The sequence below is a fragment of the Caballeronia novacaledonica genome (assembly GCF_900258035.1).
Taxonomy (GTDB): Bacteria; Pseudomonadota; Gammaproteobacteria; order Burkholderiales; family Burkholderiaceae; genus Caballeronia; species Caballeronia novacaledonica.
This window is the reverse complement of record NZ_OGTP01000020.1, coordinates 1-55,529: the sequence shown is the minus strand read 5'-3', so window position 1 is coordinate 55,529 and position 55,529 is coordinate 1. Positions and strand designations below refer to the sequence as shown.

The following is a 55,529-nucleotide window of genomic DNA, read 5'->3' as shown; positions in this document are numbered from 1 at the left end:
CATCCGCCCGCGCTTCGCCGAATGCGCGAGCGGATGACTACGACGTCGTCCCCCGCTTGCGATTCACAATCGCCGTCTCCGACAAATCCACCTCCCGCATCAGCTTGTTCAGCGTCTCGTCGTTGATCTCCTGCAGCGAGCGCAGCCGCAGCAACTCCGCACGTTCGGCCCGCAGCGCCGCCATCTTCAGCCGCGTCTCCAGCAGTTCGCTCTTCTTCGCCGCCACGCGCGGCGCTTCCTCGTCGCCGAGCGATTCCAGCCGCCGGCGATACATGCCCATCACGCGCGCGGTCGAATCGGCGCAGCGGGCGGACCCGGCTTCATCCATCTGTTCGACGAGTTCGTCGTGCGTGTCGTCGACCGCGCGGATCGCCGCCTGCGCCGCGCGGCGGCGCGCCATGCGCTCCTCCGCCGCGTGCGGATTCTTCTCGCGCTCGATGCCGCGCAGCATCAACGGCAAGCCCACCACCGCAATGAGCAGCGACACCAATATCACCGCCGACGCGATGAAAATCGCCAGATCGCGCCCCGCCAGCGTCACCGGCAGCGACAGCACGCCCGCGAGCGTCAACGCGCCGCGCACGCCGCCGATCGTCGTCAGCGCGAGAGTGCGAAAACCGGGCGCGGCGCTCTCGATGCCGCGCTTCGCCGTCTTGCGCGCCGCGACCCAGCGCAGCGAATACACCCAGACGAAGCGCAGCGAATAAAGCGCGACCAGCGTCGCGATCACATAGCCGATCAGCAGGCCCACTTGCGCGTCGCTGTCGTGATGCGCCTCGATCAGCGCCTGCCCGAGAATGTGCGGAAACTGCAGCCCGAGCAGGATGAACACCATGCCGTTGAAGACGAATTCGATCATCGTCCAGGTGCTCGTCATGCGCACGCGCACCGCGCTCGGAATGCCTTCGCGCAGACTCTGGATGTTCATCATCATGCCGGCCGACACCGCCGCCAGAATGCCCGAGCAGCCCACGTGCTCGGCCACCACGTAGGCAGCGAACGGAATCAGGATCGTGAGGATCACGCCCGCGGCCGGATCCTCGTCGTCGGAAAACTTCACGAGACGCGACGGAATCTCGGTGACGGCCCAACTGATCGCCGCGCCGATCGCGAGTCCGCCCGCCGCGATGATGAAAAAGCTGATCGTCGCATCGCGCAGCGAAAACACGCCCGTCACCGCCGCCGCGATCGCGAACTTCAGCGCGACGAGGCCCGATGCGTCGTTCATCAGCGCCTCGCCTTCGAGAATGTGCATCAGGTTCGCCGGAATCCGGTTGCGTCCGGCGATGCCCGTCAGCGCGACGGCATCGGTCGGCGAGAGCACGGCGGCGAGCGCGAACGCGATCGGCAGCGGCATCGCCGGAATCATCGCGTGCAGGAAGTAGCCGAGCACGCCGACGGTGATGAACACGAGCCCGAGCGCGAGCATCAGGATTGCGCGCCGCTGCATGTAGAGCTCGCGCTTCGGAATGCGCCAGCCGTCCGCGAACAAGAGCGGCGGGATGAAGAGCAGCATGAAGAGATCGGGATCGAACGTGACGTGCAGCGCGAAGCCCGGCCATGCGAGGCACGCGCCGATCGCAATCTGGATGAGCGGCAGCGGCAGCTTGATCGGCAGCAGGCTCAGGCCGAATCCCGACAGCGCCACGACCAGCAGAAGAATGAGGACGGTAAAAACGATTTCCATGTGTGCGCTACTGCACGACGCGCGCGAGCGGCCGGCGCACACGGCGTCTAGCATTGATTGGATGAGCCGAAAGTTTAGCCTCTGCACGCGATGCGGTCAGCGAACGCGGCTCGCGGTTTTCGCACCGCGACGGTGCGCGTGCACATGAAATCGCCTTTCGACGGTGCACGAAGCGGGCAAACGATCGACGGATCGCGCCGCGCCGTGCGCATGGAGCTTGCTTTACCGAAAGCCACGGGACGGAGAGACTCCCGGCGAGATCATCGAGGGCTGTACTTATGAAGACGGTAAGGGTGTGGAGCATGAAGCAATCGAGCGCGATTCGTCTGAGCGCCGGGGAGAGGACATCGGCATGGTGATCGCGAATCCCGAGAAGGTGACGGTTTCCGCGCGCAGCTTCGAGCTCGGCGTGACGTCGGGCTTCGACCGCTATTCGGTCGAGCATGGCGAGTGGACGCTATCGAGCGTGTTTCAGCCGGTGTTCAGCCTGTCGCACATGCGCGCGGTCGGATACGAAGGCTTGCTGCGCGCCCACGATGCGCTTGACCGGCCCGTGTCGCCGCTCGACGTGTTCGGGCAGGCATCGCGCGTCGGCGAAGCATTGCTGATCGACCGGCTCGCGCAGGCGCTGCATCTCGAAAACTTCAAGATGCTCGGCGCGAGAGACGAATGGCTCTTTCTCAACGTGCATCCCGGCGCGCTGACCGAGCCGTATCACGCGGCGGCGCTGCTCGCGAATCTGAAGCGGCTCGATATCGAGCCGCGCCGCGTCGTGCTCGAAGTGCTCGAACAAAGCGCGGAAGACGTCGAACGGCTCGCGCTCGCGGTGCAGCAGTTCCGCGATCAGGGCTTTCTCATCGCGCTCGACGATTTCGGCGCGGGCCACACCAACATCGAGCGTATCTGGCAGCTCGATCCGGACATCGTCAAGCTCGATCGCGTGATGCTTTCGCACGCCGGGCACAACGTGCACGCGCCGCTGTCGGCGCGCTCGCTCAAGCAGCGGCAGAACATGGAGGCGGTGTTGTCGGGCATCGTGTCGCTGCTGCATGAAGCGGGCAAGCTCGTGTTGATCGAAGGTGTCGAGACCGAGCACGAAGCGCAACTCGCGCTCGCGAGCGGCGCGGACTTCGTGCAGGGATTTTTCTTCGCGCGGCCGCATCCGGGGCTCGCGGACAGCGTGCATGCGCAGATCGTGATCGGCGAGCTGACCGAACGTTACCGCCTGCAGACCGAAGCGCGCGAGCGGCGCGTCGCGACGCGGCTTCAGCCGTATATCCGCGCGTTCGAGCGCGCCGCCGAGCGGCTCGCGGCGGGCGAGCCGCTCGAAGAGGTGTGCTGGAACTTTCTCGCGCTCGACAACGCCGCGCGCTGCTTCCTGCTCGATCAGAACGGCAGGCAGGCGGGCCGCAACGTCGTGCTGCGCGCGGACCGCGCGGCGCACGAGGCGCGCTTTCTGCCGCTCATCGACGCGCAGGGCGCGAACTGGCTGCGCCGCCCGTACTTCCGCGCGGCGCTCGGCGATCCCGAGCGCGTGCACGTGACGAAGCCGTATCTGTCGATCAACGAGGCGATGCCGTGCGTCACGCTGTCGGTGGAGACGCGCTCGCAAGGCAAGCGCTGCGTGCTGTGCGGCGACGTCGACTGGTTGCCCGACGACGACATCGAATAATTACTTCGCCACGACGACCGGAATGCCCTTGAGCGACGCCGCGCCCTTCATCGTGTCGATGGCGGCGCGCACGGCATCGCCCGTCGCCGCCTCGATGCCGATGCGCGCCGCGATGCCGCGTTCGCCGCGCTTGACCATCGCGACGTTCGCGAGCTTCACGTGACCGTAGCCGCGCACCTTCTCGAACAACGCGGCGAGCGCTTGCACGTCGTTCGCGTTGCCGGCGTTCACGCGGGACAAGGCGCGCGCGATCGTGATCTCGAAGTCGTCGGCGAGCTGGCGTTCCATGCGTCGTTCGAGCGTTTTGCCGAAGACATCGAAGGCCGTGCCGCGCAGCACGCGCATTTTCGCGAGTCCGCCGAAAACCGGCCACATCCACTGGCCGAAGACTTTCTTCCTCGGCGCGCCGCCGTTGACCGAGCCGGTTAGCGCGGGCGGCGCGAGGTTGAACTTCACGGTATAGCTCTCGCCCGCCGCGCCTTCGAATTGCGCGCCGAGCGCGGCGCGGAACGCCGGGTCCGCATGCAGGCGCGCGACTTCGTATTCGTCCTTAACCGCGAGCAGCTTGTAGAACGAGATCGCGATGGCGCGTTTGATGTCGTCGTTCGTCGCGGCATCGACGAGCCTGCGGTAGCGCGTCACGTACTTCGAACCGCCATACGCGAGCAGCCGTTCCTCGCGGTCACCGATCAGTTCGGGCAACGACATCCGCTCCAACACGACGCGCTTCGCCAGCACCTGCGCGGTCAGCGCTTCGAGCGCGCCCATGTCCGCCGCCGCTAGACGGCCGATCGAAAACGCCAGCTTGTTCGCCGCGACCGCGACATTGTTCAGCTCGATCGCGCGCATCAGCGCCGCGAGCGACAGCGGCACGAGCCCGAGCTGCCACGCGAAGCCGAGCATCAGAATGTTCGCGCCGATCGTGTCGCCGAGAAAACGCTGCGCGAGCGCTTGCGCATCGCAACTGCGCATGGCGTCGTGCGCATCGGGGCCGGCGGCGTGACGCATCTTGTCGAGCAGGGCATCGGCATGGAGATTCGCTTCGGGGTTCTGCACGAACGTCGCGTTCGGAATCGCGTGCGTGTTCACGACGATCTTCGTGCGATCGTGCCGCACCGTCTGCAACGCTTCGGGACTCGCGCCGACGACCATGTCGCACGCGAGCAGCAAGTCTGCCTGCTGCGTGTCGATGCGCACCTGGTTCAGCAGCGCGTCGGTCGCGGCGAAGCGCACGAACGACAGCACCGAGCCGCCCTTTTGCGCGAAGCCCATGAAATCGAGCACCGACGCGCTCTTGCCTTCCAGATGCGCCGCCATGCTGATGAGCGCGCCGACCGTCACGACGCCCGTTCCGCCGACGCCCGTCACGAGAATGTCGTACGGCGCGTTGTCGAGCAGGCCGGCGGGCTGCGGCAGCGCATCGACGCGGCGCGCGAGTTCGGCCGGATCGAACGCGTGGCCTTCGGCCTTCTTCAGCTTCGCGCCTTCGACCGTGACGAAGCTCGGACAGAATCCGTTCACGCACGAATAGTCCTTGTTGCACGACGACTGATCGATGCGGCGTTTGCGGCCCAGCTCCGTTTCGACCGGCTCGACGGAAAGGCAATTCGACTGCACGCCGCAATCGCCGCAGCCTTCGCACACGGCTTCGTTGATGAAGAGGCGCTTGTCCGGATCGGGAAATTCGCCTTTCTTGCGGCGGCGGCGCTTTTCGGCGGCGCACGTCTGATCGTAGATGAGCACGGTGACGCCCGGCGTGTCGCGCAGGCGGCGCTGCACGTCGTCGAGTTCGCCGCGATGATGGAACGTCGTGCCGCGCGGAAACTGATCTTCGTGACCGATGTACTTCTCGGGCTCGTCGCTTACGACGACCAGCAGCGCGATGCCTTCCGCTTCCACTTGCCGCGCGATCTGCGGCACCGAAATGCTGCCGTCGACCGGCTGGCCGCCCGTCATCGCGACGGCGTCGTTGTAGAGAATCTTGTACGTGATGTTCGCCTTCGCGGCCACGGCCTGACGAATCGCGAGAATGCCCGAATGGAAATAGGTGCCGTCGCCGAGATTCTGGAAGACGTGCGGCGTCTTCGTGAACATCGAATGCGACGCCCAGTCGACGCCTTCGCCGCCCATCTGGATCAGACCGGTGGTGTCGCGCTCCATCCACGACGCCATGAAGTGACAGCCGATGCCCGCCTGCGCGACCGAACCTTCCGGCACTTTCGTCGACGTGTTGTGCGGACAGCCCGAGCAGAAGTAGGGCGTGCGCTTGACGGCATCGGCGACATTCGAAAGGATGCGCGGCGCGACGAGATCGACGACTTTGTCGCGGCGATCGAGCGCGGGCTTGTGACGCGCGAGCCATTCGGCGAAGACCGGCAGCACGCGCGACGGACGCAATTCGCCGAGCGCGGAAAGAAGCTGCGCGCCGTCGCGCGCGTTCTTGCCGATCACGACCGGCCGCGCGCCTTCGATGCGGTTGTAAAGGTGTTCCTTGATCTGCTGCTCGATGACCGGTCCTTTCTCTTCGATCACGAGCACTTCGCTCAATCCTTCGACGAACGTTTCGAGCCGCGTCGTTTCGAGCGGATACGACAGCCCGACCTTGTAGATGCGCACACCCGCTTTATCGAGATCGTCGATGGTGAGTTCGAGGCGGCGCAGCGCTTCCATCAGGTCGAGATGCGCCTTGCCGCACGTCACGATGCCGACGTTCGCGCGCGGGCTCGGCGCGATCCACTTGTCGATGCTGTTCGTCCGCGCGAAGTGGCGCACGGCGTCGATCTTCGCGGCGAGGCGCGCTTCGATCGTCAGGCTCGGCAGATCGGGCCAACGGTTGTGCAGACCGCCGGGCGGCGGCGTGAAATCTTGCGGCGTCTTCCAGTCGAGCTTCAAAGCGTCGAGATCGACGGTCGAGCCGGATTCGACCGTCTCCGAGATCGCCTTGAAGCCGATCCACGCGCCCGAGAAACGCGACAGCGCCCAGCCGTAGAGGCCGAATTCCAGCATGTCCGCGACGTTCGACGGATTCACCACCAGCATGTGCCACGAGATCATCGTCTGGTCGCTCTGATGCGGCATCGACGACGACACGCAGCCGTGATCGTCGCCCGCCACGACCAGCACGCCGCCGTGCGGCGACGAGCCGTACGCGTTGCCGTGCTTGAGCGCATCGCCCGCGCGATCGACGCCCGGGCCCTTGCCGTACCACATCGCGAACACGCCATCGACGGTGCGTTCCGCATCCGATTCCACTCGCTGCGTGCCGAGCACGGCGGTGCCGCCGAGTTCCTCGTTGATCGCGGGCAGAAAGCGCACGTCGTGCGACGCGAGCAGTTTCTTCGCCTTCCACAATTGCTGATCGACCATGCCGAGCGGCGAGCCGCGATAGCCGCTGACGAAACCGGCGGTGTTGAGACCGGCGGCGCGGTCGAGTTCGCGCTGCATCAAAACGAGGCGCACGAGCGCCTGCGTGCCGGTGAGGAAGATTCGGCCTCGGGTCGCGCTGAGGTTGTCGCTGAGTTGGTATTCCGACAGCGCGGGAGGAAAGAATGCATCGGCGGGGACACGCGCGTTCATGAAATCTCCAGAGTCTTTTTTTGAGATGCGGGGCAATGCGACATTCTTTGCCGACAAATGCGGAATGTTTTTGCGCACTTGCTGCCTTTGGGCACGGATCGAGATGCAATCGGCCTATTTTCGAGAAGAGCGAGAGAAATTTTCCCGAGGCCGCGCGGCTGCGCGTAAACCCGTACCGTGCGGCGACGCGTGAAGGGGCTAACCTGAACGTCTCGAAAGCCAACGAAAACGACGCCCATGAAGCTCTTCTACTGGCCGAAGACGCGCGCCTTCCGCGCGCTGTGGATGCTCGAAGAAATGCGCGTGCCGTATCAGCTCGAGTTCGTGAACATTCGCGCGGGCGCGCAGAACGATTCGAACTTTTGCCGCGTCAATCCGATGTCGAAGCTGCCCGCGCTGGAAGACGGCAGCGTGCGTGTGGCCGAATCGGGCGCGGTGCTGCTTTATCTCGCGGATCGCTATCCGGAAACCGAACTCGGCGTGCCGCTGCACGATCCGTCGCGCGGCCGCTTTCTGCAATGGATGTTTTTCACCGGCTCGTGTCTCGAACCCGCGATGGCCGAACGCGTGACCGGCGCGCAGGGCAACACGGTGAGTTTCGGCTGGGGCGATCTGGCGCGCGTCGAGCATGCGTTCGAGAACGCGCTGGAAGAAGGGCCGTGGCTTCTCGGCGATCAATTCACCGCAGTCGATATCCTCGCGGCGAGCACGCTGCAGATCGCGTTCATCGCGAAACTGATCGAGCCGCAGGGCGTGCTTTTCGATTACGTCGAACGCTCGCTCGCGCGCGAAGGCTACGAACGCGCGTCAGCGATCGATCGTCGCGAAGCCGAGCGGCTCGCGCTGAATACGCAGATCGGCGTCGCGCATCCGCCGCACGACGATTAGGGAAACGCGCGCGGCTTCGGAATGCCCGCGCCGGCTTCGATATCCGACACCGCGCGCCGATGCGCAAGCTCGACGGCTTCGGCTTTGTCGGCGAGACCGTCGTCGCCGCCGACGGTCGTCCACGGCTGAACGGCCTTGTCGTGATGACGGATCTCGTATTCCGCGTCCCAGCGCGAGCCTTGCAGCTCGAGCGGCCTCACGTGGATGGCGTAGACGCCGTACAGGAAGATCTGCTCCGGCATGATTTCCTCCGATGCAGGCGCCGCGCGGCCGCCTACAGTTCGATTTCCCCGAGGATGCGGTGCGCGAGCGCGCGCGCTTCGTTGAGCGCTTCTTCTTCGTCGCCCGATGCGGCTTCCACTTCGTAGAGCGTCGCGTCGGTATCTTCGCCGTCGTCGCGGGCGAGCGAGACGAGGCCCTGAAACTGGCCGCCGTCGATGGCGCGCACGCCGATCGTCGCGGTATAAATGCCTTTCGTGTAGGTGGTGTCTTCCATGATGGATTCGCCTCCAGGCAAGGACGAACCCATGCTAGCACGCTGATATTTAACGCGTGCGACGCCCTTTTCAGGTCATTTCAACAGATCTTCGACCTCGTCCAGCGAAGGCGAATGCGCGCCCGAATGACGGCACGCCGCCGCGCCCGCCGCAAGCGCGAACTTCAGATGCTCGGGCCATTCGCCGTGACGCGCCATCAGGCTGTAGAGCAATCCGCCGATGGACGCATCGCCCGCGCCGACCGTGTCCGCCACTTCGACGCTCGGCGGACGCGCGCTGAATTGCTGGTCGCCGGCATAGAGCGTCGCCTGCCCGGAGCCGCGCGTGACGAGCACGGTGGCTTGCGGATTCATCGAGCGGATTTTTGCGAGGGCGTCGGCTTCGGGCATGCCCTTGAAGAGCATGTGCAGATCCTCGTCCGACACCTTGATGAGATCGGCGAGGCTCGCCATGTTGCGCAGGATCGGCTCGTAGCCGTACTCCATCAGATTGCGATAGTTCGGATCGAAGCTGATCTTCACGCCGTGCTCGCGCAACTGGCGGGCGAGCGCGGCGAGCGTCGCGCCGAGCGGCTGGCGCACGAGACTGATGCAGCCGAAATGCGCCCACTTCACGCGCTCCATCCAGCCTTGCGGCAGCCGCGACGGATCGAACGCCAGATCCGCGCCGTTCTCGCCCATGAAGTAGTACGTGGGCGGCTGCGTCTTGTGGACGATCGCGAGCAGCGGCGGACGTTCCACGCGCTGCATGAAACGCATGTCGAGCCCCGACGAAACGCTCGCTTCCCACAGGTCGTCGGAGAAATTGTCGGTGCCGAGCGAGCCGGCGCAGGCCGTCGGCAGTCCGAGCCGCGCAACCGCGCGCGCGACGTTCCAGCCCGCGCCGCCCGGACGCGAAAGCCAGCTCGACACGTCGGTGCGAATCATGTCGGTGAGGATGTCGCCCGCCGAGACGAATTGCGGGAAGGTGGGTTGCTCGCTAGCCATGCTTGTCACCGTTGAGTCGAGGTCGGGCCGAGCGCGTTCAACGCTTCGTAGCACGCGCCCATGGTGTGATAGTCGGTCTTGCCGGCGGGACTTTTCTCGTCGCCGTACTTGCGGTTGTCGCACGTGAGAATGCGATACCACGCGCCGTATTCGTGATCGACAAAATGCGCCCAGCTATAGCGCCACAGTTCGTCGTAGCAGTCCCAGAAACGCTCGCGGCCCGTGCGCGCGCCGAGCAGCGCCGCCGCCGCGAAGCTTTCCGCCTGCACCCAGAAATACTTGTCGTGGTCGCAGATGGTGTCGTCCGGGCCGAAGCCGTAGTAGAGGCCGCCGTGACGGCTGTCCCACGCGCGGTTGAATCCGGCGTCGAACAGTTCGACGGCGCGCGGCGCGAGCCACGGCAGCTTGCGATGCCGCTCCAGAATCAGCAGCAGCTTCGCCCATTCGATCTGATGACCCGGCTGAAAGCCCCACGGACGGAAGATGTTCGAGCTGTCCGATTCGTTGTAGTGCCAGTCCACGGACCAGTCGCGGTGAAAGTGTTCCCACACCAGCCCGTTCGACAGCTTTGCCTGCCGCAGCGTGATATTGCCCGCGATCTTTTCCGCGCGATCGAGGTAGATGACGTGGCCGGTCGCCTCGTACGCGGCGAGCAGCGCCTCGGTTGCGTGCATGTTCGCGTTCTGCCCGCGATAGTCCGAAAGCTGCCAGTCGGGCGTGGCTTCGTCGGCGTAGAGGCCGGCGTCGGCGTCCCAGAAACGCTGCTCCATGAGCGCGAAGGTTTCGTCGATCATCGGCCTGGCTTCGTCGATGCCCGCCATCGCGGCGTGCGCGCACGCGAGCAGCACGAACGCCATGCCGTAGCAATGGCGCGTGCCGTCGAGCGTGCGTTTCTGCCCGTCGCGCCACTCGACTTCCCAGTCGTAGCCTTCGTTGGCGGCGTCCCAGTGCGCGTCGCGGAGGAATTCGAAGGCGTGGCGCGCGTCGTCCTGATAGCCGGCGTCGCCGAAATGGCGGTAGGCCATCGCGTAGTTGAAGACGAAGCGCGTGCTGCTGACGAGGTGGCGCGTCGTGCGGTCGTAGACGCTGCCGTCGTCCTTGAAGAAATGGAAGAAGCCGCCGGACGGATCGCGTGCGTTCGGCGCGTAAAACGCGAGCGTGTCGCGCACGTGCGCGAGCAGGAAGTCGCGGCTGCGGAAGTCGATCGCGGTTTCCGCTGACGCTCTTTCCGCGATGGCAGGTGAGGCGGTCATGTTCATGGCGTGCTGATGTCCTGTTTCGTGCCCGAGCTCGCGCGAGGAACGAAATTGACGGCGACGAGCGTGTCGGCCTGGCTCGGCGGATTCGATTGATCTTCCAGCAGCAATTCGACGCCGCGGCGCCCGAGCGCTTCCTTGTCGACGGTCACGGTCGAGAGCGGCGGCGTGCTTTGCGCGGCGGCCGGAATGTCGTCGAAACCGACGAACGCGACGTCGTCCGGCACGCGCAGCCCGTGCGCGAGACAGACACGCATCGCGGCGAGGGCTGCTGCATCGTTATAGGCGAAAACGGCGTCGGGCAGGGGACTGGATTGCGCACGGGCATCGGCGATCAGGCGCTCCATTGCGTCGGCGGCGGCGAGATCGGCGGGCAGGCCGGGTTGCGTCACGATTTCGAGTGTCGGATCGAAAAGCTGGCCGGCGTCGAAATACGCCTTGCGATAGCCGAGCGCGCGCTGCGCGATGCTGTAGTGCGCAAGCGATCCGCCGATGAACGCGATGCGCCGCCGTCCCTGCGCGAACAGATGTTGCATGGCGAGCGACGCGCCTTTGACATTGTCGATATTGACCGAGCGAAAGCCCGGCGCGCGCAGGTCGATGAGCACGGTGGGCCGCGCGAGCGAATGCAGATGCGCGAGCAATTCCGGCTCGACGAAGCCCGCAACCGCGATGGCATCGGGCGCGTGCAGGCGCATCTGCTGGGCCAGATCCTGCGTCGGGCCGGCGGTCAGCACGGACGGCACGAGCCGCCGCTCCCGGCACGCTTCCTCGAAACCGTTCAGCACGTGCGAGAAAAAAGGGCTGACAGCGAAATTGTTGTGCTGCCGATGCAGCAGAAACGTCACGCGACGAATGCGCGTGCGCAACTGTCCCGAGTCGTAGCCAAGTCGTTGCGCCACTTCGACGACGCGCTCGCGCGTCGCTTCGGACAAACCCGGCTGATTCTTGAGCGCGCGCGACACCGTCCCGATCGAGACGCTTGCCGCACGCGCGACATCGCGAATGGTGGTGCTCATGGTGGTGTTTCCAGTCTCCGCCTGTTATTCGGTCGACAGTATGTTTACCGCGCCCGACCGATTCGCATGTTTCGGGCGATTGTATAGTAAAAACAGACGACCGAATGGTCTAAAGAGATTGGAGAAAACCAGTAGAGCCTTGATGGATATACGATTCCTTGCAGTTTGTTTGTTTAGTAAAAATCAGAAAACACTACGCCGAAGCTTCCCGGTCGTGGACCGAGCGCTTGTCGGGCGTCCATACGTCGAGAACGAGGTCGTCGTCCCAATAGTGGCTGAGCAGCGGAAGACTCATGCGGCCGCGCAATTTGGCGTGCACGTCGTCGCCGTTCTGCTCCCAGCCTTCTATCGGCCGTCGCCAGTGACACGCGACGACAGCGCCATTGCGCGACAGCGTCTGATGTATGTGCTCGACGATATGCCATAGCTGTGGCTCGTCAAGGTAATAACCGATTTCGCTGATCACGACGAGATCGAACTTGCCGCTTGGCCAGGCATCGGGCAGAAGCATCTGCTTGACGGTCACATTAGGACACTGAGCGACGCGTTGCCGCGTGAGCGCCACGGCATCCTCGGCGATGTCCGTTGCGATCAGCTCGTCGCAGCGCGTCGCGAGCAAGGCGGTCAGCTCGCCGTTGCCGCAACCGGGCTCGAATGCGCGCGCATACCGCTCGTGGGGCAGCGAGGCGAGCATGAGTGCCCGCTTGCGCCGTTCATACCAGCGATTCCTGATTTTCCAGGGATCGTCGTTTTGTCGATACAGGTTATCGAAGTACTGCTTAGTATTGTCGTTCGTGTTGTTCATATGAGTACGACTTCGAAAGGCCGGGTCAGCCGGGCCAGTACATGCTCGGGGAGCACTGGCGCCTGTCCGGTCGTGGAATCGGGATCGAGCTGGCTCCGAAAAGCCTGCACGGCCCGAAGCTTCCGGGCATGCGTCGCGCCGTCGAGAACGATTCGGCGAGCACGGCTCCATGGCACGCGCGTATCGTCAGGCGACGCCCAGTGCCAGGTCCAGAGCGGCACTTCCACGCAGGGAAGGTCGAGCGCTTGTGCCGCGGAATGAACGGCGCGCCCGGCCGCCTCGTGGTCGGGGTGCCCATCATAGCGCCAAGTGGTGAATACGATATCGCCGGGTCGAAGAATTTCGGATAGTGATCCTGACAAGCTCGTTTCGATGCGACCCGGCGCGCCGTCCTGAAGTCCGAGCCTCGTGACCTGCACCTGACGCAGATGCAGCCGCTGAAGGGCCGTTTTCGTTTCCTGCGGACGTACACGCGCAAGGCGTTCCGGCGGCCATTCGGTCGAATCAGGGTGACTCGCGGTGCCGTCCGTGACGGCGACGATGAGTATGTGCCGGCTTATTTCCGAGAGACGCGCGAGCAGGCCGCCGGTGCCGAGCACTTCGTCGTCCGGGTGTGGCGCGACTACGACAGCCCGTCCGCCAAACGGCACCAGTTCAGCAGGATCGACTTCAGGCAGCGCATTGAGACGCGCCCATCCCTGCCATGTGGCCTCGGACGTGCCCTCGCCCGATATCGCGCGGTCGGCTGCGTTTTCGTCGGTTGGCGCTTGTGTGGTCATACCTGCCATGAAGTCCGTCCCTCCTCTATCACGCGCTCGGCGAGCGATGCTTCGTCCCGCTCGGCGTGGCTTTGTCGAATGAATACTGGCAGGTCGGCCATGAGTTGCGCGAAGTGCGCGTCGCGGCACAGCGGCGCGGCACCCAGCGCACGACCTGCGCGCGCCACGACGAGCGCCGCCGCATGCTCCGCCGCGAGGCGTGCGCGAATCGCGGGCGCCATTGCATCGGCATGCGGCGACTGGTTGATGAACGCCGCGGTCTCGCGCAGCAGCGCGGCGGTGGCGCTCAAAGTCGTGTCGATGGCGCCGAGATGCGCGAGCTTGTGCGGCCCTGGCCGATGCTTCGCGTCGCGCGCCACGAATGCCGCGATTCCGGCCGCCGCGCCGAGCCAGCACGCGCCGATCCCCGCGCCGCCGTGCCAGAAGCCGGGGCGCTCGACATACGCGCGCGCAGAACCGACGAGAAGCGCGGGCACGCGCTCGAAATCCACGTCGACGCTCGCGCTCGCCTGCATCCCGACCGCTTGCCAGCCGGCATCGGTGATCCGCACGCCGTCGTGTCTCAGGTCGACGGCGGCGAGCACCGGTTCGTCGCGTTCGTTCCAGGCCGTCACGAGCGCATGCGTGACCGACGCCGCGCCCGAACACCACGCCTTCGTGCCTTGCAGGAGCACCGCGTTTGCATCGGTACCGCCTAGCGCCGATAGCCTTGCGCTCGGCGGCTCGGCGGCCCACACGGCCCATGCGCTTTCGCGCTCCGGTGGCGCGGCGCCGAGTTCGGCGAGGATCGCGAGCGCGTCGGTGTGGCCCTCGTACAGCTTGACCAGCGACAAGTCGAACGCGGCGACTTCACCGAGCGCGCGCCAGCGTTCGGCTGTGTTGCCGCGCCCCGGCAAAGGCAGGCGGTCGAGGCCCGCGCCGATCAGCGCATGCAGCGCGCGGCCCGCGTCTTTCGCGCTGCCGCGTTCAAACGGCATGTCGTCGAGAAACGCGCGCATGGCGGATGCCGTCGTGTGATGTTCGACGTGAATCATCGTCCCTTCCGCCTTCGATGGGTGACGCGTGGTGTGCGCATGCTTGTCCTGTGTCTGTTTCTGCCCGATGTTGAACAAGAGTGTGGCAAGGCACATGCCCGGGCGCCATTCGGCCGAAAGACGTAGGCCAAAGCGTCGGACGATGGGCAACACAATTTCGAAAATCGATGTGAGCGGTCAGGCGTTTCGGCCTATGCCATCCGGCCGAATCGACATCGGCGCGCGGCGGGGCTCAAATGACGCAAAGGCCGCGCGGGGCGGCCTTCGTTAGAGGGAGGAAGAATGACGGTGAGGCAGACGACGCGAATCAACGGCGCGCGGGCGCGGCCACGTTCTTGTCCTGGCGCGCGGGTTCGGGCGCCGTCTTGCGCGAACCCCAGCGTTGCGCGAGCACCGCGCACACCATGAGCTGGATCTGATGGAAGAGCATGAGCGGCAGCACGACCGCGCCAACCGCGTGCGACGCGAAGATCACCTTCGCCATCGGAATGCCGGAGGCGAGGCTCTTTTTCGAGCCGCAGAAGATGATTGTGATCTGATCCGCGCGGGAAAAGCCCAGGCGCTTCGCCGTGAACGCCGTGATGAAAAGCGCGGCCGCCAGCAGCAGGATGTTGACGGCGAGCAGGCCCGCGAGCGTCGAAAGCGAGATCGAATGCCAGATGCCTTCGTTCACGGCCTCGCTGAACGCCACGTACACGACGAGCAGGATCGAGCCCTGATCGACGAACTTGAGCATCGCGCGATGCTTGTCGATCCATTTTCCGATGACCGGCCGCAGCAATTGCCCCGCGACGAACGGCACGAGCAGTTGCAGCGTGATGTTGCCGACGGTCTGCCACGGCGAGCCGGTCGTCGTGCCGTGACCGCTCACGACCAGTCCGACGAGCGCCGGCGTGATGAAAATGCCGAGCAGGCTCGACGCGGACGCGCTGCACACCGCCGCCGGTACGTTGCCTTTTGCCATCGACGTGAAGGCAATCGACGATTGCACCGTGGACGGCAGCGTGCAGAGAAAGAGGATACCGGTGTAGAGCGCGGGCGTGACGAGCGGCGTGAGCACCGGTTTGAGCGCGAGGCCGAGCAGCGGGAAGAGTGCGAACGTGCTGAGCAGCACGACGAGATGCAGCCGCCAGTGCGTCGCACCGGCAACGATCGCCTCGCGGGAAAGTTTTGCGCCGTGCAGGAAGAACAGCAGGCCGATGGCGATATCGGTGATCCAGTTGAACGCAATCGCCGCGCCGCCGCGGCAAGGCAGCAGGCTGGCGACGATGACCGTGCCGACGAGCGCCAGCGTGAAGTTGTCAGGAAGAAGTTTGGGCCGTGCCATCAGAGGTTCTCGTGCCTGAATACGCCGTTCGAAATGTCCGGCGCATTCATCGTCAAGTCAGGAAAAACCATGATTTTCGCCCGTGGCCGATTAAATTGGCAAATTCATTTACAGGATCGATTGATTACCGATGCGCATGAAAGCACGAGATTCTCCACTCGAGGCCGAACTTCGGAGGGAGCAACATTCGGGCCCCGCTTGCGTCAATTTCGCGGCTTCCGCAAACGTCTGTCCAGCACAATTTTCATCACATGATTGGTGATCCGAAACAGTCGGCCGACACGAAAAAACTCTGACGTAACATGGTGTTACAACCATCGCGCAGGTCTAACACTTTTTGGCTCGACTGTCGTCGCGGCGCGAAATAAATTGTTGGGTACACCGGTTGGCGGGTTTTTGCATTGCCTCGATGCAGCGACCCGGATGTTCCGACTACGGCCGGTTGTCCGCCTGAATCGGAAGCTCCGCTTTCGGCGCACGGACGGGAATATCGGTCGGACGCAGGCTGCTTCGACATGACGCTCACTGGCTTTCGCAAGACTACCCGGCTTTTCGCATCCGCTGCGCTCGGCGCGCTGGCGGTGGCGGGTTCGCTCGCGCTTGCGGGGCCGCGTGCCGAATGGCTGTCGTCGGCAGTCTTCGACGATTCCGCCGCGAGCCGGCAATCGCTGCATTACACGCCAGTCGCGGCCAAGGACGGCCTGACGCCTGTCAGCGCCGAAGTGCGCCCCGGCCCGCGCGCCGATCAGGCGGTGCCCCTGCGCGGCGCGGGTTCCATCCGTGCCGACATCACGCGCTACAACGAAGAACGCAGTTTGCCGCGCCAGCCCGGACGTCCGGCGGACGACGGCCGCACGCCGGCCAACGCGAACTATCGCAACTGATTTCCCGGCCTCATCCCTGATAGTTGCCGTTCGGCACGGAACGAGAAAGTATTGACGCGTCCAGTTCCGTTGTCACGATGACGTAATCTCGCCACAGTTACGCGTCGATTTTCTTCAAGAAATACCGCTCTTTTTCCCGCGCGCGGACAATGCGCCCTGCGCGGCGAAATGTCCTATTTCCAAATTTCGAACGGCTTTCGGTGCTTCGACAGGCGCGCCGGTGCTCGCTTTGCAAAGCGTCGAGCATCAAGAAAATCCTCGCGCGCAATTGACACGGTGCGTTCCGCCGCGTGTGTGCGCGGCCGGCATTATCCGAACCGCTATACCCGCAATAACCAAAAACATTTTTGACCGGAAAAATGGTCCGTAAAGATGGTGCCGCTCCACACGCGATGCCACTCTCGCCCACAAAACCGCCAAGCCGGTCAGACGAGGCGAGTGCAACGCTCCTCGCCCGCCAAGCTTTCAATTTTCGACAAAAGACAGGAGAGTTCATGAAGTCAACCGTCAACCGTGCGCCGAAGACTACGGTGAGAGCAACGGTCAAGGCCACCGCAGTTGCCGCAGCGATGCTCGGCCTATTCGCCGCGGGCGCGGCGCACGCGCAATCGAGCGTTTCGCTGTACGGGCAGGTCGACGAATGGGTCGGCGCCACCAAGTTTCCCGGCAGCGATCGCGCGTGGAATGTCAGCGGCGGCGGCATGTCGACGTCTTACTGGGGCTTGAAGGGCGCCGAAGATCTCGGCGGCGGCTACAAGGCCATCTTCACGTTGGAAAGCTTCTTCCGCGCGCAGAACGGCCAGTACGGCCGCTTCCAGGGCGACACCTTCTTCGCGCGCAACTCGTACGTCGGCATTCAAGGTCCGATCGGTACGTTCACGGCAGGCCGCCTGACGACGCAACTCTTCGTCTCGACGATTCTTTTCAACCCGTTCGTCGATTCGTACGTCTTCTCGCCGATGGTCTATCACGTGTTCCTCGGCGCCGGCACGTTCCCGACGTACCGGACGGATCAGGGCGTGGTCGGCGATTCGGGCTGGAACAACTCGGTGCAGTACACGTCGCCTGACTTCAACGGTCTGTCGGGCAGCGTGATGTACAGCTTCGGCAACAACGCCGGCGACGGCCGCTCGAAGAAGTACAGCGCGCAGTTCCTGTACTTCCACGGCCCGTTCGCGGCCACGGGCGTTTATCAGTACGTGAACTTCAACAACACGCCCGGCGACCTGACGACGATCGACGGCTTCGCGACGCCCGGCTACAAGAGCCAGAGCGTCGGGCAACTGGGTGCGTCGTTCGACATGAAGTTCGTCAAGTTCTTCGCGCAGTACATGTACACGAAGAACGACTTCGAAGGCCCCGGCACGTTCCACGTCAACACCGGACAAGGCGGCGTGACGGTGCCGGTCGGCCCGGGCACGGTGATGGCGTCGTACGCGTACTCGCGCAGCAACGGCGGCCTCGACCAGACGCACAAGAGCTGGGCGCTCGGCTACGACTACCCGCTGTCGAAGCGCACCGACGTCTACGCGGCGTACCTGAACGACAAGTACACGAGCCTGTCGTCGGGCGACACGTTCGGCGTCGGCATCCGCGCGAAGTTCTAAGCAGCGCAGACGCCAAAACGAAAACACCGCGCTACGTGCGCGGTGTTTTTTGCGGCTATCGGAAAAAAATCAGCCGATCGCGAGGCGCGTCTTCGCGTCGTCGTACTCGTGCTTCAGCCGCTGGACCAATTCGGCGACGCTCGGCACGTCTTGCATCAGCCCGACGCCTTGCCCCGCGCCCCAGATTTCCTTCCACGCCTTCGCCTTGCTCGTGCCTTCGGCGAAGTTCATCGCGCCCTTGTTGGATTCGGGCAGCGCGTCCGGATCGAGCCCCGCGTTGACGATGCTCTCGCGGATGTAGTTGCCGTGCACGCCCGTGAAGAGATTCGTGTAGATGATGTCGGCGGCTTGCGCATCGACGATCGCGCGTTTGTATTCCTCCAGCGCGTGCGCTTCTTTCGTCGCGATGAAGCGCGTGCCCATGTAGGCGAGGTCCGCGCCCATCGCCTGCGCGGCGAGAATCGAGCCGCCGTTGGCGATCGCGCCCGACAGCACGATCGGACCGTCGAAGATACGCCGCACTTCGCCGACGAGCGCGAACGGCGAGGTCGTGCCCGCGTGTCCGCCCGCGCCCGCCGCGACGAGAATGAGGCCGTCGACGCCCGCTTCCAGCGCTTTCTGCGCGTGTCGCAGATTGATGACGTCGTGCAGCACGATGCCGCCGTACGAGTGCACCGCGTCGATCATTTCCTTGACCGGCGCGCGCAGGCTCGTGATGAAGATCGGCACCTTGTGCTCGACGCACACGCGCACGTCCTGCTCCAGCCGCGCATTCGACTGATGCACGATCTGATTGACGGCGATCGGTCCGATGACCGCATCGGGATTCGCCGCCTTGTGCGCGGCAAGCTCGCTTTGTATTTGCGTGAGCCATTCGTCGAGCAATTCGGCGGGGCGGGCGTTCAGCGCCGGAAACGAGCCGACGATCCCCGCCTTGCATTGCGCAAGCACGAGCTCGGGATAACTGACGATGAACATCGGCGAACCGACGACGGGCAATGAAAGGTGCTGCAAGACGGCGGGCAGGGCCATGGCGCGAATCTCCTGAATGTGTCCGGGCAGCATTGGAAGCATTTTATGAACTGGCGCTCGATTCGGCACGCACGATCATTTTCCGGAAAACCTGCGCGCCCGGCCAGCGAACGATCGTTCGATTATAGGCGGGCCATCGTTCGCGGGATATCCGCCATTTCCCGAGGAAGTATTCGGTTTCCACGTTTGCATGCCTTCCGGCGCGTGAGCAATCGCGGCCCCGCGCCTACAATGGTCCGCAACGCCACGAACAAGAAAACATCATGTCTTTCGGAGACTACGAACCGTTTCGCGTCGATGCGGGGGGCGTCGAGATCGTCGGAATGAAAGGCGGTGACGGGCCGCCGCTGCTGCTCATGCACGGCCACCCGCAAACGCACGAAATCTGGCACAAGTGCGCCGGCGATCTTGCCAGGCACTTCACCGTCTTCGCCACGGATTTGCGCGGCTACGGCGCGTCGGGGAAGCCGAAAAGCGACGCGCGTCACACGCCGTATTCGAAGCGCGCGATGGCCGCCGATCAGGTCGCGGTGATGCGTCACTTCGGCTTCGAGCGCTTTCTGGTCTGCGCGCACGATCGCGGCGCGCGTGTCGCGCATCGCATGGCGATGGATTTCCCCGACGCCGTCGATCGTCTGATGCTGCTCGATATCGCGCCGACGCTCGCGATGTACGAAGCGACCGACCGCGCATTCGCGACCGCGTACTTCCACTGGTTTCTGCTGATTCAGCCGTCGCCGCTGCCGGAGTTGCTGATCGGCGGCAATCCGAACGCCTATATCGATCGCGTGATGGGCAACCGGCATGCGGGACTCGCGCCGTTCGCGCCGCACGCATTGCAGGCGTATCGCGACGCGCTCGCATCGCCCGGTGCGATCTTCGCGATGTGCGAGGACTACCGCGCGTCGGCGAGCATCGATCTGGATCACGACCGCGCCGATCTCGAACGCGGACTGAAGGTCGCGTGTCCGCTGCGCGTGTTGTGGGGACAGGAAGGCGTGATCGAACAATGCTTCGATGCGCTCGACGAATGGCGGCGCGTCGCGCGTGACGTGAGTGGCCGCGCGCTGCCGTGCGGGCACTACATTCCCGAGGAGAAGCCCGACATGCTGCTCGCGGAAATGCTCGCCTTCTTCGAGGCCGATGCGCCCTGAAGCCCGCGCCGGCATTGGGTCTTACGCCGATTCAGGTGATCGTTAAAATTTTGTAGGGAAAGCACCGATGCACGTGAAATAGTGTCGCGCTACGATACGTTGGACGTTGATCACGTCCCTATGATTCTGCCGCTTGCCGTAGCTGACAAGCGGCTTTCTTTTGTGTGTGCGGTTCGATTCAGGCCGCCGACACCATCGCGCCGCTCACGTTCACCGAGCCGCCGCGCGCCAGTTCCCCGACAAGTGTCTCGATAAGCGCCCGGCGTTCGTTCGGCGGCGCGAGCGCATCGGCGGCGGCGCGCATCGAGCGGGCTTGCTCCGTCATCGCGAGAACTGCGTCGAAGGACATCGCGCGCACTTCCATCAGCTTGAAGACGATCAGCACCTTGAGCGCGTTCTTCGCGTTGCGCGCGGGATCGGCCTGCAAGTAATCGAGCCGCGAGAAAGCAACGTCGAGCGCGCGTGCAACGTCGGCGAACGGTGCGCCGTGGCCGGGAATCACGATATCGACGTCGAGCGTCGAAATCAGTCCGAGCACCGCGCGCTCTTCCGCAAAACCGCTGTCGCCTTCGAGTTCGGGAAAGATCACGCCGAAGCCGTTTTCCCACAACGCGTCGGCGCTGATGAGCACACGCGTCTCCGGGCAATGCAGCATGAGCGAATGCGGATCGTGGCCCGGCGCGCCGAGCACGTTCCAGTCGAAGCCGCCGAGTTCGAGCTTCGCGCCGTTTTCGATCGTGCCCGTGAAACCGAAGCGTTCGCAACGCTGGCCGGTTGCGCGGAAGGTCAGCGCTTCTTCGTCCCACGCGCGCACGGCGTGCGCTTCGCTTGACGGAATCAGCGTGTCGCACGCGTACTGGTGCTGAAGCAGCGCATTGCCGCCGCAATGATCCGAATGCAGATGCGTGTTGACGATCAGATCGAGCCTGCGCGCGCCGAGCTTCTGCTTGACGAGCGCGAGCGTCTGCGGCGCGTGCGATGCATAGCCCGTATCGACGATCGCCGTGCCTTCGCCGCTCGCGAACAGCACGTTGTTCGACGAGAGCCAGCCGCGCTCGAACACCGTCATCGATTCCGGAAGCGCCTTCACGTGCGCGTCTCCTTCGGCATCACGACGATGGTCGCCGTCGCCTTCATCACCGTCTCGCCGTGCTGGTTGCGCGCGCCGCCTTCGAGCTTCACGAGGTCGCCGTTCAGGCTCGTTTTCCACTTCGCTTCGGTGACGCGCCAGAACATCGTGATGACGTCGTTCGCCTTCACCGCGCGCGTGAGTTTGATGCCGAATTCGAGGCCGAGCGGCTGCGCGTCGCGCGAGAAATGCGTGGCGAGCATCGCCATCAGATGCGCGCTCGGCTGCGTGCCGGACGCGATCAGCGAACCGAAGCGGCTCGCGCGCGCATAGGCGTCGTCGTGGTGCAGCGGGTTGAGATCGTTGACGAGCGTCGCGAAGTGCTTGATCGAATCGGGCGGCAGCGCGAGCGTCGCTTCGATCGATTCGCCGATCGTCACGACGCGCGCGCCCTGGCGACGGCTCTCCACGCGCGCCAGCACCGCGCGCTTTTCGTCATCGCCAGAGGAGGCCCACGCCGCGATTTCGTCGATGGTGCGCAGGCAGCCGTCGCAGAAACCGGTCTCCGGATTCATGCGGCAGACGTCGACGCACGGCGACGCCACGCCGGTCATGACTCGGCCGTCTCGCGCAACGCGACATCGACGACCGGCGCGCCGGTCAGCTCGATCAGTTCCTGCGGCGACAGATTGAACACCGCATGCGGATGCCCGGCCGCGGCCCAGAGACTGTCGAGCGCGAGCAGGTCTTCGTCGATCAGCGTGACCGGTTCGACCGCGTGACCGATCGGGCACACGCCGCCGATCGCATAACCGGTCTTCTCGCGCACGAACTTCGCATCCGCGCGGGCCAGCGCGCCGACGCGCGCCGCGACCTTCGCCTCATCGACGCGATTCGCTCCGCTCGCGATCACGAGCACGGGCGCGTCGTCTTCCTTGCGGCGAAAGAGAATGGACTTCGCGATCTGCGCGACCGCGCAGCCGAGCCCGGCTGCAGCCTCGGCCGATGTCTTGCCCGTTTCGGGCAGCATCACGACGTCGTGCGGATGGCCGCGTTCTTTCAGCAACAGCGCGACGCGGCGCGCGGATTCGGGTAATGAATCGATCATCGTTGTCCTTGTCGTTCAGGCGCAGGCGGCGACACCGTCGCGCTTCTTCGTGAAGATCGCGCGGCCGGCGCGCGACGAAGTGGGCTTGGCCGTGGCGTGCGAAATGAAATCGCCGATATCGACGAGCTGATCGAGATCGACGCCCGTCTCGATGCCGAGCCCGTTCATCAGATAGACGACGTCTTCCGTCGCGACATTCCCCGTCGCGCCCTTGGCGTACGGACAGCCGCCGAGCCCCGCGACCGAAGCGTGAAAAATCTCGATGCCTTCGAGCAGCGCCGCATAAATGTTGCCGATGGCCTGTCCGTACGTATCGTGGAAGTGCCCGGAAAGGCGCTCGCGCGGAAACACCTTCTGCGCCGCTGCGAGCACTTCGCGGGTGCGTTTGGGCGTGCCGACGCCGATCGTATCGGCGATGTCGATTTCATCGCAGCCGAGCGCCTTCATGCGTTCGACGACATCCACGACCGACTCGATACTCACTTCGCCCTGATACGGGCAGCCGAGCGCGCACGAAATGCTGCCGCGCAGGCGCATGCCGGCGTCCTTCGCGGCCTTCGCGACCGGTTCGAAACGCGCGATGCTCTCCGCGATGCTGCAATTGATGTTCTTCTGCGAGAACGCCTCGCTCGCCGCGCCGAAGATCACGATTTCATCGGCCTTCGATTCGAGCGCGCCTTCGAAGCCGCGCATGTTCGGCGTCAGCACCGAGTAGATCGTGCCCGGACGGCGCTCGATGCCCGCCATGACGGCGGTGGCGTCGGCCATTTGCGGCACCCATTTGGGCGACACGAACGACGTCGACTCCACATTCGCGATGCCCGCCCGCGCGAGCCGGTTCACGAGCTCGATTTTGGTTTCGGTCGGCACGAACTGCTTTTCGTTCTGCAGGCCGTCGCGCGGCCCGACTTCGACGATCTTCACTCTGGCCGGAATCATGGCTGTCTCCTTTGTCTGCGATGCGTTGTTCAGTATCCGCGCTTGAAATCGACGATACCGCTTATCGGTTCGCCGCGCGCAAGCGCCCTGATCTTGCCCGCGATCTGCACGATGCTTTCGTCGCGCAGCGTTTCCGCCGAAATGTGCGGCGTGACCGATACACGCGGATGCGTCCAGAACGGATGATCGCGCGGCAGCGGTTCCGTGTGGAAGACATCGAGCGTGGCGGCGGCGATCTGGCCGCTGTCGAGCGCGCCGAGCAGATCGGCATCGACGAGATGCGGGCCGCGCGCGACGTTCACCAGATACGCGCCGCGCGCGAGCCCGCCGAACGTGCGCGCGTTCAGAATGCCTTCGGTGTCGGGCGTGTGCGGCAACAGATTGATGAGCACCTTCACGCCGTCGAGAAAGGCGTCGAACTGTTCGGGGCCCGCGAAAACCTGCACGCCTTCGATCGTCTTCGGCGAACGGCTGTAGCCGCGCACCGGCACGCCGAGCTTCAGCAGCCCCTTGGCGACTTCGGCGCCCAGCACGCCAAGCCCGAGCACGCCGGCCGTGAATGACTCGCGCGCGTGCTGCGGCCGCTTTTCCCAGCGGCCTTCGCGTTGCAGCGCGTCGTATTCGTCGAAACGGCGCAGATAACGCAGCACGCAGTAAGTCGCGTATTCGACCATCTGCTGCGCCATGCCGGTATCTTCGAGGCGCACGAGCTTCGCGTTCGGCGGCAACGTGCCGGGTTCCTTGCGTTCGACATCGAGAATCGCGTCGACGCCCGCGCCGAGATTGAACACGGCCCGCAGGTCGGGACGATTCGCGAAAAGCTCGCGCGGCGCGCGCCAGACGATCGCGTAATCGGCGGGCGCGGTGTCGCCCGGCTCCCACACGCGCAGGTCCGCGTCCGGCAACTCGCGTCGCAGGCCGCCGAGCCATGCGTCGATATCGGCGCCCTTTTCGTAGAAGATGATCTTCATGCGTGGCCGTGACCGCACGCGCGCTCCGCGCTTTCGACGCCGACATTCTGCGCAGCTTCCGCGCGCATGCCGAGACGCTCGATCAGCTTGCGGTCCGCTTCGGCTTGCGGATTGCTCGTCGTCAGAAGCTGGTCGCCGTAGAAGATCGAATTCGCGCCCGCCGCGAAGCACAGCGCCTGCAACGCTTCGTCCATCTGCTCGCGGCCGGCGGAGAGACGCACCATTGCTTTCGGCATCGTGATGCGCGCGACCGCGATCGTGCGCACGAACTCGAACGGATCGAGCGCATCGACGCCGGTGAGCGGCGTGCCCGCGACCTGCACGAGATTGTTGATCGGCACCGATTCCGGATACGGCTCCATGTTCGCGAGCTGCGAGATCAGCCCGGCGCGCTCGCGCCGCGATTCGCCCATGCCGACAATCCCGCCGCAGCACACGTTGATGCCCGCGTCGCGCACGTGTTCGAGCGTGTCGAGACGATCCTGATACGTGCGCGTCGAGATGATCTGGCCGTAGAACTCGGGCGACGTATCGAGATTGTGGTTGTAGTAATCGAGACCGGCGTCGCGCAGTCCTTTCGCCTGATGCGCTTCCAGCATGCCGAGCGTCACACAGGTTTCGAGGCCCATCGCCTTGACGCCGCGAATCATGTCCTTGATCGGCTCGAGATGACGATCCTTCGGATTGCGCCACGCCGCGCCCATGCAGAAGCGCGTCGCGCCGTTGGACTTCGCGACGACGGCGGCCTTCAGCACTTCCTCGACGTCCATCAGCTTTTCGGCCTTGAGGCCGGTGTCGTGATGCACCGACTGCGGACAATACGCGCAGTCTTCCTCGCAGCCGCCCGTCTTGATCGAGAGCAGCGTGGAAAGCTGCACCGCGTTCGGATCGAAATGTTCGCGATGCACGGTCTGCGCGCGAAAGAGCAGATCGTTGAACGGCAGGTCGTACAGCGCGACGACATCGGCGACGCGCCAGCGCTGCATCGGTTGCGGCGTGGTCGTGGAAGCGGTCTCTGCGGCGGTTTGATGTGTCATGAAGTCAATCCTTTCGATGAAGCTGGTGAGTCAGAAGGCCGATGTCGAGCGAATCGGCGGCGCGCCGTGCGTCGTTCGGCGCGAGATGCGGAATCACGCCGATAAGCGGCGCTTCGATACGTTGCCTGAGCGTGGCGATATTTTCGTCCGGATACAGCATGTTCGGGTCGACGCGATTCGCGACCCAGCCCGCGAGCGTCAATCCGCGCGACGCGATGGCTTCCACGGTCAGCAGCGCGTGGCTGATGCAGCCGAGCCGCATGCCGACGACGAGCACCACCGGCAGATTCAGCGCGACGGCGAGATCGGCGGTGTCGTGCGTGTCGGTCAGCGGCACGCGAAAGCCGCCGACGCCTTCCACCACGACGATATCCGCTTTCGTCGTCGCGAACCGATGCGCTTCGACAATGCGCCCGATGTCCAGAAAAATGCCTTCACGCGCGGCGGCGATATGCGGCGCGATCGGCTCGCGCATCATGAACGGCGTGCGGATGTCGTTCGGCAGCGCGACGTTCGCGGCGGCGTCGAGCTGGTCGGCGTCTTCGTTGTGCAGCACGCCGTCGCGCTCGACGGCGCCCGACGCGATCGGCTTCATCGCGGCGGCGCGCAGGCCCGCGCGCGCGAAGCCGTGCAGCAACGCGGCGGAGACGAAGGTTTTGCCGATTTCCGTGTCGGTACCGGCGACGAATAGCGATAAAGCGGTCATAGCGTGTTCAATGCGTGATCGAGGCGCGCGAGGTCGTCCTCGCTGTGCGCGGCGGACAGCGAAATGCGCAGGCGCGACGTGCCTTGCGGAACCGTCGGCGGACGAATCGCGGGCACCCAGAGGCCGTGCTTGTCGAGCGCGGCGGCGATTTCCAGCGTTTCGTCGTTGCCGCCGATCACGAGCGGCTGCACGGCCGTATGCGAATCGACGGGCATCCAGCGCGTGCGCTCGAGCATCGCGCGGGTCGTTTCGATGAGCGCGGCGAGATGCGCGCGGCGCGCGTCGCCTTCGTCGCCCGCGATGATTTTCACGCTCGCCGACACCGCATGCGCGACGGCCGGCGGCGACGCCGTCGTGAAGATATACGGACGCGCGCGCTGCACGAGCCATTCGACGACGGTTTCATCCGCCGCGACGAACGCGCCCGCAACGCCCGCCGCCTTGCCGAGCGTGCCGACATAGACGAGATGCGGCGAGCGCAGCGCGTAGTGCGCCAGCGCTCCGCGCCCTTGCGGCCCGAGCACGCCGAAGCCGTGTGCATCGTCGACGACGAGCCACGCGCCGTACTTCTCCGCGAGTTCGACGAGACGCGCGAGCGGCGCGATGTCGCCGTCCATGCTGAACACCGTGTCGGTGACGATGAGCTTCGTCGCGGCGCCATCGCGCGAGGCGTCGAGCATCGCGTCGAGTGCTTCCATGTCGGCGTGCGGATAAATCTGCGTTTCCGCGCGCGACAGGCGCACGCCGTCGATCAGCGACGCGTGGTTCAGCGCATCGGAAAACACGATCGTGCCGCGCCCGGCCAGCGCGGTCACCACCGCGAGGTTCGCCATGTAGCCGGTGCTGAAGTAGAGCGCGCGCGGGTTGTCGGCGAAACCGCCCGAGAACGCGGCGAGATCGTCTTCGAGTTGCGCGTGCGCGCGCGAATGGCCGCCGAGCAGATGCGAGCCGCCGCTGCCCGCGCCGTAACGCGACGCGCCTTCGGCGAGCGCCGCGCGGATCGCTTCGTGCGCGGCGAGGCCGAGATAATCGTTGCTCGCGAAGCCGACGAGCTCGCGGCCATCCACGTTCATGTGCGCGGAGCACGCGCCGTCGATCGTCTTGCGGCGGCGGCGCAGGCCGCGCGCGTCGATATCGGCGAGACCTTGCTTCAGCGTTTCGTAAAGCGCCTGCGATGTGTGGCTCATGCGGCGTCTCCACGAAGCGTGACGTCGAGCGTTTCGCGCGTGCGTTGCGCGAGGAGCAGGAGTTCGTCGTCGGAGAGGATGTACGGCGGCATCATGTAGACCGTCGTGCCGATCGGGCGCATGAGCAGTTCGCGCTTCAGCGCGTTGGCGAAGAAACGGCGCGAGAACGTCTTGTCGTCGATATCGACGTCGAACGCGAAGATCGTGCCGCGATTGCGCAGGTTCTTCACGCGTTCGTGCTTGCCGAATTGCGCGCGCAACGCCTCGCCCAGCAGCGCCGATTTGCGGCGGTTCTCCGCGAGCACGTTCGCGCGCTCGAACAGATCGAGCGTCGCCAGCGCGGCGCGGCACGCGAGCGGATTGCCCGTGTACGAGTGCGAATGCAAAAAGGCGCGCGTCACGTCTTCGTCGTAGAAGGCGGCGTAGATTTCGTCGCGCGTGAGGACGATCGAAAGCGGCAAGTAGCCGCCGCTGATGCCCTTCGACAAGCAGATGAAATCCGGCCAGACGCCCGCCTGCTCGCACGCGAAGAACGAACCGGTGCGCCCGCAGCCGACGGCGATTTCATCGGCGATCAGATGCACGCCGAATTCGTCGCACAGCGCGCGCAATTGCGTGAGATACGAGGCGTCGTACATCGCCATGCCCGCCGCGCACTGCACGAGCGGCTCGACGATGACCGCCGCGAGTGCCGGCGCACGCTGCTCGAAAAGCGCGCGCATCGCGGCGACGGCTTCATCGACGCCCACCGCCGCCGGCGACGCGACCACATGCGCATGACGAATCAGCGGATCGTACGCGTCCTTGAAAATGGCGACGTCGGTGACGCCGAGCGCGCCGATCGTTTCGCCGTGATAGCTGTTCGCGAGGCACGCGAACTCGCGCTTCTCGCCCTGGCCGCGATTGCGCCAGAAGTGAAAACTCATCTTCAGCGCGATTTCGACCGCCGACGCGCCATCGGACGCGAAGAACGCATGGCCGAGCGTGCGGCCGGTGAGCGCGGAAAGACGCTCGGCCAGTTCGACGGCGGGCGCGTGCGTGCAGCCCGCGAGCATCGCGTGCTCGAGCGTGTCGAGCTGATCCTTCAGCGCCTGGTTGATGTCGTCGTTCGCGTGGCCGAAGAGATTCACCCACCACGAACTGATCGCGTCGAGATAGCGGTTGCCTTGCGGATCGTAGAGCCACGCGCCCTTGCCGCGCGCGATCGGCACGAGCGGCACGCGCTCGTGATGTTTCATCTGGGTGCACGGATGCCACACGGCCGCAAGCGAGCGGGCAACCCAGTCCTGATTGGCTTCTGTGTTCAAAAACGGCTCCCAGGCCCGCACGCGCGATGCAGGCCGGATACGTCGGGCAAGCGCCTGAACGCTTGCGTTGCTGGGGAAACTGCGCGAGTCAATTATCGCTAAAAGAAGCCCGACCTTCCGTATTCGGAAGGCTTTTTGGCCATGCGCGCGCGCCCAACGGAAATGCGAAAACGCGCTATGGCGCGCAACTTCGCGCAACTGGATGCGTTGTTATGCGATCGACGCAAAAACGCCGGCGCAAAGGCCGGCGTTCGAACGAAGCGGGAAAGGGCGCGTTCAGCGCGATGCGGTCTGCGTCTCGGCAGCCTGATCGTTCCAGACGACGCGATTGTTCACCGCGTACAGCCGGCAAGGATCGGCGCTCTGCTTCTGGCAACTCGCGATGGCGACGGCCATGGGATCGTCGCCGCCCTCGGCCCACGACCACGCGCCGGAATCCGACACCGCGAACGCGCGGCTCGAATACTGCGAGAGGAAGTTGCGATAGCCGGCGCGGCCGTTTTCATCGACGTACGGCACGGCCTGCACGGAATCGAGGTCCGCGAAGTGGGTCGCCCTCGGCATGTTCGGCTCGGAAACCTGATACTGCACGGCGGTCGGCATGCCGATCTGCGCAAGGAAGGCCTTCACGCGCGGCCACCAGATCTGCACGCCGTCGCGATCGCCGACGAGACGATGCGCGTCGTTCTTGTAGGTGCCGAAATCGACCATGTTCGCGCGCGCGCCGTGCGACGTGAAGGCGGTGAACATCTGCGCGGAAAGGTCGCCTTGCCAGACGGAGTCGTTGTCGCCGTAAAGCCACAGCGACGGCAGGCGCACGTTCTGGCCGTAATCGCCGAACGCGCTGACGAGATTCTTCTGCCAGCCCGCGCATTCGTCTTGACGCAGGCCGCCCGAGAAGTTGATGAGGCCGCGCACGCCGGGCGCGCCGACGGCATCGCGCGCGCCGTAAGCGATGGTCGTCAGCCCGCCGTGCGACGTGCCCGCGACGACGATATGCGTCTTGTCGATGTACGGCTGCTCGCTCATGTACGCGACGGTCGCGGCGACGTCCTGCGCCTGCGCGAAACCGTTCGCCTCGACGTCGCAGCCGTGGCCGGCGTATTCGCCGCCCGAGCCCGCGAAGCCGCGGCGGTTCGGCACGACCACGACATAGCCGTGGCGCACGAACTCACGCGCGAGCGCGACCGGACGATTGCGCGGCTGTGCGTGCGAGTCGCCGGGCAGCTTGCCGTGATTGAAGACGATCATCGGGAACGGGCCGGCGCCGTCCGGCTTGAACACGGTGGTTTCGAGCGCGATGTCGGCTTCGGGAATGTCGATGACGGCTTCGTTCAGACCGTTCGCGACGGCGGGCAAGCCGGCGTCGAGCGAATCGGGGATGCGGGAAAGCGGCTGGCCGAATGCGGGCGCCTGGAGTCCTTCGGTCTGACGCACGCCGCCGATCGGTTCGGCGCGCACGGCTGACGTGACGAGTGACGTCGCGAGCGCGCCTATCATGCTGCATCCGACCAACCAGGTTCTGATCGCCATCCGTGAACTCCGACTGCGCTTCCAATAAAACGTTGATACGGCGCGCCCAACGCTTTCTGAAGTCACAAACCTATCGCGCTGCTCGTGAAGAGCAGTATCGGCTGCGGGTTCCGGGAGTCATGCCCGGAAAAGGCATGACAATTGGCTTCAAAACGGGGCTTCGCTGCGAGCGTCCGGGCACGGAGATGACTGCGCCCTGACGTGAACAGAGATTAACCGTTCAAAATTGCACTGCACAATAAGTGCTACCCCGTAACTGTTTAATCTGAAAGGAAATTCTCAGGAAATTAATACCGCGTGAAGCGGTATTTTTCTTAAAGACCTATTTACTTTTCTTTGATCTGACCGTCGATGTAAATCCAGTTCCCGTCGCGATTGCGCGTGAAGCGGCTCGCCTCGTGCAGCCGGTGCGCGCGCCCGCCGACCTTGTAGCGCGCGACGAACTCCACTTCCTCGTGACCGGCGTCGATTTGCGTGTGCCGGCGGATCTGCAGGCCGAGCCAGCGCGTGCCGGCGCCGGATGCGTCGAGATCGGGCGGGCAGGTCGATTCCGCCCACGTCGCGCGAAGATATGCGGTGTCGCCGAGCGCGTAGGCGGTGTAGCGCGAACGCATCAGTTCCATGGCGTTGGCGGGTTTTTCGCCGCCGTCGATGAAACGCCCGCAACACGCCTCGTAACGCGGCGCGCGTGCGTTCGGGCGCTGATCCGGCGCCGCGCCGCCGCAGGGACATTCCACCGGCTTCATTGATCGACGCCCGGCATCGCGACATGCCGCGGCTGGCTGCGCACGCGTTCGAGCCACGCGCGGATCGCCGGATAGCGCGACAGATCGACGTTTGCTTCATCGGCGACGTGCGTGTAGGCATAAAGCGCGATATCGGCGATGCCGTAACGCTCGCCGACGAAAAACGTGCGCGCGGCGAGATGCTGCTCCATCACGTCGAGCGCGCGATACGAACCGGCGATTTTCTCGGGCAGCCGGGCATCGCCGGGATTCTTCTGAAACTGCAGGATGAAGCGCGCCACCGCGACGAACGGCTCGTGGCTGTATTGCTCGAAGAACATCCATTGCAGCGTCTGCGCGCGTTCGAGGCGGTCGCCCGGCATGAGCGGCGTGCCATCGGCGAGATAGCAGAGGATCGCGCCGGATTCGGAAAGCGTCGTTTCCTCGTCGATCACGAGCACCGGCACCTTGCCGTTCGGATTGAGCCGTTTGAATGCGTCGGTGCGCGTTGCGCCGTGCATCATGTCGACTTCGTGCCACACGTAAGGCAGGCCGAGTTGTTCGAGGATGAGGCGAACCTTGTAGCAGTTGCCCGATGCGGAAACGCCGTGTACCTGATACGTCACATTTGGCTCCAGTTTCACCATTCGATTTTCGTGCCGTCGTATTGCACGAAGGTTCCGTTGAACGCGTCGCGCATCGCGCCCGCTTCGGCGATCACCGCGCGCATGCCCGACACGCTGTGCGCCACGTCGATCGCCGCCGACGGTCCGCCCATCTCCGTGCGCACCCAGCCCGGATGCAGCGCGATGCACGCCGAATGACGCGATTCGATCGACGCCACCTTCAGCGCCGAGTTGAGCGCCGCCTTGCTCGCGCGATACAGCCAGCCGGTCGTGCCGCTCGTCTCGGCGATGCTGCCCATCTTGCTCGACACGACCGCTAGCACGCCGTTCGCGGCATCGGTGAGCGGCAGCAGCACGGGAATCAGTTGCATCGGGCCGCGAACGTTGGTGTGCATCACCTGATCGAAATCCGCCGCGCCGATGGTGTCGACGCTTTCGGTGCGTGGACCGTACACGCCCGACACGACGATCGCCACGTCGAGCTTTTCCTCGTCGAGTTGCCACGCGAGCGCGGCGACCTGCTCGGGCTGCGTGACGTCGAGCGGGAAGGTTTGCGCGCCCATCGCGTCGAGCGCGGAGAGCGAGGATTTGTCGCGCGCGGTGGCGAGCACGCGCCAGCCATCGCGACAATATGCGCGCGCGAATTCGTGCCCGAGGCCGCGCGACGCGCCGACGATCAATACCGTTTTCATGACCGACAGATTCCTTGTGTGGACGACCTTGCGACTATAGCGCGCGACCCGCTGTCGCGGATCGTTCGCAGACCTTTCGGCTATCGTTGTGCGCTTTCAGACAAGTAAGACCGGAAAAAATGGTGCATGCGGATATCGTGATCGTCGGCGCGGGGCCGGCGGGTTTGTGTCTGGCGAATGCGATGAGCGGCGCGTGTCTGTCGATCGTGCTGGTCGAACAGCAGAGCCACGACGCGCTGCGCGAGCCCGCGTTCGACGGACGCGAGATCGCGCTGACGCAGAAGTCCGTCGCGTTTCTGAAGACGCTCGGCGTGTGGGAGCGCATCGACGCGCACGCGAAATCGCCGCTCGCGGACGCGCGCATTCTCAACGGCTCGTCGCCGTTCGCGCTGAAGATCGGCCATGCGCTCTCGGGCCATGCGGAACTCGGCTGGCTCGTGTCGAATCATCTGATCCGGCGCGCGGCGTTCGACGCGTTCGAGCATCGCCGCGCGGCGGGCGCGGACATGCGCGTCGTCGCGTCGGAGCGCGTGATCGATATCGATACCGATGCCCGCGGCGCGCGCGTGCGGCTCGAAAGCGGCGAGACGATCGCGGCGCAACTGGTCGTCGCGGCGGACAGCCGTTTCTCCGCGACGCGCCGCATGGCGGGCATCGCCGCCGACATGCACGATTTCGGCAAGTCGATGCTCGTGTGCTGCATGACGCACGATGCGCCGCACGCCCACGCGGCGTGGGAATGGTTCGGCCATGGGCAGACGCTCGCCCTGCTGCCGATGAATCCGGATCCGGAGACGGGCGCGCACCGGTCGTCGGTCGTGGTGACGCTCGACGCGCGCGACACCGAACGGTTGAACGCGCTCGATGCCGATGCGTTCAATCGCGAAATCGAGCGCCGTTTCGAGCGAAGGCTCGGCACGATGACGTTGCGCACGACGCGGCATGTTTATCCGCTGGTGTCGGTGTATCCGAAGCGATTCGTGGCGAAGCGTTTCGCGACCGTCGGCGATGCGGCGGTCGGCATGCATCCGGTCACGGCGCATGGCTTCAATTTCGGGCTGGCCGGCATCGAGATGCTGTCGCGCGGACTGTGCGATGCGCGCGCGGCGGGACGCGATATCGCCGGCGATGCGCTGCTCGCGCGATACGAGCAGAAGCATCGGCAGGAGACGCGGCCGCTTTATCTGATCACGCGGCTCATCACCGAAATCTACACGCGCGACTCGTTCCCCGCGCGGATCGCGCGTGACGCGATGTTGCGCATCGGCGAACGATTCCCGCCGTTCAAGCGCGCGGTGGCGATGTCGCTGGCGGGGGCGCCGCGGTAATCGCCCCGCGCAAAGACGACGTTCAGATCAGCTCGACGCCCATCGCCGTCGCTTCTCCGCCGCCGATACACAAAGTCGCCACTCCGCGCTTCAATCCGCGCGTCTTCAGCGCGCCGAGCAGCGTCACGAGAATTCGCGCGCCCGACGCGCCGATCGGATGTCCGAGCGCACACGCGCCGCCGTTCACGTTGACCTTGTCGTGAGGCAGATCGTGCTCGCGCATCGCGGCCATCGCCACGACGGCGAACGCTTCGTTGATTTCGTACAGATCGACGTCGTTCGCGCGCCAGCCGTTCTTCTCGAACAACTTCTTGATCGCACCGACGGGCGCGGTCGTGAACAACGCCGGTTCCTGCGCAAACGTGCTGTGCCCGACGACGCGCGCAATCGGCTTCACGCCGAGCCGCCTGGCGGTCGATTCGCGCATCATCACGAGCGCCGCCGCGCCATCCGAAATCGATGACGAATTGGCCGCCGTCACCGTGCCGTCCTTCGCGAACGCGGGCTTGAGCGACGGAATCTTCTCGATGTTGGCCTTGAACGGCTGCTCGTCGCGGTCGATCACGGTGTCGCCTTTCCTGCCCTGCACGGTGACCGCCGCGATCTCCCACTTGAACGAACCGTCTTCGTTCGCCCGTTGCGCGCGCCGCAGCGATTCGACCGCGAACGCATCCTGCGACTCGCGCGAGAACGCATACGACGACGCGCATTGCTCCGCGAACGCGCCCATCAGGCGGCCCTTCTCGTAGGCGTCTTCGAGGCCGTCGAGGAACATGTGATCCAGCACCTGACCGTGGCCCATGCGCATGCCGCCGCGCGCCTTGGGCAGAAGGTACGGCGCGTTCGTCATGCTTTCCATGCCGCCCGCGACGATCACATCGACCGATCCGGCCAGCAGCATGTCATGCGCGAACATCGCGGCGCGCATGCCGGAGCCGCACATCTTGTTGATCGTCGTGCAGCCGGTCGAGAGCGGCAGCCCCGCGCCGAGCGCGGCCTGACGCGCGGGCGCCTGGCCTTGTCCGGCGGGCAGCACGCAACCCATGATCGTTTCGTCGATCTGTTCGGGTTTCACGCCCGCGCGCTCGACTGCGGCCTTGACCGCCGCGGCGCCGAGCTGCGGCGCGGTCAGCGAGGCGAAATCGCCTTGAAACGCGGCCATCGGCGTGCGCGCCGCCGAGACGATGACGACGGAATCCGTTTGTGTCTCACTCATGTTTCAGCTCCTTGATGACGCCTTGAATAACGGCGGGAATATCGCCCAGACGCGCCGCATCGGACGCGAGTACATCGTTCTCCGCGGAATGCGCGCCGCTGCGTGTCATCGCGGCAACGCATGACCGGTACACCGGATCGATCTCGTCCGGCGCGCTGATCATCATGCCCATGTTGCGCAGGCGGCCGTCGTGCACGCCGTAGGTCCAGCCGTGCACGGTGAGTTCCTGCCCGCGCGCCCATGCATCGTTGACGACGGTCGTGCGGCACACGTTGATGGTTTGCTCGATCGTATTCAGTTCCACGAGACGGCGGTGACGCGCGTCGCCCATCGGCCATTCGTCGAGCAGCGCGGCGTGCTTCTCGCGCACGTCTTCGACATGGCGCAGCCAGTTGTCCGCGAGGCCGACGCGCCGCCCGACGAGCGCCGCGCCCACGCCCGAGCAGCCGTAATGGCCGACGACCATGATGTGCTTCACCTTCAGCAGATCGACGGCGAACTGGATCACCGAAAGACAGTTGAGGTCCGAGTGCACGACCACGTTCGCGATGTTTCTGTGCACGAACACTTCGCCCGGCGGCAGGCCGATGATTTCGTTGGCGGGCACGCGCGAGTCCGCGCAACCGATCCACAAATATTCCGGCGTTTGCTGATGCGCGAGGCGCTGGAAGAACTCGGCGTCCTCGTCGAGCTTGTGCGCAACCCAGTTCTGGTTGTTCGCGAACAGATGGGCGAGGGGATTGTTGTCGTTGCTTGAGTTCATGTCGATAGTCAATGCAATCGCGCGTGCGCTCAGGCGGCGCGCGCGTCGTGTCGGCCGGACTCGTCGAAGCGCTCCGGATAACGGATGCAGAATCGGACGTCCCGGTCATAGGGAAAGAAATCGGCAAGTTCGCCGCGCTGCAGTTGTTCCTTGTAACGCTGCCAGAGCGCGGGATCGAAAAAATCCGCGTGATGGCGCATGAAAGCCGCGCGCACGCGCGGATCGCCGAGCAGAAACGTGCCGTACGTTTCGGGAAAGATATCGTGCGGCCCGACGGTATACCACGGCTCGCCCGACAGCTCGTCTTCCTCGTTGCGCGGCGGCGGCACGCGGCGCACGTTGCAATCGGTCAGATACTCGATTTCGTCGTAGTCGTAGAACACCACGCGCCCATGCCGCGTCACGCCGAAGTTCTTGTACAGCATGTCGCCGGGAAAGATGTTGGCCTGGATCAATTGCTTGATCGCGTCGCCGTACTCCTTGATGCCGTGATCGATTTCGTCATCGCTTCCGTCTCTCAGGAAGAGATTCAGCGGCATCATGCGCCGCTCGATATACACGTGCCTGATGACGAGATTGTCGCCTTCGTACTCGATCATCGACGGCGCTTCCTTCTCCAGTTCGCGGATGAGCGCATCGTCGAGACGCGCGACGGGCAGCGCGACGCTCGAGTATTCGAGCGTGTCGGCCATGCGGCCCAGGCGGTCGTGACGTTTCACGAGCTGATACTTGTCCTGAATCTTCTGGCGCGTGGTTTCCTTGGGCGGCGGAAACGCGTCCTTGATGAGCTTGAACACATAAGGAAACGACGGCAGCGTGAAGACGATCATCACGAGCCCCTTGATGCCGGGCGCAATGATGAACCTGTCGCTCGAATGCGAAAGGTGATGCAGCAGGTCGCGATAGAAATCGTTCTTGCCCTGCTTCTGCAAGCCGACGGACGTATAGATTTCGGCCTTCGGTTTGCGCGGCATGATCGTGCTCAGAAACTGCACGAACGCCGACGGCACTTCCATGTCGACCAGAAAATACGAGTGCGAGAAGCTGAAGATGATAAGCACCTGCTCGCGCGACAGCAGCACGGTGTCGAGCGCGAGCAGACCGGGCTTCGGGTGCCGGATCGCGATGGCGAAGGGCAGCAGCGCATCGCCGTTGATCACGCGCCCGACGACATACGCCGCCTTGTTCCGGAAGAACAGCGACGACAGCACGTGAATCTGGAAATTCGGCGCGGGCGTGATGTCCCCGAAGGCGTCGCGCATTGCCTGAATCACGCATTGCACGTCGCGCTGCAAGTCCTCGAACGGCGGTTCGAGCTGAAAGTTCGTGACGATGCGTTCGAGCGTCGCGGCGAGGCCGTCTTTCTGCGGGTAATACGCGCGATACGTGGGTTTCGCGGCGGGTTCGTCGTTCTCGATGTATTCGGTCGAGATCGCCGGGCGCACGAAGATGAAATCGTTGTTGAAGTACGAGCGATGCAGAATCTTGCAGCACACCGAATTGAAGAACGTCTCCGCGCATTCGGGCTGCCGGTGCGTCGTCAGCAAGCCGATGTAATGCAGCTTGATCTGCTGCCACACGTCGTCGTCGATGTTCTCGGCGTCGTATTCGTCTTCGAGCGACGCGACGCATTCCTTCACGCGATCGTCATACGACGCGATGCGGTCGCGCGCCAGTTGCTGCAACGCATGCCATTCGCCGCGCTCGAACAGACTCTTCGCCCCGATCGCGGCTTCGCGGAACACGCGGTAATGATGCTCGAAGCCTTCGAGTATCGTCTGCGCGACATCGAAGCCGATTTGCGACGAGAGCAGCTTGGGGAAATGATTCATGTCGACCCTGCGCTTCGTGTGGGGCGGTCACGTCATGCCGCTTTGGGCTTGCGTGCGCGCTTTTCGGTTCCTGCTGCGATCAGCGCGCGGCCTTGTTCCTCGTAGGCGGCGAGTTCGGCGAGCGTCGTGTTCAGGTCTTCGAGCTGGCGTTCGAGCACTTCGCGATGCGCCGCGATCGTGTCGACGAAAGCCTGCAATTGCGTGGCCGAGCCGGTGGGCGAATCGTAGAGATCGAGCAGCGTGCGGATTTCCGACAGCGTGAAGCCGAGCCGCTTGCCGCGCAGCGTGAGCTTGAGGCGCGTGCGGTCGCGCGGCAAATACACCCGCCGCAGGCCGTTCGAGCCTTCGCGCTTCGGCGCGAGCAGGCCCTGATCTTCGTAGAAGCGGATCGCGCGCGGCGTGATGTCGAATTCGCGCGCCAGTTCGGTGATGGTGTAGTGCGTCGGCTGAGTCATCGCGGGCCGGCAGCGCAAATGCGCGCGCAACGTTAGAATGGACGTTTACGTTATCGTCAACTTCGCCAAATTGCAACGCGGCGCAAACCCGGAGGCATGCACCGAATGAACACACTCGAACACGAGCTCGAATATGTCTTCGCCGACGCACTGCCGGAATCGGGCGGCGTCAAGGAAGTGGCGCCGGGCGTGTTCTGGCTGCGCATGCCGTTGCCGTTCGCGCTCGATCACATCAATCTCTGGCTGCTCGCCGACGAGATCGACGGCGTGAAGGGCTGGACCGTCGTCGATTGCGGCATTTCGAGCGACACGATCCGCGCGAACTGGGAGCGCGTGTTCGAGTCCGTGCTCGATGGCTTGCCCGTGCTGCGCGTGATCGTCACGCATTGCCATCCGGACCATCTGGGCCTCGCCGACTGGATCTGCCAGGGCGGCGACAAAAAGCGCTGGAACGTGCGCCTGTGGATTTCGCTAGGCGAATACGCGATGGGCCGCGTGATGGCCGCGGGCGACAGTTCCAACGCCGGCGGCGAGCGCGCGGCGGCGCATTTCGCGGCGCACGGCCTGACCGACGAAGCCTCGCTCGATGCGCTGCGCCGCCGCGACAGCTATTACCCGACGCTCGTGCCGTCGATTCCGGCGGAATATCGGCGCATCCGTAACGGCGACGTCATCCGCATCGGCATGCGCAATTGGCAAGTGGTGTCGGGTTACGGCCATTCGCCGGAGCACAGCGCGCTCTTCTGCGCGGCCGACAAGCTGCTCATTTCCGGCGACATGGTGCTGCCGCGCATCTCGACGAACGTGTCCGTGTTCGCGGTCGAGCCGGAAGGCAATCCGCTGGCGCTGTATCTGGAATCGCTCGGACGTTATGAAACGATGCCCGCCGATACGCTCGCGCTGCCGTCGCACGGCAAGCCGTTTCGCGGCGTGCAGACGCGCATCGGGCAACTGCGCGAGCATCATCGTGCGCGGCTGGCGGAAGTGCGTGAAGCGTGCGCCGAAAAACCGTGCAGCGCCGCCGATATCGTGCCGATCATGTTCAAGCGCAAGCTCGACATTCATCAGATGACGTTCGCGCTCGGCGAAGCGCTCGCGCATCTGAACTTGCTCTGGCTCGATGGAACGTTGAAACGCAAGACCGGCGATGACGGTGTGATCCGCTTCTCGCCGGTTTGATTCATCACTGTACGGAAACCGCGCCGAAATTCACGCGCCCGAACGGACTCACGCTATAGCCGCCAACGTTCGCACGCGTGAGCGCCGCAGCCGTCGGATAGACGAGCGGAATCCACAGCGCCTGATCGTGGATGATCTTCTGCGCATCGACATACGCCTTCGTGCGCTGCGCGACATCGGCGGTCGATTTGCCGTCGGCGATGAGCTTGTCGAGCCGGCTGTCGCAATAGCGCGCGAAGTTGATGCCCGACTTCACCGCGTTGCAACTGAAGAGCGGCGACATGTAGTTGTCCGGATCGCCGTTGTCGCCGGCCCAGCCCATGAACAGCATGTCGTGCTGACCTTGTTTCGCTTCCTTGATCAGTTCGCCCCATTCGATCACTTTGACCTGCGCCTTCACGCCGATCTTCGCGAGGTCGGCTTGCAGCAGTTCGGCGCCGGCTTTCGGATTCGGATTCAGCACGCTGCCGTTCGGGCGCACCCAGATCGTCGTGTCGAAACCGTTCGGGAAGCCCGCGTCGGCGAGCAGCTTCTTCGCATCCGCCGATGAATACTTGTACGCCGCGATGTTCCTGTCGTAGCTCCACGTGTTCGGCGGATACGGATTCACGGCGGGCGTGCCGGTGTTGTCGAACACGGTCTTCATGTACGTCGTGCGATCGAACGCCATGTTGATCGCCTGACGCACCTTCGGGTTGTCGAGCGGCTTCTTCTGCGTATTGAGCGCGACGAACGCCGTCATGAACGCGGGCGCTTCGCTCACTTTCAGCGACTTGTCCTTCTTCGCGTCGAGCACATCCTGCGGCTTCGGCGACAGCGCGATCTGGCATTCGCCCGCCTTGATCTTCTGCGCGCGCACGGACGCATCCGGCGTGATCGCATAGATCAGGCGGTCGATCTTCGGCTTCGGGCCCCAGTACGCCGGGTTGACGTCGTAGCGAATCACGGAATCCTTCGTATAGCTCTTCAGCATGAACGGCCCGGTGCCGATGGGCTTGCTGTTCAGATCGGTTTGCTGGTTCGCCTTCAGCAGCTTGTCCGCGTATTCCGACGAATAGATCGAAGCGAAGCCCATCGTGAGAATCGGCACGAAGGTCGCGTTCGGTTCGTTAAGCTCGAATTTCACGGTATGGTCATCGACTTTCGATACGGCCTTGATGAGCTTCACGAGGCCCATCGACTGCGCGTGCGGAAAGCCGCTCGCGCCGGCGACCTTGTGCCACGGATTGCTGTCCGACAGCATGCGCTCGAACGTGAAGACGACGTCGTCGGCATCGAGCGAATGTGACGGCTTGAAGTAATCGGTCGTCTGAAACTGAACGTTCGGACGCAGATGGAACGTGTAGGTCAGGCCGTCGCTGCTCACGTCCCACTTGTCCGCGAGCGAGGGCACGACTTTCTTCGCGGCTTCGTCGTAAGAGACGAGCGTATTGAAGATGACATCCGCCGACGCGTTGGTCGTCACGAGCGAATTGAACTGCACGACATCGAAGCCGTCCGGGCTCGATTCGGTGCAGACCGTGAGCGGCTTGGACATCGCGATGGTCGGCGCGGCCAAGCATGCTAATGCCGCTGCCGCGGCGAAGAGTTTCAGGCGCATGAGATCTCCCGTGACCTTCATTTTTGTTCGTGGATGAGCTTGGGCGCACGCAGCAAGCGACGCGCCCGGCGCGGCTAGCGTAGCGAATCCCTCCGATGCCGACAACGATTCGATCGGCATACGCTTATTCGCGGCTTGCCGAAAACGAGCGCGCCGGGCTACACTTGCGCCGTCTTTGGGGAGTAGCCTTCCTTCGTGATCGAAGGAGAACGCGTCAACATCCTCGGCCCTGCTGCCGTGGCGCGTTCGACCGGAACGGTTTGGCGAGACCATCGATGCGCCATGTCGTTCCTGGTCGGACGGCGCATGGCGCATCGTGGTTCGCTTCACGTCCGGCCGTGGAATCATCATGTCCCCACAACTACAACATCCCCGTCTTTCGCGCACGCTTGCGCACTCGTCGCATGCTTCGATGCGAGGTGCCGCATGACGATGCTGTTTCTCGAACTCGCGTTGATGCTCGCGATCATTCTGATCGCGTCAGAGCTTTTCACGAATGCACTCGAACATCTCGGCGAACGGCTCGGCATTTCCGAAGGCGTGACCGGATCGCTGTTCGCTGCCGTCGGCACGGCATTGCCGGAGACCACGGTGCCGATCATCGCGCTGCTCGGCGGCACATCGAGCCGTGCAGTGAACGAAGAGATCGGCGTCGGCGCGATTCTCGGCGCGCCGCTGATGCTCGCGACGCTTTCCACGTGCCTCATGACCGTCGCGATTCTCAAGTCGCGTGGCTTGCGTGGCCGGATCACGCCGGAGCGCAGCGGCTTCACGCGCGATCTCAACTTCTTCCTGTGTGCGTTCCTGATTGCGTGCGCGGCGATGTTCGTGCCGCATCATGCGTGGCAGGTGCGGGCGTTATTCGCGGCGGGTCTCGTCGGCGTGTATGTCGTTTATGTGATTTCGACGTTCAGGGCTTCGGCGAAGCTCGTCGAGGGCGGGCACGGGACCGAAGCGCCCGAGGCCCTGTTCGCGTCGCGGCTCGGTTTGAAGACGTCGCTCGGTTCGATCATGTTGCAGTTTCTCTTCGGCATCGTGTTGCTCGTCGGCGGCGCGAAGGGATTCATTCACGGCGTCGAAGGCGTATCGCACGCGCTGGGGATTTCGCCGCTGTTGCTGTCGCTCATCATCATTCCGATCGCCACGGAATTGCCCGAGAAGGTGAACAGCATTTTGTGGGCGCGCAGAGGGAAGGACACGCTCGCGTTCGGCAACATCACCGGAGCGATGGTGTTTCAAGGGACGTTGCTGCCGGGCATCGGCATCATGCTGACGCCGTGGGAGCCGCGCGTCGAGGTGCTGACCGGCGTGCTCATCACGCTCGCGGCGGCGGCGTGGCTGCGCTTGAACGCGAAGGAAAACGGCGTCGTGCTGTGGGCGCTGCTCGGCAACGGCGTGCTGTATGCGGCCTATCTCGTGTTGACGCTCGGGCGCTGAGAAATAAGAATGCCCGCCGAAGCGGGCATCAAGAGCGAAGCAGCGCGCCAGAAATTCAGCGCGTCTTTCTTGTTGTTCTTGGAAGAGTTATCGGCGCTTGCGCGGGAAACTTTAGAAGCGCGCGGCCTGATGGTAGCGGCTCGCGGCTTTGGCGCCGTCCATCGAACGGCGATACGTTGCCGCCAGCGTCGTCTGCGCCGTCTGGACACGCGCGGCGACTGACTGAATGCTCGCCTGAATCTTGCGGATGATCGCAAGCGCGTCCGCCGTTTGTTCGCCTTGCAGCGCCATCACGAACGGAGCGCGCGCTTCGTCGAGTTCGGCGGCGCGCGCCCAGTCGCCGTTGCTCACCGCTTCTTCGATCGCCTCGCTCAGCGACCAGGCGTTTTCAATCACTTCCTGCTGGTTCATGTTGCGTCTCCGCCTTTACTTCGAGTTCGTCGCCAGCGCGCCCGCGCTGTTGGTGCCGCCGAAGAGCGCGGTCAGATAGCTCGCTTGCGTCGCCATGCTCGACATCAGCGTGTTGAGTGCCGTGAACTGGTCGTTGTAGCTCGTCGTCAGTTGCTGCGTGTACGCGGTGAGCTGCGTCTGCTGATCGGCGATGCTGGACAGGTCGTCGTTGAGCGCGGTCGTGCGCGTATCGATGATGCCGCCCGTCTGCAGGAACGACGTCAGGCTGTTGTTCAGCGTGGCGGCTACGCCGTTGGTCGAGTTGAAGAGCGACGCGACCGTGCCCGAGTTGTTGGTCAGCGCGTCGGTGAGCGCGTCTTCGTCCGTGCTCAGCGAGCCGTCCGGTTGCAGCGTGATGCCGATCGATGCCAGGTTGACCTTGCTCGTGCCCGTGCCGATGCCCGCGCTGATCGTGCTGGCGAGCGTGTTCTTGATCGTGTTCATCATCGAGTCGCCGAGCAGCGCGCCTTGCGAGCTCGCCGTCGCATCGTAGGACGTCAACGATGCCGCCGTGCTGATGAAATTGTTGTACGCCGTGACGAACGCGTCGATGGCCGTCTTTTGACCCGCGACGTCCTGGCCGATCGTGAGCGTCTGCGTCGTGCCGACGGAGTCCGAAGTGAGCGTCATGCTCACGCCCGTGACCGCTTCCTTGATCGTGTTGCTCGCGCTCGTGACGTCCGTTCCCGCAATCGAGACGTGCGAGTCCACGCCCGCCGAGGACTGCGACCAGCCGTTGGCGCCATCGATGATGGTGTGCTCGGGCACGGAAATGGTCTTGGTCGAATCGGTCGGATCGGGATCGGTCGAGGTGGTCGACGACGTCACCGCGAGCTTGTTGATCGCCGAGCTGCTGTCGTCCGCATTGACCGACACGTTGATGGCGTTCGCGAGTCCCGTCGACGAGGAGCGCAGCACGAGGTGCGCGCCGTCCGCGCCGTTGACGATGGTCGCCGTGATGCCCGGATTGTCGGACGCCGAGTTGATCGCGGAGACGATGCCCGAGAGCGTGTTGTTGGTGCTGTCGAGCTTGATCGTGCTCGACTTGTCGCCGACCTTGAGCGTGATCGAGCCGGTGCCGAGATTGTCTTTCGTCGAAAACACGCCGGAGGTGAGCGACTGCGCGGACGCGATGTTCGTCACCTTGACGGCGTAGCTGCCCGCGACCGCCGTGGTGTCCGCCGTGGCGGTGAGGCCCTTGCCGTCGCCGGTGGCCGTGAAGGAGCCGAGCGTCTTGCCGTTGGCGAGATTGGCGATCGAGCTTTGCAGCAGCGAAAGCACCGACTTGAGCGAACCGATTGCGGTGAGCTGCGTGTTGTCGGACGTTTTCTTGTTGTTGAGCGCGTCGGTCTGACCCGCGACCTTCGCGTTGACGAGCGCGCTGACGAGCGAGTTCACGTCCATCGTCGAGTTCGTGGAACCGCTGATGATCGACTGTGCGGCCTGCTGTACGGCGCTCGTCGGATCGACAGTGGAACCCGTTGTCGTGGCTACGGTGGTCATGTGTGCTCCGCTCGTTACTTGTCGCGATCGTTGAGGAATGGGGCGGGAGGCGTCATCTCCCGAAAACGCGCACAGGGAGACGAGCTCCCGGTGCGCTGACTGCCGTGCTTCTGATGCGATGCTTTGTTACATCCGGCGCGCATTGTACTGACGATGCGCGCCGCTTACAGCGTCGGCCGCGATGCTTAGCCGAGGAGCTTCAGAACTTGCTGGGGCATCGAGTTCGCTTGAGCCAGCACCGAGATACCGGCTTGTTGCAGCACTTGAGCCTTCGACAGGTTCGCGGTTTCCTGCGCGAAGTTCGCGTCGGTGATTTGCGACTGAGCCGACGACAGGTTGGTCGACTGAGCCGTCTGCGTTGCAGCGATCGACGTGAAGCGGTTTTGTGCGGCGCCCAGACCTGCCTGGATGCTGTTGACCGTGTTCAGTGCGTTGTCGATCGATTCGATCGCGACGTTCGCGCCGTTCGCCGAGGTCAGGTCGATGCTCGACACTGCCACCGGGTTGTTGGTCGCGTTCGCCGTGGCGATCGCCGCGCGGCTCGACAGTTCGTTGGTCGTGCCGAAGCCGGTCGGTGCGGTCGCGCCGAGAGCGCCGCCCGCGGTGAAGGCGAGCGTGTCACCCGTCTTGGCCGCGCCCGTGCCCGTGCCCGCCGTGATCGTGAAGAGTGCCGCAGCGCCGCTGCTCAGTGCGTTGCCGTTCTGGTCGGTGAACTTGAAGCTGCCGTTGCCGTCGGCGAGCACGTTGATCGACGTGATCGCTGCGGTTGCGCCGGTTGCCGCCGTGCCGTCTGCGTTCAGTGCAACGCCGGTGACCGTGCCGAGGCTCTGGTTCGCCGTGGCGTAGCCGCCGCCTTGGGTCGTTCCGGCGTTCGTCGTGCTGATCGAGCCGAGAGCGGTTGCTGCAGTACCCTGAGCCGTTGCTTGAACCGTCTTCGCGAATGCGCCCGAGCCCGACAGCGTCAGCGGCTTCGGATTCGTCGTCGAGCCGGTGGTGCTGGAGCCGAACAGCGACGTCGTCACGCTCGACGACAGAGCCTGGTTGTTCTGGTCGGTGAACGTGAAGCCGCCGTTGCCGTCGGCCAGCACGTTGATCGACGTGATCGCCGGCGTCGTGCCTGCCGATGCCGCCGAGCCCGTGCTCGTGAGGCTGATGCCGCTGATCGTCGAGATCGTCGTGCCCTTCTGCGGCACGCCGCCGCCGAGCTGAGCTGCCGACACGCCCTTGCTCAGATCGATGCTGATCGTCTGACCGACGTTCGCGCCGACCTGGAAGCTGACGTTGCCAGCCGAACCGTCGAGCACGTTCGTGCCGTTGTACGTGGTTTGCGAAGCGATACGGTTCACTTCAGCGATACGCTGCGACACTTCCTTCTGCAGCGCGGCCTGGTCGGTGCTCGAAAGCGAGCCGCTCGAAGCTTGCACGGCCAGCTGGCGAATACGTTGCAGGTTGTCGGTGATCTGGTTCAGACCGCTCGATGCGGTTTGCGCCATCGACACGCCGTCGTTCGCGTTCGACACGCCTTGGTTCAAACCGTTGATCTGCGTCGTCATGCGCGACGCGATTGCCTGACCAGCGGCATCGTCAGCGGCGCTGTTGATGCGCTTGCCCGACGACAGGCGGGTGATGGCCGACGACAGCGCGCTTTGCGTGCTGTTGAGGTTCTGCTGAGCAACCAGCGAGTTGATATTGCTGTTGATACCGATCATTTGTTCTCTCCTGGGAGACTGTATCTGGCTTTGGCTAATGGCACCGAGTGAGTTGCCTGGCGGTCCTGCGCTCGGTGATAGCCGGCCGCCTACTTGTGGTTATCGGGCCCCTCGAAAAAAACTTAAGGCCCGCGCAAACGATTTGTGTAATGAATGCACCCGTAAGGTGGCGCAGGCTCGCCCGGCAAGGCGCCGCTTTCGCGCGTATGCTTTTCGGTCCGTCCTTTTCGCGCACTCGGAGCACACATGCAGACACGCAGCATCGGCACATCGGAACTGAAAGTCGCGCCGCTCGTCTTCGGCGGCAACGTGTTCGGCTGGACCGCCGACGAGCGCACGTCGTTCTCGATCCTCGACGCGTTCGTCGATCACGGCCTCAATTTCATCGACACCGCGGACGTCTATTCCGCCTGGGTCGACGGGCATCAGGGCGGCGAATCGGAAGCGATCATCGGCAAGTGGTTCAAGGAAAGCGGCAAGCGCCATCAGGTCGTGCTCGCGACGAAAGTCGGCAAGCTGAGCACGCGCGCCGGGTTATCGGCGGCGAACATCGCGGCGGCCGTCGACGATTCGCTGCGGCGGCTCAAGACCGATTACATCGACGTCTACTTCTCCCATTACGACGACGAAAACACGCCGCTCGATCAGACGCTCGACGCGTATCAGAAGCTCATTCAGGCAGGGAAGGTGAGGGTGATCGGCGCGTCGAACTACACGGGCGAACGCGTCGATACGGCGCTTGCGATCGCGAAGGAGTCGGGCTTGCCGGCCTATCAAATCCTTCAGCCGGAGTACAACCTCTACGATCGCGAAGGCTACGAAAGCGAACTGGAGCCGGTGGCGCAGCAGCACAAGATCGCGGTCGTGCCGTACTACGGGCTCGCGAGCGGTTTTCTGTCGGGCAAGTACCGTTCGAAGGAAGACACGCAGCACAAGGCGCGCGGCTCGCGCGTCGAAAAATATCTGAACCCGCGCGGCTTCAGGATTCTCAGCGCGCTCGACGAAGTCGCGAAGCGCAACGACACCACGCCCGCAACGGTCGCGCTCGCCTGGATGATCGCGCGTCCGAGCGTGACGGCGCCGATTGCCAGCGCCACGTCGGTCGCGCAACTGGAAAGTCTCGCCGCCGCGACGCGCCTCCAACTCGCCACCGATGACATCGAACTTCTGGACGAAGCCAGCGCGTCGCAGAAATAAATCTGTTGCATCAATGAGTTGATGGCTCGAAGTGGTTGGCAGTGGCGCGGTGTTCTGGTAACATCGCGCCCGAATCGAGAAATGTGCCCGATTTCCTGCCTTCGCCGCTGAGAATGACAACGTCAACAAGCAGCGGCGAACGGCTCAGAAACGCGCCTTCGTGTGGTTCTTTCGAAAGCGCACGCCGCTTCCGCGGCTGAATCCCAACGCTCTCTTTTCCGGCCTCCGTGGCCGCTTTGCTCGTGCCCGTCGCGCCATTGCGTGCCCGGCGGACGATCGGAGTGCCGGGGCGCGGCAGCTCGTATCGTCGCGCGCTTGAAAATACGTTTAGCAATCTCAGGATTTACATGACCACTATCGTCCTCAAAGAAAACGAGCCGTTCGATGTCGCGATTCGGCGTTTCCGCCGCACCATCGAGCGCAATGGCCTCATCGCCGAACTGCGCGAACGCCAGTCGTACGAAAAGCCGACCACCGAGCGCAAGCGCAAGAAGGCCGCGGCTGTCGCGCGTCTGCGCAAGCGCCTGCGCAGCCAGATGCTGCCGAAGAAGATGCACTAAGCGTCTTTTGCTGGCGAGGATTTTCGGATCCTCGTCCGCATGGCAAAACGGCGGTGCGACCCGTGAGGGCGCACCGCCGTTTTGTTTGTACGTCGAACTACGCGTTTGCCGAGATCACACGAACGCGTGGCGCTTTCCGAGCGCCGCAAGCAGTTCCGGCCACGCGTCGATATCGGCGTAATCGTGCACTTCTTCCAGCTCGATCAGCAGATCGATGATGTTCGGATCGTAGGCATTCACGTTCGATGCGTAGAGCGCGCGCAACAGCTTGCCGTCCCGCGCATGCCGATAGTACGAAATGCCGACGCCTTCCAGTTCCGGCTCGTACAGATCGTCGCGCACGAGCGAGCCGATCGCGCATTTGCGGCCCTCCGGGCTGCGAAGCCGGCACGAGCCGTTGTCATCCTCGGACACCGCGCGCTGCGTCAGCAAGTGCTCGCTGACGCGCTCGTAAATGTCCTTCGGGCTCAACATCGTCATGGGGCTCAACATCACAACACCTGCAGTTTCACGCAGCCGTTTTCAAAAGCTCGGCGGATAGCCCGAACTGACGCGCGATCGACGTCAGACGCTCGCGCCATTCCCACTTGCCGAAAACGTCATGCACGTTCTGCAGGCAAGAAAGCAATTCGACGGTATTGGGATCGAACACGTTGATGCGCGCACGAAGCAGCGCGCGCCTGAGCGCCGCGACGCCGGCATCCATGTACGCCGGCACCTGCTCGGGCGGCTTGGCGATGTAGCGAACGGGCACGCCTTCCATCGCGGTGATGTAGTCGCGCGGCTTGATGAAGCTGCCGACAGGACAGCCGCCGCAGTATCCGCGATACGCGCCGCCGCCATGCGGCAGCAGAGCCGCGTGTCCTTGCACGAAAAGATGCTGTACCGCGCCGTTGAAAATCTCCTGATGGGTCAGGAAGTTCAAGCTTTTCATAGTCATCTCCCCTGCGCCCCTGCGCAGCGGCCATGCGTTTAAATGTTCGAGAACCTGCACCTGTGTTACGAGGCGGCGGCGTCGTTGCGAATGTGGCGCAACCTGAATCAACGCTTTGCCGCTCGGGCACTTCATCGAGCACGACGGTTTCCCGGGCTGGGCCGTGGTCTCGCAGGCCCGTCTGCTCGCGTCGGATTTCTACACTCAGTGGACGATCCGTACACCGCAGTTATAGCGGCTCGGTCCGGTAAAAAGGTGCGCCAGCGCACGCGAGGACGCCATTTTTACACGGCTCGTACGTTCGTGCAGTGCGGAAAACCCGCGCAAAAGCCTTGTAATTCGGGCAATTGCGCATGCTTCACTGCAAAAAACCGGCTTCTATCAGGATTTTCCCTAGGACGCATATTTTGCGCTCAGGGTCTTTGTCAAAAAGCAAAATTTTCCGCATAAGAATGTCGTCAATGCGCGGATTTGGCTGCCGTTTTGCGTTTTGTCTTAGGTTTTCCTCGCGACGAGCAGCCGGCTGCGTGATCGTTGACCATGCCGGTCGCCTGCATGAAGGCGTAGCAAATCGTCGTGCCGATGAACTTGCAGCCGTACTTCTTGAGCGCCTTGCTCATGGCGTCGGACTCGGGCGTGGAGGCGGGCGTGGGGTTCGCGTCATCGCGCGGCGTATCGATGGTCTTGCCGCCGACGAACGACCAGACGAAGTCCGCGAACGAGCCGTGTTCCTGCTGGATCTGCTGCACGGCGCGCGCGTTGAGCACCGCCGATTCGATCTTCGCGCGATTACGCACGATGCGCGCGTCCAGCACGATCCGCTCGATATCCTTTTCGGTGAAGCGCGCCACCTTGTCGATGTCGAAGCCGGCGAAAAGCGCGCGATATCCCTCGCGCTTGTTGAGGATCGTCGACCAGGAAAGGCCGGCTTGCGCGCCTTCGAGCACGAGCATTTCGAACAGATGCCGATCGTCGCGCGACGGCACGCCCCATTCTTCGTCGTGGTACTGGATCATCGCGTCGGTCGTGGCCCACGCGCAGCGGGTGTGATCGGTGTCTGCCATTGCGAATCCTCGTCATTATTTTGGATCGCGTCAGCATAGCCGAACGCTTGCGCCGCGCCACCTATGCCATTCGGCCAATTGGCGCGCGCCGTGACCGCCGATAAACTTGCGCCCATGACTACCTCTTCGACATCGGATTTCAACGGCTTCCTGCTCGGCATCGACGGCGGCGGAAGCGGCACACGCGTCGTCCTCGCCGACGCGCACGGCATCGAAATCGCACGCGCGAGCGGCGGACCTTCGGGCCTCGGGCTCGGCGTCGAACGTGCGTGGCAGTCGATCGGCGACGCCTGCCGCCGCGCATTCGACGCCGCCGCGCTGCCCTTCGACTGGCGCAACTGCGTGCTCGGCTGCGGCCTCGCGGGCGTGAACAACGCGGACTGGCTCGCGGCATTTCACGCGTGCGCGCCGGACCTGCGCGCATGGCGTGTCGAAAGCGACGCTTACACGACCGTGCTCGGCGCGCACGGGGGCGAATCCGGCGTGATCGTCGCGCTGGGAACGGGCAGCATCGCGGCGTCGCTGGACGAAGCGGGCGTTTGCCGCATCGCGGGCGGCTACGGTTTCCCGAGCGGCGACGAAGCCAGCGGCGCGTGGCTCGGACTGCGTGCGGTCGTTCACCTTCAGCGTGTGCTCGACGGGCGCGCGTCGGAGGACGCATGGTCGCGCGCGCTGCTCGCACGTACCGGCGCGACGGATCGCGACAGTCTCGTCGTGTGGCTCTGCGCCGCGAACCAGACCGCTTACGCCACACTCGCGCCGAGCGTGTTCGAGTTCCACGATCATCCGGTCGCGGCGCGGCTGCTCAAGCGCGCGGCACTCGAAATAGAGCGCCTCGTCGCGGCGCTGGATGCGGCGGGCGCGCTGCCCGTCGCGCTGTGCGGCGGACTGGCCGCGCCTTACGAGCCGTTCGTGCCGGCCGCGTTGCGCGAGCGGTTGCGGGCGCCGCGCGCGGATTCAGCGGGGGGCGCGCTCGAACTGGCGCGGCGCGCGGCGTACGAGATCGGGGCCGCCGGCCATTCGGCGCGATAAAATACCGAGCTTTGCGGCACCCACAAAGGCAGTCATGTACTCGGTCATCGCTACTGATCTCGACGGTACGCTTCTGAACAGCGACCACCAGCTCGACCCCTTCACCGCCGAAACCGTGCGCACGCTGGCCGCGCGCGGCGTGCCCGTCATCATCGCGACGGGACGGCATTACCGCGACGTCGCCGGCATTCGCGATCTGCTCGGCGTCGACGCGTATCTGATCACGTCGAACGGCGCGCGCGTGCATGCGCCCGGCGACGAACGCATCTACTCGCGCGACCTCGATCCCGCCGCCGTGCGCCGTCTCGTGCAGCCGGATATCGCGGGCGCGCACGGCCGCGTCATCGTCAACCTGTTCGCCGACGACGCCTGGCTCATCGACCGTCACGCGCCCGAACTGCTGGTCTTTCACCAGGACTCGGGCTTCAAGTACGAGGTGATGGATCTGCGCGAGCATGACGGCGTGAACATCGCGAAGGTGCTGTATATCGGCGATCCGGCCGATCTGAAGGAAACCGCCGCGAATCTCGAGCGCGAATTCGGCGACTCGCTCTACGTCACGTATTCGCTGCCGGATTGCCTGGAAGTGATGACATCGGATGTATCGAAAGGACGGGCGCTGCGTTTCGTGCTGGAACGGCTCGATATCGATACCGCGCAGTGCGTCGCGTTCGGCGACAACATGAACGATATCGATCTGCTCGAAACCGCCGGGCATCCGTTCATGATGAACAACGCCAATCCCGATCTCATCAAGCGTCTGCCGAACGTGCCGCGCGTCGGGAACAACTTCGAGGCGGGCGTCGCGCATCAGTTGCGCAAGCTGTTCGGCATTCGCGACGACCTCGCGTCGCCGGGACAGACGCCCGACTGAGCGTCTGTCGCCGCGGGCGGTTCCGCTTACCCGCGGTGGCCCCAGTTGTTGCCGTAACCGCCGTGGTTCCAGCCGGCGCGGTTGTAGCGGCCGTAGTCGTGGCCGTAGCCACCGTGCCAGCGCGGTTCTTCATGACGATAGTACGGCGCGCGATACGCCGGCACCGCCGGGCGCACATACACCGGAGCCGGCGCAACGTAAGCCGGCGCGCCGAGCGAAACGCCGATATGCAGATCGCTGTGAGCCTGAGCCGCTCCGACAGCACCGATTGCAAGGCCGGTCGCGACGAGCATTTGGGTGACGATGCGCTTCATTGTCTTTCTCCTTTAAGGCGACGTGCGTCGCATGAGTTCAATGTAAGCGTCCGCCGTCTTACATGCTTCGAGGACTTGTTACGGTGTGCAAGGGCTGCGTAAGGGACGCGGAAAGCTGAGCCAAGCGGGCGATATCGCCGAAAGCCTTGTCGGACGGGGCTTCCGCAGCTTGCCGATTCGCCGGGAAATTAGAGTCGCAACAATTCATAAGCATGCTGCGTAATTCGGCATTACATTTGTCGCGCCTGTTTAATCTTTCGGGTGCGCGCCGTTGCGCAAAAAGCAAAACGGGCGCCTGTCGCGCCCGTTTCGTTTAACCGCCGATGCTTACTTCTGGCGGGTCAAAGCCGGATAAAGCAAGCCCGCGAAAATCGCTCCGACGATCGGCGCGATCCAGAACAGCCACAATTGATCGAGCGCCCAGCCGCCGACGAAAAACGCCTGGCTCGACGAGCGCGCCGGATTCACCGACGTATTCGTGACCGGAATCGAGATCAGGTGAATGAGCGTCAGGCACAGGCCGATGGCGAGCGGGGCGAAGCCTTTCGGTGCGCGGTCGTCGGTGGCGCCGAGGATCACGAACAGGAAGAAGAACGTCATCGCGACTTCGCAGACCAGACCCGCGACCATCGAGAAGTGACCCGGCGAGTGTTCGCCGAAGCCGTTCGCGGCGAATCCGCTCGACGCGAATTCGAAGCTCGGATTGCCCGTTGCGATCAGGTAGATGACCCATGCGCCGAGCGTCGCGCCGATCACTTGCGCGACGATGTACGGCACGAGATCGCGTACCGGAAAGCGGCCGGCGGTCGCGAGACCGATGCTCACGGCCGGGTTGAGGTGGCAGCCGGAAACGTGTCCGATGGCGTAGGCCATCGTCAGCACCGTCAGACCGAATGCCAGCGAAACGCCAGCGAAGCCGATGCCGAGTTGAGGAAAGGCCGCGGCGAGCACGGCGCTTCCGCAGCCGCCCAGCACGAGCCAGAAAGTACCGAAAACTTCAGCGCCGAGACGCTTCGACAAATGCATGATTTTGCCTTCGTGAAAATAGAAAAGCCGTTGATTTAAAACAAGAACGCTTGATGCGCTTGCGGAGCGGAGTTTAAGCGCGGACTCTTTGGCGAACTGTCAAAAATGGTCGATCGGCTCTCAATTCACGGGCATTGACCCGAAACTTCGGATTCTTCCTTGTCCGATATAAAGAAACGCGAAACGGATCGCGATATTGACGCGTGGCGCGTGCACGAAAAAAATGCCGCCCGGCAAACGGGCGGCATTCGATCAGGCGGGAAACAGGTGAGCGGTCTTAGCCGACTGCAACCTGACGCAACACCGGGCGCTTCTTGGCCTGGAGCATCGCGGTATAACTTTCGACGTAGTTTTGCGCCATCGTGTGCGAGCTGAAACGGCGCTCGAACTGCGCGCGAATTTCGGTCCGCGACAATTCGTCGAGTCGATGCAGCGCGCCGACTGCGCCCTGAACGTCCTCGCAGATGAAACCCGTCACGCCGTGATCGATCACTTCCGGCACCGAGCCGCGATTGAACGCGATCACCGGCGTGCCGCAGGCCATCGCCTCGATCATCACCAGGCCGAACGGCTCGTTCCAGTCGATCGGGAAGAGCAGCGCCTTCGCGCCCGAAAGGAATTCCGGCTTCTGCGCCTCGTTGATCTCACCGATGAACTCGACATGCGCCTGCGACAGCAGCGGTTCGATCGTCGACTTGAAGTATTCCTGGTCGACCTTGTCCACCTTGGCGGCGATCTTCAGCGGCAAACCGCTCTGGGCCGCGATCTTGATGGCGAGATCGGCGCGCTTTTCCGGGCAGATCCGGCCGAGAAATGCCAGATATTCCGGCTTCTTGTGCGGTTGCGGCGTCAGCAGCTCGTTCGGCAGACCGTGATAAACGGTGTTCAGCCAGTTCGCCTGCGGCAGCGGCCCACGCTGATTGTCCGAGATCGAAATGACGTTCGCCTTCGTGAACGTGTCGAAGATCGGCTGCAGTTCCGGCAGGTCGAGACGGCCGTGCAGCGTCGTCACGAACGGCGTGTCCATTTGCGTGAACAGCGGGAACGGCATGTAGTCGAGGTGGAAATGCAGCACGTCGAATTCGTGCGCGCGCTGGCGGACGGTTTCGAGTAGCAGCATGTGCGGCGCGAGCGCGTCGCGGACGGTCGGGTCGAGACGCAGCGCGCGCGGCCACACCGGCTCGAGCGTCGCCTTGGTTTGCGAATCGCCGCTTGCGAACAAGGTTACATCGTGGCCGAGCTCGACGAGCGCATCGGTCAGATAAGACACGACGCGTTCAGTGCCGCCGTAAAATTTCGGAGGAACTGCTTCGTGCAACGGTGCAATTTGTGCGATTCGCATAACGTGACTCTCCATGTAGGTGAGGCATTGCAGTCACGCTCCGGTCGAGCGCTCAACACATGCCATTCGGGCGGGCCGCGTGAGGTGTAGACGCCGCCCGAGATCGGCCCGGAGATGAAAAACATCGCGACCGGGTTATCCCTTACTGCCCATTATCGGGATCGAGAGCGGCATTTCACGTCATTTTTCAATCGCTTATCGTTGTTACAGCGCGAAACATGTGCTGTTACGAAGTCAGAAATTGCACCGAAGAAGACGATCTGAACGGATCCGAAGCGTGGAACACGCCGCGAGGCATGCGTAAGCAATCTACGGTCCCGGGCGGTGAGGGTCGCAAAATTCGCGTTCGATCGTGAGCAATCGGCAATCGGCGCGCTCCCGCGTGTAAGAAATCTTCCTACATGAATCTTCGCGAAAATCCGTCGTCGTGTCGGAAGGGTTGTCCGACAGGCGCGGGCGCGGGCATCGGCGACAATCGAATCGACACCACACAACGCGCGCGGGGCCGCATTCGCCTGTCCTTTGCGAATTCGAGCAAACGTTCACCCGCCGGGCCTGACCAGCCAAGTATCGATTCGGGGAAAAACATGACGATCGGCAATACGAGTGCGCTCGCGGAAATCCGCGAGGTGAATCTGTCGTACTTGCTCCTCGCACAGCGGCTCCTTCAGGAAGACCGCGTTTCGGCGATGTACCGCCTCGGGCTCTCCGCGCAGGTCGCGCAGGTGCTGACTTCGCTGACGCTGGCGCAGGCGGTGAAGGTGGCGTCGTCGAGCCATTTGCTGTGCCGCTTTCGTTTCGACGATCACACGCTGCTCTCCTCGCTCGCCGACAAGGACAAGAGCGCGGCGCTCGCCCACGCCCACGCGGCGATCCTGCTGGCCGACAGTCCCGTCGAGCAGATCGGCTGAGCCGCGCGCGACAACCCGATGGCGACGAAAAGCGTGGTCGCGGAAGTCCGCGAAATCACCCTGGCGATCGAGCTGATCGAACTGGGCGCGCGGCTGCAATTGCTCGAAGCGGAAACGAGCCTGTCGCGTGACCGTCTCATCAAGCTCTACAAGGAGCTGAAGGGCGCGTCGCCGCCCAAGGGCATGCTGCCGTTCTCGACCGACTGGTTCATGACGTGGCAGCCGAACATCCATTCGTCGCTGTTTCACGCGATTTACCGCTTCGTCGATACGCACGGCGACGTGAAGTCTACGATTCAGGCGATCGTCAAGAGCTACCGTCTATATCTCGAACATCTGAAGCTGCACGGCGATGAGCCCGCGTTGTCGCTCACGCGCGCGTGGACGCTTGTGCGGTATTTCGAATCTGGAATGTTGCAGACCAATAGCTGCACGCGTTGCGGCGGGCGATTTGTCGCGCATGCGTACGATTTGCGCGCGGGGTATGTGTGTGGGTTGTGCCAGCCGCCGTCGCGGGCGGGGAAGACCGCCAAGAATCGGGCATCGCAGCGGCAATCGGCGGGTGAAGGAGAGGCGGTAGCGATCGCGCCATCGGATTTGAGGGCTGAGCACTTCCGTATGCCGGTCTGACGGCCCCTTCCGCGTGCGCCTGTGAGGCAGACGACTTGTCGCGCGCCCACGGCTCGCGCGCGACCTGGCG

General features: G+C 64.0%; 54 protein-coding genes and 1 riboswitch. Of the genes, 14 read left to right on the top strand and 40 right to left on the bottom strand.

Annotated features, from left to right (window positions below; translation table 11 throughout):
* Positions 1-37 precede the first annotated feature (37 nt).
* The gene (locus NOV72_RS23985) at positions 38-1,687 is read right to left on the bottom strand and encodes a Na+/H+ antiporter (RefSeq protein WP_106857048.1); all 1,650 of its coding nucleotides are present in this window, start codon (positions 1,685-1,687) and stop codon (positions 38-40) included.
* Between the two features lie 352 nt (positions 1,688-2,039).
* Here NOV72_RS23985 and NOV72_RS23980 point away from each other — a divergent pair, with 352 nt between their 5' ends.
* Positions 2,040-3,359, top strand: coding sequence for an EAL domain-containing protein (locus tag NOV72_RS23980; RefSeq protein WP_106857047.1), 1,320 nt, complete (start codon positions 2,040-2,042; stop codon positions 3,357-3,359).
* On the opposite strand, the gene NOV72_RS23975 is transcribed toward NOV72_RS23980, so the two are convergent.
* Entirely contained in the window at positions 3,360-6,935 is a 3,576-nt protein-coding gene (locus NOV72_RS23975) for an indolepyruvate ferredoxin oxidoreductase family protein (protein WP_106857046.1), read from the bottom strand.
* A gap of 237 nt (positions 6,936-7,172) precedes the next feature.
* Here NOV72_RS23975 and NOV72_RS23970 point away from each other — a divergent pair, with 237 nt between their 5' ends.
* Positions 7,173-7,823 (top strand): glutathione S-transferase family protein, encoded by a 651-nt coding sequence (locus tag NOV72_RS23970; RefSeq protein ID WP_106857045.1) that lies wholly within the window; start codon positions 7,173-7,175, stop codon positions 7,821-7,823.
* On the opposite strand, the gene NOV72_RS23965 is transcribed toward NOV72_RS23970, so the two are convergent.
* The 9 genes from NOV72_RS23965 to NOV72_RS23925 all read right to left on the bottom strand — a co-directional run bounded on the left by NOV72_RS23965 (position 7,820) and on the right by NOV72_RS23925 (position 15,526).
* Positions 7,820-8,065, bottom strand: coding sequence for a hypothetical protein (locus NOV72_RS23965; protein ID WP_106857044.1), 246 nt, complete (start codon positions 8,063-8,065; stop codon positions 7,820-7,822). The two genes, NOV72_RS23970 and NOV72_RS23965, sit on opposite strands and share 4 nt — an antisense overlap.
* 32 nt (positions 8,066-8,097) lie before the next feature.
* Positions 8,098-8,319 carry a hypothetical protein gene (locus NOV72_RS23960; protein WP_106857043.1) on the bottom strand — a complete coding sequence of 74 codons (222 nt, stop codon included), beginning with the start codon at positions 8,317-8,319 and terminating at the stop codon, positions 8,098-8,100.
* Positions 8,320-8,394: 75 nt separating this feature from the next.
* Positions 8,395-9,306, bottom strand: a complete 912-nt coding sequence (locus NOV72_RS23955) for a carbohydrate kinase family protein (protein WP_106857042.1) — start codon at positions 9,304-9,306, stop codon at positions 8,395-8,397.
* Between the two features lie 5 nt (positions 9,307-9,311).
* Positions 9,312-10,565, bottom strand: a complete 1,254-nt coding sequence (locus NOV72_RS23950; RefSeq protein WP_106857041.1) for an AGE family epimerase/isomerase — start codon at positions 10,563-10,565, stop codon at positions 9,312-9,314.
* Positions 10,562-11,581, bottom strand: a complete 1,020-nt coding sequence (locus NOV72_RS23945) for a LacI family DNA-binding transcriptional regulator (RefSeq protein ID WP_106857040.1) — start codon at positions 11,579-11,581, stop codon at positions 10,562-10,564. Before NOV72_RS23945 ends, NOV72_RS23950 begins: the two co-directional genes overlap by 4 nt.
* A 193-nt stretch (positions 11,582-11,774) precedes the next feature.
* The gene (locus NOV72_RS23940) at positions 11,775-12,386 is read right to left on the bottom strand and encodes a class I SAM-dependent methyltransferase (RefSeq protein WP_106857039.1); all 612 of its coding nucleotides are present in this window, start codon (positions 12,384-12,386) and stop codon (positions 11,775-11,777) included.
* Positions 12,383-13,174: a PIG-L deacetylase family protein gene (locus NOV72_RS23935; RefSeq protein WP_106857038.1), complete on the bottom strand. Its 792-nt coding sequence runs from the start codon at positions 13,172-13,174 to the stop codon at positions 12,383-12,385. The genes NOV72_RS23940 and NOV72_RS23935 overlap by 4 nt, the downstream gene beginning before the upstream one ends.
* Positions 13,162-14,295 carry an acyl-CoA dehydrogenase family protein gene (locus NOV72_RS23930; protein ID WP_342753427.1) on the bottom strand — a complete coding sequence of 378 codons (1,134 nt, stop codon included), beginning with the start codon at positions 14,293-14,295 and terminating at the stop codon, positions 13,162-13,164. Before NOV72_RS23930 ends, NOV72_RS23935 begins: the two co-directional genes overlap by 13 nt.
* Positions 14,296-14,506: 211 nt before the next feature.
* On the bottom strand, positions 14,507-15,526 hold the full coding sequence (locus NOV72_RS23925; RefSeq protein WP_106857037.1) for a bile acid:sodium symporter family protein: 1,020 nt from the start codon (positions 15,524-15,526) through the stop codon (positions 14,507-14,509).
* Positions 15,527-16,041: 515 nt separating this feature from the next.
* Between NOV72_RS23925 and NOV72_RS23920 the strand changes: the two genes are divergently transcribed.
* The gene (locus tag NOV72_RS23920; protein ID WP_106857036.1) at positions 16,042-16,410 is read left to right on the top strand and encodes a hypothetical protein; all 369 of its coding nucleotides are present in this window, start codon (positions 16,042-16,044) and stop codon (positions 16,408-16,410) included.
* A 97-nt stretch (positions 16,411-16,507) separates the two neighbouring features.
* Here NOV72_RS23920 and NOV72_RS32435 read toward each other — a convergent pair whose 3' ends face one another.
* The gene (locus tag NOV72_RS32435) at positions 16,508-16,906 is read right to left on the bottom strand and encodes a hypothetical protein (RefSeq protein ID WP_181291153.1); all 399 of its coding nucleotides are present in this window, start codon (positions 16,904-16,906) and stop codon (positions 16,508-16,510) included.
* Here NOV72_RS32435 and NOV72_RS23915 point away from each other — a divergent pair.
* Complete coding sequence (locus NOV72_RS23915; protein ID WP_106857035.1) at positions 16,905-18,017, top strand: porin; 1,113 nt, start codon at positions 16,905-16,907, stop codon at positions 18,015-18,017. The genes NOV72_RS32435 and NOV72_RS23915 overlap by 2 nt on opposite strands.
* A gap of 69 nt (positions 18,018-18,086) precedes the next feature.
* On the opposite strand, the gene NOV72_RS23910 is transcribed toward NOV72_RS23915, so the two are convergent.
* The gene (locus NOV72_RS23910) at positions 18,087-19,049 is read right to left on the bottom strand and encodes an NAD(P)H-dependent flavin oxidoreductase (RefSeq protein ID WP_106857100.1); all 963 of its coding nucleotides are present in this window, start codon (positions 19,047-19,049) and stop codon (positions 18,087-18,089) included.
* A gap of 263 nt (positions 19,050-19,312) precedes the next feature.
* Between NOV72_RS23910 and NOV72_RS23905 the strand changes: the two genes are divergently transcribed.
* On the top strand, positions 19,313-20,203 hold the full coding sequence (locus NOV72_RS23905; RefSeq protein ID WP_106857034.1) for an alpha/beta fold hydrolase: 891 nt from the start codon (positions 19,313-19,315) through the stop codon (positions 20,201-20,203).
* A gap of 178 nt (positions 20,204-20,381) precedes the next feature.
* Here NOV72_RS23905 and NOV72_RS23900 read toward each other — a convergent pair whose 3' ends face one another.
* From NOV72_RS23900 to NOV72_RS23840, 13 genes are all read right to left on the bottom strand, one after another.
* Positions 20,382-21,293, bottom strand: coding sequence for an MBL fold metallo-hydrolase (locus tag NOV72_RS23900; RefSeq protein ID WP_106857033.1), 912 nt, complete (start codon positions 21,291-21,293; stop codon positions 20,382-20,384).
* A complete protein-coding gene (locus NOV72_RS23895) occupies positions 21,290-21,847 on the bottom strand; it encodes a DUF1289 domain-containing protein (RefSeq protein WP_245933136.1) in 558 nt (185 codons plus the stop codon). Before NOV72_RS23895 ends, NOV72_RS23900 begins: the two co-directional genes overlap by 4 nt.
* 35 nt (positions 21,848-21,882) lie before the next feature.
* Positions 21,883-22,380 (bottom strand): YbaK/EbsC family protein, encoded by a 498-nt coding sequence (locus tag NOV72_RS23890; RefSeq protein ID WP_106857031.1) that lies wholly within the window; start codon positions 22,378-22,380, stop codon positions 21,883-21,885.
* A 15-nt stretch (positions 22,381-22,395) separates the two neighbouring features.
* Entirely contained in the window at positions 22,396-23,319 is a 924-nt protein-coding gene (locus NOV72_RS23885) for a hydroxymethylglutaryl-CoA lyase (RefSeq protein ID WP_106857030.1), read from the bottom strand.
* Positions 23,320-23,348: 29 nt separating this feature from the next.
* Positions 23,349-24,290 carry a 2-hydroxyacid dehydrogenase gene (locus NOV72_RS23880; RefSeq protein WP_106857029.1) on the bottom strand — a complete coding sequence of 314 codons (942 nt, stop codon included), beginning with the start codon at positions 24,288-24,290 and terminating at the stop codon, positions 23,349-23,351.
* Entirely contained in the window at positions 24,287-25,327 is a 1,041-nt protein-coding gene (gene bioB / locus NOV72_RS23875; protein WP_106857028.1) for a biotin synthase BioB, read from the bottom strand. Before bioB ends, NOV72_RS23880 begins: the two co-directional genes overlap by 4 nt.
* Before the next feature lie 4 nt (positions 25,328-25,331).
* Positions 25,332-26,033 carry a dethiobiotin synthase gene (bioD, locus tag NOV72_RS23870; RefSeq protein WP_106857027.1) on the bottom strand — a complete coding sequence of 234 codons (702 nt, stop codon included), beginning with the start codon at positions 26,031-26,033 and terminating at the stop codon, positions 25,332-25,334.
* Positions 26,030-27,220, bottom strand: a complete 1,191-nt coding sequence (bioF, locus tag NOV72_RS23865) for an 8-amino-7-oxononanoate synthase (protein ID WP_106857026.1) — start codon at positions 27,218-27,220, stop codon at positions 26,030-26,032. The genes bioD and bioF overlap by 4 nt, the downstream gene beginning before the upstream one ends.
* On the bottom strand, positions 27,217-28,527 hold the full coding sequence (locus NOV72_RS23860) for an adenosylmethionine--8-amino-7-oxononanoate transaminase (protein ID WP_106857025.1): 1,311 nt from the start codon (positions 28,525-28,527) through the stop codon (positions 27,217-27,219). Before NOV72_RS23860 ends, bioF begins: the two co-directional genes overlap by 4 nt.
* Before the next feature lie 276 nt (positions 28,528-28,803).
* Entirely contained in the window at positions 28,804-30,060 is a 1,257-nt protein-coding gene (locus tag NOV72_RS23855; protein WP_106857024.1) for a dienelactone hydrolase family protein, read from the bottom strand.
* 326 nt (positions 30,061-30,386) lie between these two features.
* Positions 30,387-30,806 carry a YchJ family protein gene (locus NOV72_RS23850; RefSeq protein ID WP_106857023.1) on the bottom strand — a complete coding sequence of 140 codons (420 nt, stop codon included), beginning with the start codon at positions 30,804-30,806 and terminating at the stop codon, positions 30,387-30,389.
* On the bottom strand, positions 30,803-31,411 hold the full coding sequence (locus NOV72_RS23845) for a glutathione S-transferase family protein (protein ID WP_106857099.1): 609 nt from the start codon (positions 31,409-31,411) through the stop codon (positions 30,803-30,805). Before NOV72_RS23845 ends, NOV72_RS23850 begins: the two co-directional genes overlap by 4 nt.
* 14 nt (positions 31,412-31,425) lie before the next feature.
* Complete coding sequence (locus NOV72_RS23840; RefSeq protein ID WP_106857022.1) at positions 31,426-32,103, bottom strand: SDR family oxidoreductase; 678 nt, start codon at positions 32,101-32,103, stop codon at positions 31,426-31,428.
* Between the two features lie 119 nt (positions 32,104-32,222).
* Between NOV72_RS23840 and ubiM the strand changes: the two genes are divergently transcribed.
* Positions 32,223-33,431 carry a 5-demethoxyubiquinol-8 5-hydroxylase UbiM gene (ubiM, locus tag NOV72_RS23835; protein WP_106857021.1) on the top strand — a complete coding sequence of 403 codons (1,209 nt, stop codon included), beginning with the start codon at positions 32,223-32,225 and terminating at the stop codon, positions 33,429-33,431.
* A 22-nt stretch (positions 33,432-33,453) separates the two neighbouring features.
* Here the strand turns inward: ubiM and NOV72_RS23830 are convergent, their stop codons facing one another.
* The 4 genes from NOV72_RS23830 to NOV72_RS23815 are packed head-to-tail and all read right to left on the bottom strand — an operon-like array spanning position 33,454 to position 37,697.
* Positions 33,454-34,647 (bottom strand): acetyl-CoA C-acetyltransferase, encoded by a 1,194-nt coding sequence (locus NOV72_RS23830; protein ID WP_106857020.1) that lies wholly within the window; start codon positions 34,645-34,647, stop codon positions 33,454-33,456.
* Positions 34,640-35,410 carry a carbonate dehydratase gene (gene can / locus NOV72_RS23825; RefSeq protein ID WP_181291151.1) on the bottom strand — a complete coding sequence of 257 codons (771 nt, stop codon included), beginning with the start codon at positions 35,408-35,410 and terminating at the stop codon, positions 34,640-34,642. The genes NOV72_RS23830 and can overlap by 8 nt, the downstream gene beginning before the upstream one ends.
* A gap of 29 nt (positions 35,411-35,439) precedes the next feature.
* Positions 35,440-37,242: a bifunctional isocitrate dehydrogenase kinase/phosphatase gene (gene aceK / locus NOV72_RS23820; RefSeq protein WP_106857019.1), complete on the bottom strand. Its 1,803-nt coding sequence runs from the start codon at positions 37,240-37,242 to the stop codon at positions 35,440-35,442.
* Positions 37,243-37,274: 32 nt separating this feature from the next.
* A complete protein-coding gene (locus tag NOV72_RS23815; RefSeq protein WP_106857018.1) occupies positions 37,275-37,697 on the bottom strand; it encodes a MerR family transcriptional regulator in 423 nt (140 codons plus the stop codon).
* Positions 37,698-37,802: 105 nt separating this feature from the next.
* On the opposite strand from NOV72_RS23815, the gene NOV72_RS23810 reads away from it, so the two are divergent.
* Complete coding sequence (locus NOV72_RS23810) at positions 37,803-38,876, top strand: MBL fold metallo-hydrolase (RefSeq protein WP_106857017.1); 1,074 nt, start codon at positions 37,803-37,805, stop codon at positions 38,874-38,876.
* Between the two features lie 4 nt (positions 38,877-38,880).
* Here NOV72_RS23810 and NOV72_RS23805 read toward each other — a convergent pair whose 3' ends face one another.
* On the bottom strand, positions 38,881-40,476 hold the full coding sequence (locus NOV72_RS23805; RefSeq protein WP_106857097.1) for an ABC transporter substrate-binding protein: 1,596 nt from the start codon (positions 40,474-40,476) through the stop codon (positions 38,881-38,883).
* A 160-nt stretch (positions 40,477-40,636) separates the two neighbouring features.
* Positions 40,637-40,814: riboswitch (yybP-ykoY riboswitch) on the top strand.
* Between the two features lie 88 nt (positions 40,815-40,902).
* Here NOV72_RS23805 and NOV72_RS23800 point away from each other — a divergent pair.
* On the top strand, positions 40,903-41,913 hold the full coding sequence (locus tag NOV72_RS23800) for a sodium:calcium antiporter (protein WP_106857016.1): 1,011 nt from the start codon (positions 40,903-40,905) through the stop codon (positions 41,911-41,913).
* Positions 41,914-42,024: 111 nt separating this feature from the next.
* Here the strand turns inward: NOV72_RS23800 and fliT are convergent, their stop codons facing one another.
* The 3 genes from fliT to NOV72_RS23785 all read right to left on the bottom strand — a co-directional run bounded on the left by fliT (position 42,025) and on the right by NOV72_RS23785 (position 45,575).
* Positions 42,025-42,324, bottom strand: coding sequence for a flagellar protein FliT (gene fliT / locus NOV72_RS23795; protein ID WP_106857015.1), 300 nt, complete (start codon positions 42,322-42,324; stop codon positions 42,025-42,027).
* Between the two features lie 15 nt (positions 42,325-42,339).
* The gene (fliD, locus tag NOV72_RS23790) at positions 42,340-43,866 is read right to left on the bottom strand and encodes a flagellar filament capping protein FliD (protein WP_106857014.1); all 1,527 of its coding nucleotides are present in this window, start codon (positions 43,864-43,866) and stop codon (positions 42,340-42,342) included.
* Positions 43,867-44,051: 185 nt separating this feature from the next.
* Complete coding sequence (locus NOV72_RS23785) at positions 44,052-45,575, bottom strand: flagellin N-terminal helical domain-containing protein (RefSeq protein ID WP_106857013.1); 1,524 nt, start codon at positions 45,573-45,575, stop codon at positions 44,052-44,054.
* A gap of 246 nt (positions 45,576-45,821) precedes the next feature.
* Here NOV72_RS23785 and NOV72_RS23780 point away from each other — a divergent pair, with 246 nt between their 5' ends.
* On the top strand, positions 45,822-46,772 hold the full coding sequence (locus tag NOV72_RS23780; protein ID WP_106857012.1) for an aldo/keto reductase: 951 nt from the start codon (positions 45,822-45,824) through the stop codon (positions 46,770-46,772).
* Between the two features lie 347 nt (positions 46,773-47,119).
* The gene (gene rpsU / locus NOV72_RS23775) at positions 47,120-47,332 is read left to right on the top strand and encodes a 30S ribosomal protein S21 (RefSeq protein ID WP_008351904.1); all 213 of its coding nucleotides are present in this window, start codon (positions 47,120-47,122) and stop codon (positions 47,330-47,332) included.
* Between the two features lie 114 nt (positions 47,333-47,446).
* Here the strand turns inward: rpsU and NOV72_RS23770 are convergent, their stop codons facing one another.
* The 3 genes from NOV72_RS23770 to NOV72_RS23760 all read right to left on the bottom strand — a co-directional run bounded on the left by NOV72_RS23770 (position 47,447) and on the right by NOV72_RS23760 (position 49,330).
* Positions 47,447-47,824 carry a hypothetical protein gene (locus NOV72_RS23770; protein WP_245933134.1) on the bottom strand — a complete coding sequence of 126 codons (378 nt, stop codon included), beginning with the start codon at positions 47,822-47,824 and terminating at the stop codon, positions 47,447-47,449.
* 16 nt (positions 47,825-47,840) lie between these two features.
* Positions 47,841-48,266, bottom strand: a complete 426-nt coding sequence (locus NOV72_RS23765) for a hypothetical protein (protein WP_106857095.1) — start codon at positions 48,264-48,266, stop codon at positions 47,841-47,843.
* Positions 48,267-48,724: 458 nt separating this feature from the next.
* Entirely contained in the window at positions 48,725-49,330 is a 606-nt protein-coding gene (locus tag NOV72_RS23760; protein ID WP_106857011.1) for a DNA-3-methyladenine glycosylase I, read from the bottom strand.
* A 114-nt stretch (positions 49,331-49,444) separates the two neighbouring features.
* Here NOV72_RS23760 and NOV72_RS23755 point away from each other — a divergent pair, with 114 nt between their 5' ends.
* Together NOV72_RS23755 and NOV72_RS23750 are read left to right on the top strand one after the other, a co-directional pair.
* Positions 49,445-50,362: a glucosamine kinase nucleotide-binding domain-containing protein gene (locus tag NOV72_RS23755; protein WP_106857094.1), complete on the top strand. Its 918-nt coding sequence runs from the start codon at positions 49,445-49,447 to the stop codon at positions 50,360-50,362.
* Positions 50,363-50,396: 34 nt separating this feature from the next.
* Positions 50,397-51,236 carry a Cof-type HAD-IIB family hydrolase gene (locus NOV72_RS23750; protein ID WP_106857010.1) on the top strand — a complete coding sequence of 280 codons (840 nt, stop codon included), beginning with the start codon at positions 50,397-50,399 and terminating at the stop codon, positions 51,234-51,236.
* A gap of 26 nt (positions 51,237-51,262) precedes the next feature.
* Here the strand turns inward: NOV72_RS23750 and NOV72_RS23745 are convergent, their stop codons facing one another.
* The 3 genes from NOV72_RS23745 to NOV72_RS23735 form a co-directional block, all read right to left on the bottom strand.
* Positions 51,263-51,550: a hypothetical protein gene (locus tag NOV72_RS23745; protein ID WP_106857009.1), complete on the bottom strand. Its 288-nt coding sequence runs from the start codon at positions 51,548-51,550 to the stop codon at positions 51,263-51,265.
* A 327-nt stretch (positions 51,551-51,877) separates the two neighbouring features.
* A complete protein-coding gene (gene aqpZ, locus NOV72_RS23740) occupies positions 51,878-52,576 on the bottom strand; it encodes an aquaporin Z (RefSeq protein WP_106857008.1) in 699 nt (232 codons plus the stop codon).
* 277 nt (positions 52,577-52,853) lie between these two features.
* Positions 52,854-53,918, bottom strand: a complete 1,065-nt coding sequence (locus tag NOV72_RS23735; RefSeq protein WP_106857007.1) for a glycosyltransferase family 4 protein — start codon at positions 53,916-53,918, stop codon at positions 52,854-52,856.
* Between the two features lie 587 nt (positions 53,919-54,505).
* Here NOV72_RS23735 and flhD point away from each other — a divergent pair.
* Positions 54,506-54,829 carry a flagellar transcriptional regulator FlhD gene (gene flhD, locus NOV72_RS23730; RefSeq protein ID WP_106857006.1) on the top strand — a complete coding sequence of 108 codons (324 nt, stop codon included), beginning with the start codon at positions 54,506-54,508 and terminating at the stop codon, positions 54,827-54,829.
* An 18-nt stretch (positions 54,830-54,847) separates the two neighbouring features.
* The gene (flhC, locus tag NOV72_RS23725; RefSeq protein WP_106857005.1) at positions 54,848-55,459 is read left to right on the top strand and encodes a flagellar transcriptional regulator FlhC; all 612 of its coding nucleotides are present in this window, start codon (positions 54,848-54,850) and stop codon (positions 55,457-55,459) included.
* The last annotated feature ends 70 nt before the right edge of the window (positions 55,460-55,529 follow it).

Excerpts from the sequence above, each read along its gene's own strand:
- NOV72_RS23985 (WP_106857048.1), bottom strand. The coding sequence starts at position 1,687 with ATGGAAATCGTTTTTACCGTCCTCATTCTTCTGCTGGTCGTGGCGCTG.
- NOV72_RS23980 (WP_106857047.1), top strand. The coding sequence starts at position 2,040 with ATGGTGATCGCGAATCCCGAGAAGGTGACGGTTTCCGCGCGCAGCTTC.
- NOV72_RS23975 (WP_106857046.1), bottom strand. The coding sequence starts at position 6,935 with ATGAACGCGCGTGTCCCCGCCGATGCATTCTTTCCTCCCGCGCTGTCG.
- NOV72_RS23970 (WP_106857045.1), top strand. The coding sequence starts at position 7,173 with ATGAAGCTCTTCTACTGGCCGAAGACGCGCGCCTTCCGCGCGCTGTGG.
- NOV72_RS23965 (WP_106857044.1), bottom strand. The coding sequence starts at position 8,065 with ATGCCGGAGCAGATCTTCCTGTACGGCGTCTACGCCATCCACGTGAGG.
- NOV72_RS23960 (WP_106857043.1), bottom strand. The coding sequence starts at position 8,319 with ATGGAAGACACCACCTACACGAAAGGCATTTATACCGCGACGATCGGC.
- NOV72_RS23955 (WP_106857042.1), bottom strand. The coding sequence starts at position 9,306 with ATGGCTAGCGAGCAACCCACCTTCCCGCAATTCGTCTCGGCGGGCGAC.
- NOV72_RS23950 (WP_106857041.1), bottom strand. The coding sequence starts at position 10,565 with ATGAACATGACCGCCTCACCTGCCATCGCGGAAAGAGCGTCAGCGGAA.
- NOV72_RS23945 (WP_106857040.1), bottom strand. The coding sequence starts at position 11,581 with ATGAGCACCACCATTCGCGATGTCGCGCGTGCGGCAAGCGTCTCGATC.
- NOV72_RS23940 (WP_106857039.1), bottom strand. The coding sequence starts at position 12,386 with ATGAACAACACGAACGACAATACTAAGCAGTACTTCGATAACCTGTAT.
- NOV72_RS23935 (WP_106857038.1), bottom strand. The coding sequence starts at position 13,174 with ATGGCAGGTATGACCACACAAGCGCCAACCGACGAAAACGCAGCCGAC.
- NOV72_RS23930 (WP_342753427.1), bottom strand. The coding sequence starts at position 14,295 with ATGTGCCTTGCCACACTCTTGTTCAACATCGGGCAGAAACAGACACAG.
- NOV72_RS23925 (WP_106857037.1), bottom strand. The coding sequence starts at position 15,526 with ATGGCACGGCCCAAACTTCTTCCTGACAACTTCACGCTGGCGCTCGTC.
- NOV72_RS23920 (WP_106857036.1), top strand. The coding sequence starts at position 16,042 with ATGACGCTCACTGGCTTTCGCAAGACTACCCGGCTTTTCGCATCCGCT.
- NOV72_RS23915 (WP_106857035.1), top strand. The coding sequence starts at position 16,905 with ATGAAGTCAACCGTCAACCGTGCGCCGAAGACTACGGTGAGAGCAACG.
- NOV72_RS32435 (WP_181291153.1), bottom strand. The coding sequence starts at position 16,906 with ATGAACTCTCCTGTCTTTTGTCGAAAATTGAAAGCTTGGCGGGCGAGG.
- NOV72_RS23910 (WP_106857100.1), bottom strand. The coding sequence starts at position 19,049 with ATGGCCCTGCCCGCCGTCTTGCAGCACCTTTCATTGCCCGTCGTCGGT.
- NOV72_RS23905 (WP_106857034.1), top strand. The coding sequence starts at position 19,313 with ATGTCTTTCGGAGACTACGAACCGTTTCGCGTCGATGCGGGGGGCGTC.
- NOV72_RS23895 (WP_245933136.1), bottom strand. The coding sequence starts at position 21,847 with ATGAATCCGGAGACCGGTTTCTGCGACGGCTGCCTGCGCACCATCGAC.
- NOV72_RS23890 (WP_106857031.1), bottom strand. The coding sequence starts at position 22,380 with ATGATCGATTCATTACCCGAATCCGCGCGCCGCGTCGCGCTGTTGCTG.
- NOV72_RS23885 (WP_106857030.1), bottom strand. The coding sequence starts at position 23,319 with ATGATTCCGGCCAGAGTGAAGATCGTCGAAGTCGGGCCGCGCGACGGC.
- NOV72_RS23880 (WP_106857029.1), bottom strand. The coding sequence starts at position 24,290 with ATGAAGATCATCTTCTACGAAAAGGGCGCCGATATCGACGCATGGCTC.
- bioB (WP_106857028.1), bottom strand. The coding sequence starts at position 25,327 with ATGACACATCAAACCGCCGCAGAGACCGCTTCCACGACCACGCCGCAA.
- bioD (WP_106857027.1), bottom strand. The coding sequence starts at position 26,033 with ATGACCGCTTTATCGCTATTCGTCGCCGGTACCGACACGGAAATCGGC.
- bioF (WP_106857026.1), bottom strand. The coding sequence starts at position 27,220 with ATGAGCCACACATCGCAGGCGCTTTACGAAACGCTGAAGCAAGGTCTC.
- NOV72_RS23855 (WP_106857024.1), bottom strand. The coding sequence starts at position 30,060 with ATGGCGATCAGAACCTGGTTGGTCGGATGCAGCATGATAGGCGCGCTC.
- NOV72_RS23850 (WP_106857023.1), bottom strand. The coding sequence starts at position 30,806 with ATGAAGCCGGTGGAATGTCCCTGCGGCGGCGCGGCGCCGGATCAGCGC.
- NOV72_RS23840 (WP_106857022.1), bottom strand. The coding sequence starts at position 32,103 with ATGAAAACGGTATTGATCGTCGGCGCGTCGCGCGGCCTCGGGCACGAA.
- ubiM (WP_106857021.1), top strand. The coding sequence starts at position 32,223 with ATGGTGCATGCGGATATCGTGATCGTCGGCGCGGGGCCGGCGGGTTTG.
- NOV72_RS23830 (WP_106857020.1), bottom strand. The coding sequence starts at position 34,647 with ATGAGTGAGACACAAACGGATTCCGTCGTCATCGTCTCGGCGGCGCGC.
- can (WP_181291151.1), bottom strand. The coding sequence starts at position 35,410 with ATGAACTCAAGCAACGACAACAATCCCCTCGCCCATCTGTTCGCGAAC.
- aceK (WP_106857019.1), bottom strand. The coding sequence starts at position 37,242 with ATGAATCATTTCCCCAAGCTGCTCTCGTCGCAAATCGGCTTCGATGTC.
- NOV72_RS23815 (WP_106857018.1), bottom strand. The coding sequence starts at position 37,697 with ATGACTCAGCCGACGCACTACACCATCACCGAACTGGCGCGCGAATTC.
- NOV72_RS23810 (WP_106857017.1), top strand. The coding sequence starts at position 37,803 with ATGAACACACTCGAACACGAGCTCGAATATGTCTTCGCCGACGCACTG.
- NOV72_RS23805 (WP_106857097.1), bottom strand. The coding sequence starts at position 40,476 with ATGCGCCTGAAACTCTTCGCCGCGGCAGCGGCATTAGCATGCTTGGCC.
- NOV72_RS23800 (WP_106857016.1), top strand. The coding sequence starts at position 40,903 with ATGACGATGCTGTTTCTCGAACTCGCGTTGATGCTCGCGATCATTCTG.
- fliT (WP_106857015.1), bottom strand. The coding sequence starts at position 42,324 with ATGAACCAGCAGGAAGTGATTGAAAACGCCTGGTCGCTGAGCGAGGCG.
- fliD (WP_106857014.1), bottom strand. The coding sequence starts at position 43,866 with ATGACCACCGTAGCCACGACAACGGGTTCCACTGTCGATCCGACGAGC.
- NOV72_RS23785 (WP_106857013.1), bottom strand. The coding sequence starts at position 45,575 with ATGATCGGTATCAACAGCAATATCAACTCGCTGGTTGCTCAGCAGAAC.
- NOV72_RS23780 (WP_106857012.1), top strand. The coding sequence starts at position 45,822 with ATGCAGACACGCAGCATCGGCACATCGGAACTGAAAGTCGCGCCGCTC.
- rpsU (WP_008351904.1), top strand. The coding sequence starts at position 47,120 with ATGACCACTATCGTCCTCAAAGAAAACGAGCCGTTCGATGTCGCGATT.
- NOV72_RS23770 (WP_245933134.1), bottom strand. The coding sequence starts at position 47,824 with ATGTTGAGCCCCATGACGATGTTGAGCCCGAAGGACATTTACGAGCGC.
- NOV72_RS23765 (WP_106857095.1), bottom strand. The coding sequence starts at position 48,266 with ATGAAAAGCTTGAACTTCCTGACCCATCAGGAGATTTTCAACGGCGCG.
- NOV72_RS23760 (WP_106857011.1), bottom strand. The coding sequence starts at position 49,330 with ATGGCAGACACCGATCACACCCGCTGCGCGTGGGCCACGACCGACGCG.
- NOV72_RS23755 (WP_106857094.1), top strand. The coding sequence starts at position 49,445 with ATGACTACCTCTTCGACATCGGATTTCAACGGCTTCCTGCTCGGCATC.
- NOV72_RS23750 (WP_106857010.1), top strand. The coding sequence starts at position 50,397 with ATGTACTCGGTCATCGCTACTGATCTCGACGGTACGCTTCTGAACAGC.
- NOV72_RS23745 (WP_106857009.1), bottom strand. The coding sequence starts at position 51,550 with ATGAAGCGCATCGTCACCCAAATGCTCGTCGCGACCGGCCTTGCAATC.
- aqpZ (WP_106857008.1), bottom strand. The coding sequence starts at position 52,576 with ATGCATTTGTCGAAGCGTCTCGGCGCTGAAGTTTTCGGTACTTTCTGG.
- NOV72_RS23735 (WP_106857007.1), bottom strand. The coding sequence starts at position 53,918 with ATGCGAATCGCACAAATTGCACCGTTGCACGAAGCAGTTCCTCCGAAA.
- flhD (WP_106857006.1), top strand. The coding sequence starts at position 54,506 with ATGACGATCGGCAATACGAGTGCGCTCGCGGAAATCCGCGAGGTGAAT.
- flhC (WP_106857005.1), top strand. The coding sequence starts at position 54,848 with ATGGCGACGAAAAGCGTGGTCGCGGAAGTCCGCGAAATCACCCTGGCG.